We start from the raw sequence: 55629 nt of genomic DNA on the forward strand, positions 1-55629 counted from the left end.
AGGTCCACGATGAACTGGTGCTGGAAGTGCCCGAGGACGAATTGGCCCGGGTGCGTCAGGAGCTGCCTCCCCTCATGACCCAGGTGGCCAGCCTGGGGGTGCCCCTGGTGGTGGACGTGGGGGAAGGGGACAATTGGGATCAGGCCCACTGACGTTCCCTGGGGCTGCCGTCGGCGGGCTAATTTCGGCCCGGGAGGCAACCAACGGGCGTTTTTGCGGTCAGCAGCAAGGGTGGGCCGGGGGCCTGCCCGGGGTGGGTGGAGACTGGCGTGTGCCGGTGCGCTCCCATCCCCTTTGAACATAAAAACAAGCGAGATTTGTCATGGCTATTTACGCTGTCGGCGACATCCAGGGCTGCTACGACTCCCTGCGCCGCCTGCTGGATCGTTGCCACTTCGATCCGAAAAAGGACCGGTTGTGGCTGGTGGGTGACCTGGTGAACCGGGGGCCCCGTTCCCTGGAAACCCTCCGTTTCGTTAAATCCCTGGGGGACGCGGCCCTCACCGTGCTGGGCAACCACGACCTGTCCCTCATCATGCTGGCGGAAGGTTTTGGTAAGCGGGGCAAGGACGACACCTTGGACGAGGTGCTGGCCGCCCCGGATCGGGAAGAGCTGCTCTTCTGGCTGCGCCACCAGCCCCTAATGCACCTGGAGGATGGCTATGTCCTGGTCCATGCCGGGCTGCTGCCCCAGTGGTCCGCGGTCCAGGCCCGGGCCCTGGCCCGGGAAGTGGAAACCGCCCTGCAAGGAGAAAATTTCCGGGATTGTCTGGCCCACCTCTGGGGCAGCGAGCCCAACGCCTGGGACGACGGTCTGACCGGCTGGGAGCGGCTGCGGGTGGTGGTCAATGCCATGACCCGGATGCGGTTCTGCTCCCCCAAGGGGGTGATGGAGTTCAAGGCCAAGGGCAAGGTGAGCAACGCCCCCAAGGGCTACCTGCCCTGGTTTGCCGTGCCCGAGCGGCGCAGCCGGGACGTGACCATTGTCTGCGGCCACTGGTCGGCCCTGGGGCTCCATGTGGAACCCAATCTCATGGCCCTGGATTCGGGCTGCCTATGGGGCGGTTGCCTGACCGCCATGAAGTTGCCCAAGCGCAAGATTTATCAGGTGGATTGCGCTCCCGGGGAAGCGGTGCCCCAGCTCTTCGACTAGGCCGGGAGCCAGCGAGACGGGTTGCTCTGTCTCCGTCGCCATGGCCCGTTTAGGCAACCAGCCCCATAAAAAAGCCCCCTGTTTGGGGGCTTTTCGTGGTTACTGCTAGGGCTTCAGGCCAGGGCGGGCCGGGCTGGGAGTCCGGTTTCCTGGCCCGGATCGTTGGCGGCCCTTTCCCCCGGTAAATCCAGACCGGCGGCAATGGCGGCCCGGGCGGCGGCGGCCAGTTCCCGCCGGTGATGGCCCTGATCCGTGGCCAGGGCGGGGGCAGGATGGAGGCTGACCCGGATGTCCCCCCGGGCGGCCAGAATGGCCAGCAGGCTTTGCCACATAGTGGTGTCCCCCGCATAGGCCGGGGCGGTCTGGGGCAGGCCCGCCGCCGTGCGGTAGGTCAGGGCCAGGGGCGTAATGGGGCGGCCCGCGTCTATGGCCGGTTGCAGCAGGGCGGCGTGGAAGGGCAGGAGCTGGCGGCCGTCCGTAGTGGTGCCTTCCGGAAACAGGGCGACCCGTTGCCCGGCTTGGAACAGGGCGGCGATCTGCCCATTCACCACCTTGGCGTGGCTGCGGCTGCCCCGCTCCAGAAAAACCGTGTCCGTGTGGGCGCAGAGCCAGCCGATCAGGGGCCATTGGCGCACCTCCGCCTTAGCGATGAAGGCGCTGGGCTGAACCGCGTTGATGAGGTAAATGTCCAGCCAGGACACGTGATTGGCCACAATCAGGGAGGCGGCGGGGAGGGGGGCTTGCGGGGTTTCCAGGCGGATGCCCAGAATGGCCAGCAGGCGGCGGGACCAGCGCTTTTTCAGGGCCAGGCGCCAGGCCAGGGGCAGCCAGGGATAGACCAGGGCCACGGTGGCCGTGCCCTGGGCTAGATGGAGCCCCAAAAGCGCCAGACGCAGCCAGCCTCCCAGTCCGATGGTAGGGGTGGAAGCCGCCATGGATTTAGCCCTGACGCCCCAGGAAGTGCTTGGCGTAGCGCTGGTCGATGCGGGACATGGGCATGAGCACGGGCAGGTCGGCGGTGTTGAAATCCGGATCCCAGGCCGGTTCGCCGCAGATCCAGGCCCCGGCCCGGAGGTAGCCCTTGATCAGGGGCGGGGTTTCCGCCGGACCGTCCTGGTCCAGGGCCGCCAGGGGCAGGGGGCAGCGGGGGAAGACCCGGTATTCCAGGGGGCTCATGTGGGTTTGCAGGCGATGGTAGAGGGAGGCGGCGCCATGGCCCCCATCCGCCATGCTTACGGAAGCGCAGCCCACCAGGTATTCATAGCCATTTTCTAGCATGTAGCGGGCCAGTCCGGCCCACAGCAGGGTAATGGTGGCACCGCTGCGGTAATCCGGATGAACGCAGGAGCGGCCGATTTCCACCAGCTGGGGACGCAGATGCTGGAGCCGGGTCAGGTCGAACTCGTTTTCTGTGTAGTAGCTGCCGATGCGCCGGGCGTTGGCGGGGGACAGAATGCGATAGGTGCCGATCACCTCCCCGGTGTTTTCGTCCCGGCACACCAAGTGATCGCAGTAGGCGTCGTAGATGTCCTGATCCACGCCGGGAATCCGGGTGGGCAGCTTGGCCCCCATTTCCTGGCCGAAAACCCGGTAGCGCAGGCGTTGGGCATCCAGGATTTCCCGCTCGCTTTCGGCGATGCTGACGGAGAGGTTGCGGGCGACGGTCTTGGCCGTCTGTTGCTGAAGCGAGGCTTGTTGATCGCGCATATCTTTTATCCCTGTCGTTATCATGGGGACAAAAGATAGGCAGCAGCGGTTACGGCCAGGTTGCCGCCGAGTTAAGTTTCCGTGACGGGCCGGGGGCGAAAATGGAGCCCCGAACCAGGACGGCCGCCGGAGCGGGCCGTCCCGAAAAAGGCCTAGTGGGTGACCCGGCTGGTGCCGTTGCCGGAGAGAATGCGCACCTTTTCCCCGGGGGCGAAGGCTTCCCCCGTGGCTTCCTGAACGATGGCCGTGTATTGGCCGTTATCCAGGCGCACGGTGATTTCCAGGCCAGCCTTGCCCGTGGTCTTGTTTTCCAGGGCGGAGCCTGCCAGGCCGCCAGCCACGGCGCCCAGAATGGCGGCCACGGTGGAACCCTTGCCTTCACCCACGTTGCTGCCGGCCACGCCGCCGATGGCGGCCCCCGCCACGGTGCCTACCCCGCTCCGGGTGCCTTCAATGGTGACCTGACGCACGGATTCCACCACCCCCATGCGTACGGTCATTTCCTGCTGGGCCTGATCCCGGGAATAGACGTCACCGGATTGGGAGGTGGCGCAACCGGCCAGGGTCAGGGCGGCCATCAGGGCCAGTACGAGGGAGGGACGACGGGAAAGGGTGTTCATGGGTTTCTCCTTGGGACGGATTTTTTACCAGAGGCGGCTGCCGAATTCCTGACAATAGCGCTGGGCCAGGGAATCCCGGGTGAAATGGTGGTTCTGGGGCCCGGCGCAGGCGATTTTCAGGGCACCCAGCAGGGAGGCCAGCCGGCCGGTCTGATCCCAGTCCATGCCCTGTTCAATGCCGTACAGCAGACCGGCCCGGTAGGCGTCGCCGCAACCCGTGGGGTCCAGCAGGGCTTCCGCCTTGGCGCTGGGAATGACCAGCCTTTGCCCGCCGTGGTAAATGTGGGAGCCGTCTCCCCCCAGGGTGACGATCAAGGCGTCCACCCGGGTGGCTAGCTGGTCCAGGGACAGGCCGGTGCGTTCGCAGAGCAGCTTGGCCTCGTAATCGTTGAAGGTGGCGTAGGTGGCCTGATCCAGGAAGGTCAGCAACTCTTCTCCGGAGAACATGGGCATGCCCTGACCCGGATCGAAGATGAAGGGAATGCCGCATTCGGCGAATTGCTGGGCGTGGCCGATCATGCCGTCCCGGCCGTCCGGCGCCACAATGCCCAGGCGCACCCCATCTTCCGCCGTGACCTTGAGCAGGTGGGAATAGGTCATGGCCCCTGGGTGGAAGGCGGTGATCTGGTTGTCGTCCAGGTCCGTGGTGATGAAGGCCTGGGCGGTGAAGCTGTCGTCCAGGCGGCGCACATGGCGGCGATTCAGGCCCAGCTCGTCCAGCCGTTGCAGATAGGCATCCCCATCCTGGCCCACGGTGGCCATGATCAGGGGCTCACCCCCGAGCAGCTTGAGGCTGTAGGCGATGTTGCCGGCGCAGCCGCCGAATTCCCGGCGCAGTTCGGGCACCAGGAAGGAGACGTTAAGGATGTGGATCTGTTCCGGCAGAATGTGGTTCTTGAAACGGTCCGGAAAGACCATGATGTTGTCGTAGGCGACGGAGCCGCAGATCAGGGCGCTCATGGGAGAAAAGGGGAAGGGATGAAAGCTGGAGATTATACCTGCCCCGGCTTCTTGGGCGGTGTTGGCGGGGGATGGGGATAAAAAACGAGGGGCCGATTGGCCCCTCCAAATCGATCAAGGAATGGGAAGCTCCTCAACTCACCCGCTCGCTTGTTTCCTGCTTGCCAAGAAAAGGCTGCCGTCCGTCAGAAGTGGGATGCTCCGCCCGGACTTGAAGTGGGCGGCTCTGACGGGTGTCGAAGGGGAAGAAAGGCCTTCGACGGGAAAGGGTGACGGCGACCGGAGGGCGCCTAGCGCCAAGATGCTCCGGGAACGGCCAGGGAGAAGGTGCCCTAAGGGCCTGGTCCTGATGGCCGTCATTGCTGGAAGAGGGGAAGGGTTTAAAAGTAGAACCGGAAAGCTTCCGATCCCTGCCGGTTTGGGCTTCCCCTCAAAAATCATTGTTATCAATATAATTTATATAAATATATAATGCAAGCTTTACCTTTTCCGCCCCTGGGCGCCGGGGGACTTGCCCGCCAGCGGGCCGGCCCCGGGCGACGGAGCGGAAGCTGCGCCCATGGCGTTTGTGGAGTTTGGTTTGACAGAAGAAGACAAGCAGCAACTACCCCTTCAGGTATTGAAGAAATTTCGCCTCATCTTTGGCTCGGTGCGTCAGCATTTCCGCCAGGTGGAGCATTCCTGCGGGGTGTCCGGCTCCCAGCTGTGGCTGTTGCAGGAAGTGGTCCATACCCCGGGGGTGGGCATTTCCGAATTGGCGGAGCGCCTTTCCATTCACCAGTCCACCTGCAGTCAGCTGGTGGAAAAGCTGGTGGCCCGGGGCTTTGTGCGCAAGGAGCGCAGCCAGGCGGACCTGCGTCGGGTGGGGCTGGTGCCCGGCCCGGCGGCAGAAGCCACCCTGGCCCAGGTGCCCGGCCCGGTGGAAGGCATTTTGCCGGAAGCCCTGCTGGCCTTGCCGGACGCCACCTTGAACCGGCTCGACGCCTCCCTTTCCGAGGTCATCGGCCAGCTACGGATGCGGGACGACAAGTTTGCGGATAAACCTTTGGCGGATTTGTGACCATGACTATCAATCTCAGCCGGTCCTGCCGGTGTTTTGCCCTGGCGGCCTTAAGCGGGCTGCTGCTCCTCACCGGGGGCTGTGCCACCCTGGGTAGTGCTCCCGCCGGGGAGGATCAGGCCCAGGCGGATGACGACGGAACTGATGCCGGTGTATTGCCCACCAAGGCGTCCCCCAAGCGCGCCCGCATTACCAAGGGGGGGGTGGCAACAGCGGCGGTGGACCCTAGCCGGAGTATCTTTTTCGCCAGCGATTCCTCCCGGGTGCCCAATAGCGCAGCGCCCCTGCTGGACGAGGTGGCGGACCAGTTGAAGGGGGATCGGCACAAGAATGTGCTCCTGGTGGCCCATACGGATGACCAGGGCAGCCCGGAATTCTGTGTGGCCCTGGCTGAGCGCCGGGCCAGCGCCGTGGCCTCCGAATTGGTGAAGCGGGGAGTGCGCTCCGCCCAAATTCAAAAAATGCCCGTGGGCAGTGAGGGGGCCTCCCCCACCTGCCGCAACGAAACCTGCCTCCAGCAGGAGCGTCGGGTGGAAGTGCGCCTCATCGAATAGGGGCGTCCCGCCTGCCCGTTGGTCCCTCTTCGGCTATCTGATCCGCCCAGGGTGACGCTGTCGTCGCCCCTTTCCGCTTTTTAGGACGGCCCCGTGTCAGTCCGGGGCCATGACGATGGCGGAGGCAGCCTGCTGGCGCCGCTCGTGGCTTTTGACGGCGCGCACCAGGGCTCCCGCGAAGGCGTCGTGAATCCGCTCCCAGTCGTGATCCAGAATGCTTTCCCGGGCATTGGCCCGCAAGCGCAGAAGGGTCTCTGGGGCGGCGGCCTGGGTGGCCGCCTGGCAAAAGGCGGGTAAATCCCCCGGGGGGGCGAGCAGGCCGTTTTCCCCGGGGCGCACCAGTTCGGCGGCCGCCGCATAGTCGTAGGCCACCACCGCCAGGCCGCTGGCCAGGGCTTCCAGGGTCACATTGCCGAAAGTTTCCGTAACGCTGGGGAAAAGGAACAAATCCCCGGAGGCGTAGTGGGCGGCCAGGTCTTCTCCCCGCCGCATCCCGGCAAAAACGTGTTCTCCGTGGCGATTCTGCAAGGGCTGGCGGGCCGGTCCGTCCCCCACGAACACCAGCTTGGCCTCGGGCCGGACGGTCCGGATGGCGGCAAAGGCTTCCAGTACCTGGGGCAGGTTTTTTTCCGGGGCCATGCGCCCCACGGAGAGCACCACCAGATCCTCCGGTCCCGCGCCCCAGCTGGAGCGCAAGGCTTCCGAGCGCCGTTCCGGGGAGAACAAGCGGGTGTCCACTCCCCGGGCCACTACCTGAAGATTGGCGTAGCCGTCCACCTCCAATTCCCGGGCCAGCTGGTGGGTGGGGACGAAGGTGGCTTCCGTGTGATTGTGAAAGCGCCGCAGGTAGGCGGCGATGGGCCGTTGCAGCCAGCCGATGCCGTAATGGCGGCTGTAGGCGTGAAAATTGGTGTGGAAGTCGGAGGTGACGGGCAGCTTTAGCTTGTGGGCGGCGGCGATGGCTGAATTGCCCAGGGGGCCTTCCGTCACCACGTGGACCAGGTCGGGCCGTTGCAGGGCCCAGAGCCGGTTCAACGCCCGCTTGGCGGGCATGCCCAGCTTCAATCCGGCATAGCGGGGAATGGGGACGCCGGTGGCGAGGAATTCTTCCAGACCCCCGTCCTGCTGGGGCCGGTCCTCCGGGGTCTGGCGGGGGCGCACCAGTTGGACCTGATGGCCCCGGCGGATGAGGCCCTCCACCATGCGGCCTAAAGTCATGGCCACCCCATTCACTTCCGGCGGATAGGTTTCGGTGACTACAGCTACCCGCAGCTGGCGCTGGGCGGGCGCGTAGTCCTGGATACAGAGGGGGAGGAGGTCGCTATCGCTCATGCCAGCCATGCTGGCGGGGGCCGATTGCGGCCCGGTGACGGTTCTATGAAACTTGGGTGACGTCAGCCCAGGAGCACCAGGGCCCAGACCAGGATGACGTTGGTCAGGGCCGTGAAGACGGCGGCGCTGCCGATGTCCTTGGCCCGCTTGGCCAGCCGGTGGTTTTCCAGGGAAATGCGATCCACCGCCGCTTCAATGGCCGAATTGACCAGCTCCACGATCAGCACCAGGAACAGGCTGCTCACCATGAGGGCCTTGCCTACCGGGGCCGCCGGGCTGAAAAGGGCGGTGGGGATGAGTACTAGGGCGAGCCAGACTTCCTGGCGGAAGGCGTCTTCGTGGCGGTAGGCGGCCCGCAGGCCGTCCAGGGAATAATGGGTGGCGTTCCACAGGCGTTCCAGACCGGTTTTGCCCTTGAAGGGGCTTTCCTGGGGAGTTTTGTCGTCGGCTGGGGTCATGGGCGGGGGCAAGAAAAAGCCCTTCCCGAGGAAGGGCGGAGACGGTTGGAAGCTCGGCTTTGCGCCTGTTCTTGCCCCCAGCTTAAGGCGCCCGTGTTACGGCGCCGTGACGGTTAGGGGTAGAAGACGTAGAGCCGGTAGCCCGCGGCGCCCAGGTTGGTGCCGTCCAGCCAGAGGTGGACCGGCAGTTCCCCATTGGCGGCGAAGCGGCTGGGGCGGGGCCGCCCCTGGCTGTCTTTTTCCGGCAGGTAATCCGCCGCTTGCAGCACCCGGCGGGCGATGATGCTGTCCCGGGTATCCGTCAGGGCCAGTTCCAGGGCCGGCAGAGCCTGGTCGTAAGGGGCCCGGTTATGCACCGTGGCGGAAAGAATGAGCCGGTTGTGGGCTGCGTCCGACTGGAGGTCCGAGTCGTCGATGGCCACCAGCTCCGCCTTGCGGGGCAGGGGCACGGCCCAGCCTACCTGGGTGAAAAGGGGCCCCAGACCGGGCAGGGCGATGGTGATGTCGGTACGGAAGCGATACACCACCTGACCCGCCAGCAGCAGGCTCAGGGCCAGGGCTGCCAGAATGAAGGGCCAGCGGGGCCGGTGGGGGGCATCCAGGGAAGCCAGGGGCTGGCTGCCCGTACCCAGGGGGGTTTCCGCCCATTTGTTGTAGCCCGGGATGGAGGTGGTATCCCGGGGCAGGATGGGGTCGTCGCTGGCCGCCAGTGGCTCGGCCGGTTCCAGGGCGGCGGGGCCGATGACCGGGCCTTCTTCCGCCAGGGGCGCCGGGTCGTCCTCCAGCAGTTCTTCCGCCGACTCCATCGGGGAGTCCTCGGCAGCGGCTTCGGGAGCTGGGTTTTCGTTCTCTTCCGTAATCGGGGCCTGGTCCGGCGTCACCGGGGACTCAACGGTGACGGGGACGACGGGTTCCGCCGGAGCCAGATGGGGCTCCAGGCGCAGGGCTTGTTCCGGCTCGGAGGCCAAGGGCTCCGTCTCGAGCGGAAGGGCCGGGATGGGGGCCGGTTCCGGTGTCGGGGCAGGAGCGGGGGCCAAGGCGGGAGCCGGGGTGAATGGCGCCGCCGGGGTTGCCACCGCTTCCTCTTCCTTTACCCTGTTGGGAGCAGGAGCAGGAGCAGGAGCAGGAGCAGGAGCAGGTGCGGCAGGTGCGGTAGGTGCGGTAGGTGCGGTAGGTGCGGCGACCGGCGCGTCAGAGAGGGGGGCCGGAGCGGTGCTCCGGGGTTCCTCTTCCAGGAGATGTTCCAGGGCGTTGAAGACGCCCTGGCAATGTCCGCAACGGACCTGGCCGCCCCGGGCTTTAAGCTGCTCCGGGGTGACGCGGAAGGTGGTCTGGCATTGGGGACACCGGGTGAACATCATGCTTTACGCCCTTCCAGGCACACCCATCCTTCCCGCTCGTCGGCCACGGCCATGGCAAAGTAGGTGCGATAAATGGCCATCAGTTCTTCCGCCTGCTGGGCCAGGATGCCGGACAGAGCCAGCCAGCCGCCGGGGCGGACGTGGGAGGCCAGGGCGGGGGCCAGGGCTTTCAGGGGATTGGAGAGAATGTTGGCGACCACGATGTCGTATTGGCCCGTCACCGGTTGGTGGGAATCGCTGAATTCTATACCCACCTGGTTCCGTTCCGCATTGGCCCGGGCGGCTTCCACCGCCTGGGGGTCAATATCCACCCCCGTGACCTGCCCGGCGCCCAGGCGGGCAGCGGCAATGGCCAGAATGCCCGAGCCACAGCCGTAATCCAGCAGGCTGCATCCGGCGGTGACATGGCGTTCCAGCCACTCCAGGCAGAGCCGGGTGGTGGGGTGGGAGCCGGTACCGAAGGCCATGCCCGGGTCCAGAATCAGGTTAATGGCCTCCGGGTCCGGGGCCTGGTGCCAGGAGGGCACGATCCACAGTCGGGGGGAAATGGGGATGGGGTCAAATTGGGCCTGGGTGATCTGCACCCAGTTTTGTTCTTCCACCTCTTCCAGGGTGTAGGCGGGCAGGGGCAGATTTACGGCGGCGCAGGCCGCCCCCAGGGCGATTACCGGGTCCTTGTCCGTACCGAACAGGGCGGTAAGGCGGGAATGGTCCCAGGCGGCGCTGGAATCCATGCCCGGTTCGCCGAACTGGGGGGTTTCCGCCGGGGTACCCGCGTCCGCGTCCTCAATGCTGGTGGACAGGGCGCCCACGTCCATGAGGGCTTCCGCCAGGGCTTCGGCCCCGGCGGCATCCAAAAGACAATGCAAATTGAGCCAGGGCACGTTGAGCCTCAGTTTCCTTTCACCTCGCCTTTAGCGGCGAGTTTGTGTTCCAGGTAATGAATGCTGGTGCCGCCTTTGATGAAATTGGCGTCCAGCATCAGTTCCTGGTGCAGGGGAATATTGGTCTTGATGCCTTCCACCACGGTTTCGGAGAGGGCAATGCGCATCCGGCGGATGGCCTGCTCCCGGGTGTCCCCGTAGGTGATGATCTTGCCGATCATGGAATCGTAGTAGGGCGGAACCCGGTAGCCGGAATAAACGTGGGAATCCACCCGCACCCCTGGGCCGCCGGGTGGATGCCACCATTCGATGTTGCCCGGACTGGGGACGAAGGTGAAGGGATCTTCCGCGTTAATCCGGCATTCCACCGCGTGACCGCGAATTTCAATGTCCCGCTGCTTGTAGCGGAGCTTTTCCCCGGCGGCGATGCGGATTTGTTCCTGGACGATATCCACCCCGGTGATGAACTCGGTGACCGGGTGTTCCACCTGAACCCGGGTGTTCATTTCGATGAAATAGAACTCCCCGTTTTCGTAGAGGAATTCAAAGGTGCCGGCGCCCCGGTAGCCGATGCGGCGGCAGGCTTCGGCGCAGCGTTCGCCGATGCGGGCGATGAGCCGGGGCGGAATGCCCGGGGCCGGCGCTTCTTCGATGACCTTCTGGTTGCGGCGCTGCATGGAGCAGTCCCGTTCCCCCAGATAAATGGCGCTCTTGTATTCGTCGGCCAGTACCTGGATTTCCACGTGACGGGGATTTTCCAGGAATTTTTCCATGTACACCGTGGGATTGCCGAAAGCCGCCTGGGCTTCCGTCCGGGTGGTCTGGACGGCGTTGATGAGGGCGGCTTCCGTATGCACCACCCGCATGCCCCGGCCGCCACCACCGCCAGAGGCCTTGATAATCACCGGATAACCCACTTCCCGGCCGATTTTGATGATTTCCTTGGTGTCTTCCGGCAGGGCGCCGTCCGAACCCGGTACGCAGGGCACGCCGGAGGCCTTCATGGCGGCCTTGGCGGACACCTTGTCCCCCATCAGGCGGATGGTGTCGGCCCGGGGGCCGATGAAGACGAAGCCGGATTTTTCCGTGCGTTCGGCGAAATCCGCGTTTTCCGAGAGAAAGCCGTAGCCCGGGTGAATAGCCTGGGCGTCCGTGACTTCGGCGGCGGAAATGATGGCCGGAATATTGAGGTAGCTCTGGGCGGAGGCGGCCGGACCGATACAGACGGATTCGTCAGCCAGCTTCACGTACTTGGCTTCCCGATCCGCTTCGGAATGGACCACCACGGTCTTGATGCCCAGCTCCCGGCAGGCCCGCTGGACCCGCAGGGCAATCTCGCCCCGATTGGCGATAAGAACTTTGTCGAACATGGAGGGCGGCTCCTTAGCCGATGACGAACAGGGGTTCGCCGAATTCCACCGGCTCCCCGTTGTCCAGCAAAATGGCCTTGATGGTGCCGGAGGCGTCAGCCTCGATTTCGTTGAGCAGCTTCATGGCTTCGATGATGCACAGGGTATCCCCCTGTTTGACCGTCTGACCCACTTCCACAAAGGCTTCGGCGCCGGGGGAGGGAGCCCGGTAGAAGGTGCCTACCATGGGGGCTTTGACCACATGCCCTTCCGGAATACCGTCATCTTCATCCGCCGTCGGCGCAGCGGCGGGGGCCGCAGCGGCCGGTGCGGCCATCATGGGTTGGGCTTGGACATAGGTGGGCTGGGCGGAAACGACCGGGCCTTGCTTGGCGATCCGGACTTTTTCTTCCCCTTCCGTGACTTCCAGTTCGGAAATGCCGGATTCCTGTACCAGGTCGATGAGTTTTTTCAGCTTGCGCAAATCCATGATCTCTCCCGAGAAAAAACCGCCCAAGTCGGGCGGTGGGGGTGAACAACCAATAAGAAACCGGTTTTAGTTGGGGCTGAGGCGGTTCAGCAGGAATTCCAGGGCCAAGGCATAGCCCTCGTCACCCAGACCGCTGATGACGCCGATCGCCAGATCGGAAAAATAGGAGTGGTGGCGGAAGGGTTCCCGGGCGAAGACGTTGGAGAGATGGACTTCCACAAAGGGAATATCCACCCCTGCCAGGGCGTCCCGGATAGCCACGCTGGTGTGGGTGTAGGCCGCTGGATTGAAAATGATGGCGTTCACGCTCTGGTCCCGGGCGGCGTGGATGCACTCGATCAAGGCGCCTTCGTGGTTGCTCTGGAAACTTTCCAGCACGATGCCTGCCTCTTTGGCGCGGCAGGCCAGGCGACGATTGATATCCGCCAGGGTGGTGTGCCCATAGATTTCCGGTTCCCGGGTGCCTAACAGGTTGAGGTTAGGACCATGTAGCACCAGGATCCGCAGTTGTTCTGCCTGAACTCCGCTTTTGGCGGACTTCGAGGACTGGGAAGTCTGCTTCTTCATGTCTGCAAGTTTGCCGTAAATCGGCGCATTTTGTCCAGTTTCGCCGGAGTTCCTTGTGGGGCGGCCCTATTGGCCTTGAGCTAATGACGATAGCAAGTTTTCCGTTTCCGTTTCGTTGATGGCGCCCAGCAGGACTTTGCGCACCTGTCCGGAGCGATCCAGGATCACGGAGAAGGGCAGTCCCCCCTGGGGATTGCCCAGGCTAGCCATGAGCCGGGCGGTTTGGGGTGTGGCCAGCCACAGGGGGTAATGGCTCGGATGCTTATCCACATAAGTCTGCAAATTAGCGGCTTGATCAATGGTGATACCCACTATTTGTACCCCATGGGCCTGGAGTTTCTCTTCCAGTCGCTGGAGGGCCGGACCTTCTTTTTGGCAGGGGGGACACCAGGTGGCCCAGAAGTTGATCAGGAGAATCTTGCCCCGATATTCCTGAAAACTGTGGGGACGGCCTTCCAGGTCCGTTCCCCCCTGGGCCCAGGTGCTTTCCGGAAAAGCGCGGGGAGCGGCGGCTGGGGCGGCGTCGGAACGGGGGGCTTGGCCACTCAGGTAGCCGATCAGGGTGGCGCCCAGAGCCAAGGCCAGGACGGTGAGGGATTTGCCGAGAGTGCTCATGAAATTTCCGTTTCAATGGAGGCCGGGCCCTGGAGCAGGGCGGCCAGGGCTTCTGCCCGGGCCCGGTTACGAGTAGCGATCCGTTCTTCCTGGGGGGGGTAAAGGCTCAACTGCACCTCATCTCCCTTCCAGTCCAGGCGGATATTGGCCTCTTCCCGGGCGTGGCGCAGGGGCTGGTGGACGTAATCCTGGCGCCGGTTGAGGAGAAAAATTTCCACGTCCTTGGGGCTTTCCGGGTACAGCAGAAGTTCGATTTCCGCATATTTCCCGGCGGTGCCATCCAAGACGGGGCCGGTGAGATAGGGGCGAAATGCCCGGAAGATGTCCAGTAATTCCAGGGATTTTTGCCGAAGATCCCGCAAATGAGCGGGTTGCTCGTCCTTTTGGTAGAGGGCCTGGTAGGTGCGCAGGGCGCTCTCCACTTCCCGATCGGAGGGCAGGGCGTCCGTGTCGGAAATGCCTAACTGGCGAGCTGCCTTGCGCTTGGCGCTGGCGTAGTCCGGGAGCCCATCCTGGGCCATGAGCCGGGCGGCTGCCTCGGCGATGTGATGGCGCTGATGGCTGCTGCGGGCGGCAAGAACGGTGGCGCGGCGGGAAGTTTTCATGATTGCTCAGGCCCCGGCTGTTAAAATCTCGGCACCATTCTAACCGCCGGTAGATTGCATGCATATTCACATTCTGGGCATTTGCGGAACCTTTATGGGGGGCATTGCCCTCATTGCCCGGGCCGCAGGTCATCGGGTCACGGGTTGCGACGCCAATGTCTATCCGCCCATGAGCACCCAGCTGGAAGAGCAGGGTATCACCCTGGTTCAGGGCTATGGCAAGGAACAGGTGGATTTGGCGCCCGATGTGTTCATCGTGGGCAACGCCATTTCCCGGGGCAATCCCCTGCTGGAGGAAATCCTGGACCGGGGCCTGCCCTATGTGTCCGGTCCCCAGTGGCTGGCGGAAAACGTTTTGCAGGGTAAGTGGGTGCTGGCGGTGGCGGGAACCCATGGCAAAACCACTACCACGTCCATTCTCACCTGGATTCTGGAGTCGGCGGGGCTGAACCCGGGTTTTCTGATTGGCGGGGTGCCCCAGAATTTCGGTGTTTCCGCCCGGCTGACCGATTCCTCCTTTTTTGTCATCGAGGCAGACGAATACGACACGGCCTTCTGTGACAAGCGCTCCAAGTTTGTCCATTACCATCCCCGAACCGCCATTCTGAATAATCTGGAATTCGATCACGCAGACATCTTCCCCGATCTAGCGGCTATCGAGACCCAATTTCACCATCTGGTGCGGACCATCCCCGGTCAGGGGCGGATCATCGCCAACGGCATGGAGGCTAGTCTGGACCGGGTCCTGGAGCGGGGCTGCTGGTCCGAGGTGGAGCGTTTCGGGGCTGGCCAGGAATGGGGCGCCGACGGGGATGACGCCACTGGCCGCTTTGTTTTATTGCACCGGGGACAGCCCGTGGGGGAATGCGCCTGGGAACTGACCGGGGACCATAATCGGGCCAACGGGGTGGCCGCCCTGCTGGCCGCTCGCCATGTGGGGGTTTCCCTGGAGCACGGTCTGGCCGCTCTGGCGGGCTTCCGCAATGTGAAGCGGCGCATGGAAGTGCGGGGTTGCGCCGCTGGGGTCACGGTCTACGACGACTTTGCTCACCACCCCACGGCCATCGCCACCACCGTGGCGGGCCTGCGCCACAAGGTGGGTGCGGCCACCCGTATTCTGGCCGTGCTGGAACCCCGGTCCAACACCATGAAACTGGGGGTGTTGAAGGATCGCCTGGCCGCTAGTCTGACGGAGGCGGACCGGGTGTTTTGCTTCAGTGCCGGTCTGGGCTGGGACGCCCAGGCGGCCTTAGCGCCCCTGGGGGCGAAAGCCCTGACCCGGGATTGCCTGGAAACCCTGGTAGCGGATGTGGTGGCGGAAGCCCGGTCGGGGGACCAGATTCTGGTAATGAGCAACGGGGGCTTTGGCGGTATCCATGAAAAACTGCTGGCTGCCTTGAAGGCTAAGGCCTCCACTGCCCCTTAGTTTGTCGAGGAGTCAGCCAAGAAAAAGGCCGGGAAACCGGCCTTTTTCTTGGGTTTGGAGAAAATCCAGGATTTTAGGTGCTTTTTTTCGCTGGGCGGGGCCGTTTGGGGGCGGCTTTTCCCGTACTGGCCTTGGCGGCTGCCTGGGCCGTGGCATCCGGGGCGGCGGCCGGGGGCGTATCCCCAGCGGCAGCTTCCTGTTGTTGCAGATGTTCCTGCATCTGGTTCATTACATTCCAGGGCCACATGGCGGCCTGGGAAAAGGCATTGGCGGCCGCTCCGGCGGCGGCTTCCGCCGCTGCGCCCATATCCGGGTCGGGGGCTTCTCCCTCGGCGGGGGCCGGGGCCGCCTTGCCCATTTGCCCCATGGCCTTGACCGCGTTCAGGGTGGCCCGTTGCATTTCCATGCCCTGGATGGTCATTTGCAGCATGGAAAGATTCATGCGCAGCCAGCCTTCTACAGCTTTCAGGTCCGTAATGCGTTTTTCCAGTTCATCCGTATCTAGGGTGGGGGTGACCATGCCGGGCAGGGAAAAACCCATGTTGCCCCACAGGGATTGGAGGGGATCCTGGGCGTTGTGATCGTTGCTCATGGTGCCGTCCTTAGTCTGAAAGCATTAGTGTATGCCCGATTAAATGCACCCGGGGATATGCCGGAACGGGTGCTCGGTGATACAGTATGAGCTTAATTCCAAAGTCATCTCAAGGCTGTCATGCTGAAGTTACTCGTCATTGAGGATCATGCGCTGGTCCGGGAGGGGTTGGTGCAGGTCCTGCATCAACTGGAAGATAAAATGGAAGTGCTGGAGGCGGGCACCTGTGAGGCGGGTCTGGCCCTCATGGCCCAGACTCCCGAGCTGGACCTGGTGCTCCTGGACCTGGCCCTGCCCGGCATGGACGGCATGACCTGTCTGTCTGAGGTGCGGGAACATTATCCGGCGGTGCCGGTGGTGATCGTCTCCGCCTACGATGATGCCCATACGGTGAACCGGGCCCTGAAACACGGGGCCTCCGGCTTCATTCCCAAGGCCTATTCCACGGATCGCCTGCTGGCGGCCCTGCGCAGTGTTCTGGATGGCAACATCTACACCCCGGACCGGCTCATGCCCGTGAGCATGGGGGTGGATCTGGCGCCTCCCGCCGCCGTCAAGGAAGCGGAACCCTCCGAATTCGGTTTGACGGAACGTCAGGCCGAGGTGCTGGGCCTCATGACCAAGGGCAAGTCCAATCGGGACATTGCCAATTTGCTGGGTCTTTCCGAAGGCACGGTGAAAATCCACATTACTGCCATTTTCAAGGCCCTGGGGGTGAATAGCCGGACCCAGGCCCTGGTGGCCGTGACCCGCCTGGGTATCAGGCTGTAGGGACGGCGGGCAGCAGACTCTGTAACAGGGCCCGGAGTTTCGCCGGGCGTACCGGATGGGGCAGGGTCTGCCAACGGGGATTGGCGCAGCTTTCCCCCGCCGGGCAGATGAGAATGCCCGAGGCCTCGGGGGCGTCCGTCAGCAACTCAGCCAAAACGCTGCCATTGCCGATGGCCAGGAACACCCCTTGCCCGGCCGCACTCATGGCCTCCCGGGCCGCCTCCGCCGAGGGGGCATTCACATAGGGCAGATTCCACTCGCTGAGCCAGTGGCCCAGGGTTTGGGCGGTGGCGGACATGAAGCCCGTGCCGTAGCAGGGCAATACCACCCGGGGGCTGGGGGCGGGGGCTTCCGCCTCGGCGGCGGCCAGGGGCAATTGAAAATAGAAGCAGCTGCCCCGCTCCGGTGCCGACTTGAGATGGATGGGGGCGCCCATGGCCTTGGCTAGCCGATCCACAATGGCCAGCCCCAGGCCCAGGCCCTTGTGCTGCTCCCGGGCCTTGTTTCCCACCTGGAAAAATTCCTGAAAAATGGCTTCGTGGTACTGGGGGGCGATGCCGATGCCGCTGTCCCGCACTTCCACTTGAATTTGATTCCCCCGACGCCGGGCGGCCACCAATATGGTGCCCTGGGCCGTGTATTGCAGGGCGTTGGCCAGCAGATTGGCGAGCACCCGTTCCACCAGGGCCTGATCTCCCAGGAGCCAGTAGGGGCCGGGGCGGCAGTGCAGGCGCAGGCCCTTGTCCCGGGCCCCGGCCTGGAAGGCCGCTTCAATGCGGGCAAATAGTCGGGCCACGGGAAAGGGCTTGGGTTGGGGATGGATACCGGCTACGTCGAGGCGGGATATGTCCAACAGGGCGCTGAGCAGCTCGGACATGGCGGTAATGGAAGAGGCGATCTGGCCCGCCAGGCGCTGGCCGTCGGCGGGCAGGGGGGAGTGTTGCAGATCGGCGACGAACAGGTTCAGCGCGTGGAGCGGCTGGCGCAGGTCGTGGCTGGCGGCGGCGAGAAAGCGGGATTTGGCCAGACTGGCCCGTTCCGCTTCGGCCCGCTTTTGTTCCAGCTGGGCGGTGGCTTCCCGGATGCGGGTTTCCAGATTGCTGCGGGAGGTATCCAGCTCCTCCGCCATGGTGTTGAAGCCTTCTTCCAGACGCTGCATTTCTCCGCCCCCGTCCGCCGGCAGCCGCAGGCGCAGATTGCCCTTGCGGATGTCCGCCACGCCCCGTTCCAGGCGCAGGATGGGGCGGGTTACCTGACGCACCAGGATGGTGGCCAGAAGACTGGTGCCGGCCACGGTCAGGGTGACAATGGTGAGGATGAAAATCACCGTGTCTTTCTTGCGCTGCTTGACCGAATCCTTGGACACCTCCACCGCCACCCAGCCGAGGAGGGCCGGGCGTCCCGGATTGGCGGTGAGGTTATCCACTAGGAAGGGGTCCTGCATTTCAAACCGGTGTTGCAGAATGGGGGCGATGAGGCGCAGGTGCTCCTCATCATCCTCCGCTACAAAGCTGGTGGTCTGTCGGGGCAGGGGATGGAGGCTGCCGGGCAGGGCGCCGCTGGAAGCCAGGGGGTCTCCCTTGGCATCGAACATTTCCACCGCGCCCACGTGGGTTTCGTCCAGGGCGGCCAGGGCGATACCGTTCAGAGTCTGCCGGTCCCCGGTAAAAGTGCTGTATTCCGCAATGGCCGCCAGCTGGCGGGCCAGCCCCAGGCCGTATTCCCGCAGATCCCGATCCACGTCCCGGGCGGAGGTGTAGATGAAGTAGCCGGAGAGCAGGGCGGCCACGCCGATGGCGGGGGCCAGGGCGAGAAGAAGGATGCGGGCGCGGATGCCCCAATTCTTGAACATGTAAATCGGCTATGACGATGGCTTCGGGGAGTCCGGATTCTCGGCGCTTTGCCGGGCGACCGCAAGGGCCTGGCGCAGGCTTTCGGCCCGATAGCAATAAAGCCGGGTGGTGCGCCGGTCCTCCAGGGTTGCCGTCCAGTCGGCCTCGGCCCAGGGAATGGGGAAACTGTTGCTGACCAGCAGGCCGTCCGCCGGCATTTCCTCTGCCGCCTTAACCCCCAGTTCCGCCATGGGCTCGGGGGAAAGGAAGGTGTACACCCAGTTTTCTTCTGCCAGGGAGCGTTGCCAGAGGTCACCGAATTCCAGCCGCACATTGGCTTTGCCCCGCCCCCGCAGATGACCGATCAGCCAGGTGAGGGGGGCGTTTTCCAACCCCCGGAGTTGCCAGTCCGGGCGTTGCCGGGCAATGGGATAAATGAGGCTGCCGATTCCGGCGCCCAGATCTAGCAAGGCGGTTTTGTGCTGCTGCTCCCCCATGGCTAGGAGGGCCTGGGCGGTGATGGCATTGGAAAAATACAGGGGCACCCGGCCCGTTACCGCGCCCCGGTAAACCAGCATGAGAACCATGAATGCCACCAGATACACCAGGGGCGGCAGGTGGAGCTGGGCGGCTCCGTAGGCCAGGGGCACGAAGAGGCAATGGATCAGGCGCCACCACCAGGGTTGCCGGGTCAGCCAGGCCAGAAATCCGGCGCAGCCCCCGATGGCCAGGGACAGGGGGAGCCAGGGCCAGGGGCCAGCATGGAGACCGTAAATAGGCCAGGCCAGGGACAGGACCAGGATGAAGGCGGCAAGTTGCAGGGTCAGTTGGCGGGTGGCGGGTGGCAAGGGGCGTTAATCCATAGGGTTAGGGATTCTATTTTACGTGCAAGCCCGGTAAAACGGTCCCCTTCCCGGCCGGGGAGCCGGGTGGGGCGGGAAGGTCCGCCCCGTGAATTTCCCGGGAAAACGGTTAAGCTACGCCATAACGAAGTTCGGCGTCGGTGTGGGCGCCCGCTCCCCGGGGGGCGGAGCCGCTGACGAAAGATCGGACAATAAATACAGGAGGAGGGGGAGTTTTGCCCCTGTCCCCGGTCCGGCACCCATTGATCCGGGGCCGACCTTCGGGATCACTCAGGATGGGGGAGAAAGTATTGCCCGATGTTTGGCTGGCGGTGATTTGGCAGGTGCTCTGCGGCGGTGGGATGGTTCTGGCGATGGGGCGGGGAGCCCCCCTGCTCCGGCGCCTGGCCTGGATGCTGTTTATCAGCCTGCCGGTGGCAGATTGCGCCCGTCGGCTGGTGATCAGCCTGGGCGGGGAAGGGGCCGTGTCCGGCGCCTGGCATCCTGCCTGGACCGTGGCGGGTTTGGTGTCGGGCCTGCTCCTGGCCGGATGGCATCGGACCTGGCCCGCCTGGGCCTGGGCCTTATGGGGGGCAAGCCGTTCCCTGCTGGCCCTGCTGGCCCTGACCCTGGTACTGCTGGCGGCTTACGGAGGAGGACGCCCGCCCCCGGATGCCTTAGGGGATGACCCCTCCCGGATTTTTTCCCAAGTACTGGATCAGGAGTCTCGCCGGGCCTTGGCCGAGGGCCGCTTTGCCCCCACCGAGCCCTTGTCTCCCGGCACCCGGCTGGCTTTGCTGGGGACCGGGGCCGGGGGGGCGAACGGATACTGGTGGGAATATTCCTCCCAAGGCTGGCGCCTGCTGTTTCGCTCCGGAGAACGCTGGGAAGGCCGGGCACTGCCCGTGACCAGCGCCTACTGGCGCAGTCTGGCGCCGGACTTTGTCACCCAGGTTTGCCCCACGGTACCCGGCGGGGCTTGCCGGGTACTGGCCGACCGGGGGAATTGGGAAATGGGGGCGCCCGCCCGGGTGGCGTCCGTTGCCTCCCCGGACGCCACCGAGATGGCGGATTGGGGCTGGACCTTCCGTTTCGAGCCCCAGGGGCCGGAGCAACGTTACCCCCTGCCCGTGGCCCTGGGCTGTTGTCTGGCCGGGGTGGGGGCCTACGGGGGTGGCCGGATGTGGCTGGTGCGGCGCCGGCGCTTTCGCCGCAAGGCCCGGCAGGCCGCTAGGTGGTATCAGAACTGGCGCTTTCTCCTGGAACATTTCCCCGACCCGGTGCTGGCCTTTGACGGCAAGGGCATCATCCTGCACCGCAATCCGGCCGCTGCTCGCCTGCTGGCCCCGGGGGGGCGGCTGGTGGACCTCCTTCCGGATTTAATGGATCTGGATTGGGCCGCCTTTCCTCTGCTTTCGCCGGCCCAGGTGTTTGCCCGCATTGCGGCCCGCACCGGGCGCCTGGGGGGGGTGCATAGGAGCGGCAAGGTGTTTCCCCTGGAGGTCTATTTCTATGCCATGGATGGGGCGGCGGGCTACCCCTTCCTGGCGGTCATGCGGGATGCCTCTTCCCTGAGCCTGGCCAAGGAACAGCTCAACCAGCGGGAAAATCTGCTGCAACGGGTGCTATCCGCCCTGCCCGTGGGGGTCTGGGTGGCCGATGCGGCGGGCAAAATTCTTCTGGAGAATGAGGCGGCCCGGGACATCTGGGCTGGCCATATGCCCTTCGACGGCACCACCCCCTATCGGGCTCGGCATCTGGTGGGGGGGCGGCTGGGGGAGCCCCAGGACAATCCCCTGCTGCGGGCCCTGGCCGGGGTGACCGTGGCGCCCCCGGAAACCGTGGAAATCTGGCGGGGCGATGGTTCCGCCCGCACCGTACTGAGTTCCGCTGTGCCCCTGGTTTTTCCCGAGGGCAAACGGGGCGGCGCCATTGTGGTACAGCAGGATGTGACCGCCCTGCGCACGGCGGTGGATGAACTGAAATTTTCCGTGAATCTGCTCCAGCGCCTGTTCGGCAGCTCCCCCGTGGCCATGTGCGTGGTGGATTTGAGCGGCCGCTATCTCATGGTCAATGCCACCTTCTGCCACTTCCTGGGCATGGAGGAGGGGGAGTTGTTACAGCGCACCGCCTGGGAGGTGACCTATGAGGAGGACATTCCCCTGCGCCAGGAAGCCTGGGTCTCCCTCTTCGCCGGGGGAGAGAGCGCTTTCCAGTGTGAGATCCGTTACCGGCACCGGCTGGGGCACCCCCTCTGGGGCTGGCTGACCACCACCCTGGTGCGGGACGAGGGGGGGCATCCCCTCTATCTGATGTCCCAGATGTTGGACATTACGGAGCGCAAGGCCATGGAAAGCCGCCTCCAAGCCCGGGAAGCGGCCCTTTCCCTGGCCCAGCGCATTGGTCGCCTGGGCTTCTGGGAATGGCATCCGGCGACGGACGAACTGATCTGCTCCGACGAGGCTATCCAGATGCTGGGATTGCCCCCCGGCCCCAAGGGGGGCATTGCCGACCTGTTCCTGACCATGGCTGCCAAGGACGTGCGGGCCATCGAAGCGGCCCTGTCCCGGGCGGTGCAGGACGGCACCCCTTCGAGTCGGGACTGCACCCTGTCCCTGCCCGCCTACGGGGCTCGGGACCGGGTGCCTCGCATTGTCCATTGGCAGGTAGAGGTGCTCTCCGGGGCCGGGGGGGTGCCCCGGCTGGTGGGTACGGTGCAGGATATTTCCGACCGCAAGGCCATTGAGGCGGAACTGCGGGTTTCCAGCCAGAATCTGCGCCGTTTGTCCGCCTACCACGAGCAATCCCTGGAACAGGAGCGCAAACGCATTGCCCTGGAATTGCACGATGAACTGGGCCAGTACCTGAGCGGTCTGAAAATGTCCCTGTCCGTGCTACGCCTCTCCCATCCGGATGATGGGGCCATTCAGGGGAAGGCCCAGGAAATGGGCCAGCTGGTGGGGGAATGCTTCCGGGTGGTGCGCCAGGTGGTGAGCAATCTGCGCCCTTCGGCGTTGAATCACGGTCTGGTGGCCGGGATCGAATGGCTGGTCCAGGAATTCCGCCGCCACACGGACATGGAGTGCGGCTTCCGTCGGGAAGGCCCGGAGCCGGATCTGGGGGAATTCGAGGCCACCACCCTGTTCCGCATTGTGCAGGAATCTCTGAACAACGCGGCCCGCCATTCCCTGGCCCGTTCGGTGAATATCGGCCTGTTTTTCGGCGAAAAGGTGATCTTATTGAAAATCGACGACGATGGCCGGGGCTTCGATCCGGACCATCTGCCCCCCGGCAAAGCCTTTGGTCTGCTCGGCCTCAAGGAGCGAGCCACAAGCCTGGGGGGCGTATTTCGCTTAAAATCCGCACCGGGACAGGGAACTCACATTTCCTTGTCCCTCCCCATCGCCCGTTAGCGCTCCATGCCCAAATTCTCCGCAGCCATCCAAATCTCCGTCATCATCGCCGACGATCACGCCATTGTGCGCGGCGGTTTGCGACAGATCATGGCCATGACCTCCGATCTCAAAGTGGTGGGGGAAGCTCGCAGCGGCGATGAAGTGCTGGAATTGGCCAAGGGCCTGCAACCCGACGTGCTGCTGCTGGACATTTCCATGCCCGGTTGCCACGGGGTGGATCTGGTGCAGCGCCTGAAGGTGGCCTATCCCCGGTTGCCCATCCTCATTCTCTCCATGCACAACGAGGGCCAGATCGTGGCCCGCATGCTCAAGGTGGGGGTCTCCGGTTACATCACCAAGGATGCGGAGCCGGAAATACTCCTGGCCGCCGTGCGTAAAGTGGCGGGGGGCGGGCGCTTCATCGACCCTTCCCTGGTGGACACCATGATTTTCGACGGAGCCCACCACCACGATTCTCCCTACGATCTCCTCTCCGATCGGGAGTTGCAGGTACTTCAGCTCCTGGTGTCCGGGATGCCGGTCACCGAGGTGGCCGACTCCCTTCATCTCTCCGCCAAGACCATCAGCACCCACAAAACCCGGCTGATGCAAAAACTCCATCTGGGCTCCAATGCGGACATGGTCCGCTACGCCATCCGCCACGGCCTGATCGAGGGCTGAGCTCCTAAAGGCCTGTATGACTCCGGTTTAGTTAGCTATATGACGTTTGCTGTAGGAAAACCCCGAATCAGGGTGTAAGACTTTCCGAAGCGGATTTAAATGTCGGCTGATAGCTGGACTGGTTTCTGCAATGCACCATGAATACATCCTTCATGCCAAGCGGAAACCATGAACCAGCCGTTTCAAATTGAACGCAGCCATGGCCTTGCTTCCCTATCCGGAATTGCGGATCGGGCCGAAACGTCGGCTGATCAGGTCGGAGATCGACCATGACTCAGGGCATCGGGCATCGTCTGGGATGTTGGGGGCTGCCCCCCCTGCTGGCCCTGGGGGCCATGCTGCTTGCCTCCCTGCTTCCTTCTTCCTTGCTGGCCTGGGGTGTGGCCCTGGGCTTGGCATTGGCCGCGGCTTGGCTCCTGGATTGGAGTCGGCCTCGGAACGAACTTCCTCCCCTGCCGGAGGAGGTGGCTACAACCCCGGCGGACGCCCCCTCCGCCGGGGTGGTGGGCCTGGATGACCTTTGCCGTCAGGTGCTGCCGGTATGGGGCGACCATCTGGGCACGGTACGCCACCAGGCAGAAGACGCCATCGCGACTCTTTCTTCCCAATTCTCCACCCTGGCCCAGCGCCTGGATGCGGCGGTGCAGGCTTCCCGCCACGGGGTGGAAGGCCGGGACGGGGGCGGCCTGGGGGCGGTGCTGGATGACAGCCAGAACCGTCTCGCCGGGGTGGTCCAGTCCCTGCGCGCTTCCCTGGACAATAAACAGGTCCTGCTCAAGGACATCGGGGAATTGAACGCCCTCACCGAACAATTGCATGCCATGGCAGAAGACGTAGGCAAGATCGCGTCCCAGACCAATCTCTTAGCCCTGAATGCGGCCATTGAAGCGGCCCGGGCGGGGGAAGCGGGGCGGGGGTTTTCGGTGGTGGCAGACGAAGTGCGGAAGCTCTCCAACGAATCAGGGCAGACCGGTTCCCGGATACGGGAAACGGTGGGGGTGGTGAACAGCACCATCGCCTCGGCCCTGGCGGCGGCGGAGCAATACGCCAAAGAAGAACAACAGGTGATCAGCACGGCGGAAGGCGAAGTGGCGGGGGTGCTGGAAGGCTTCCGGCGTTCCATGGAAAGCCTGGGGGAAGCCTCGGCCCACCTCCAGGAAGAATCCGCCGGCATCGGCAGCGAAATCGCCGGGGTACTGGTATCCCTCCAGTTCCAAGACCGGATCGACCAAATCCTCTCCCACGTCTCCCGGGACATGGACAAACTCAAAGACCTACTGAGCCACCCGGACACGGACGAAGGCCAGGTGCCGGACGCCCGGAGCTGGCTGGGAGCCCTGGAAGACACCTACACCACGGCAGAACAACACGCCGTGCATCACGGCAATGCCCCGGGCGGCAGCCAACCAGAACCGGCGGGCATCACCTTTTTCTAGGAGAGCGCAACCCATGGCTAAAACGATCCTCATCGTGGACGACTCCACCTCCCTGCGGCAGGTGGTCAAGATCGCCCTCAGTGGCGCGGGCTACGACGTGATCGAAGCCTGCGACGGGGTAGATGCCCTAAGCAAGCTGGACGGACGGAAAGTACATCTGGTGGTGAGCGACGTGAATATGCCCCGGATGGACGGCATCACCTTCGTGCGGCAACTGAAACAAAAGCCCGGCTACCAATTCACACCGGTGATCATGCTCACCACCGAATCCGAAGCGGAAAAGATGAAACAGGGCCAAGCCGCCGGGGCCAAAGCCTGGGTGGTGAAACCCTTCCAGCCAGCCCAGATGCTGGCCGCGGTGGGCAAGCTGGTGATGGCCTAAAGCAAATTCCCAAGCGGCGGATCGCCGCTCCACACCCGGAAGTTCAAACATTCATGGATAGATGAAGGGGGGCTTCATGTCGCTACGTATCGAGCAACAAGGGCAAATCAGCCGGGCCATTCTGGACGGAGAACTGACCATCTACAGCGCCACGGACGTGAAAGACGCCCTGATGGGCGAACTGGAACGCTGCCAGGAAATGGAAATCGACCTGTCCGGCGTGGAAGAAGTGGATACGGCAGGGTTTCAAGTGCTGATCCTGGCCAAGCGGGAAGCGGCCAAAGCCTTAAAGACCCTGCGCATGGTGGCCCACAGCCCGGCCACCCTGGAAGTGCTGGAACTGCTGGACATGTCCGCCTATTTCGGAGATGCCCTGCCGGTGAAAGAAAACTGGGCAGCGTAAAGGAGCGGACATGGACAATCCCCTAGCCGGCCTGGAAGCAGCTCTCCAGACCTTTTACGAAGAAAGCCGGGATCTGCTCCAGGTCATGGAAGAGAACCTGGAAGCCCTGGCGGATGGCGACGCAGATCCGGAGCGGGTCAATGCCCTGTTCCGGGCGGCCCACACCATTAAAGGGTCGGCGGGCATGTTCGACCTGGCCCCGGTGGTGAGCTTCACCCACAACGTGGAAACCCTCATGTCCCAGGTACGGGACGGCAAAGTGAGCCTGGACGGCAACCTGGTCCAGCTGCTCCTGGAATGCCGGGACCACCTGGAAGACCTGATCGCCTGCACGGAACGTCAAGAAACCCCGGCCGCCCCCATGGCGGCCCGGGAGCAAACCCTGGTGACTCGCCTGCACCAGGCCGTGGGCGCCCCGGAGGCCACCCCTGGCCCGGCGGGCGTGGGTACGGGAGTGGGGGCAGGGAGCGACAGCGCCGCCCCCTCCGCCTCCGCCCCCGGGGTCATTCCGGAAGCCGTGGAAGACGGCGCCCCGGCGGGGGACGCCCCGGGCCGGGACGCCTGGCACCTTTCCCTGCGCTTTAAGCCCGGGGTGCTGCAAAACGGCATGGACCCCTTGGGCTTCCTCCGCTACCTCTCCCAGATCGGCCGCATCGCCCACATCACCACCCTGCCGGACGCCATGCCGGAGGCCGACCAGATGAATCCCCTGGACTGCTACCTGGGGTTTGAAATCGAGCTGGAATCCGAGGCGGACAAAGCCACCATCGAACACGTCTTCGACTTCGTCTGGAGCGACTGCCAGCTGCGCCTCCTGCCCCCCCGGAGCCGGGCCCAGGACTTTGTGGACCTGATCCACGAACTGCCGGAAGGACCGGAGCGGCTAGGAGAAATCCTGGTGGCGGCCGGCGCCCTGACCCCCAAGGAACTGGAACTGGGCTTGGCCCACCAGGCCAAGATCGGCAATGCGGCGGAAGTACCCCTGGGGGAAATCCTGGTGGAGCAGGGCATGGTCCAGCCCAAGGTGGTGGAAGCCGCCCTGGAACACCAGCACGTGGCCAAGGAAAAAGAAAAGCGCGCAGGAGAAAACCGCTTTGTGCGGGTCCATGCGGAAAAGCTGGACATGCTCATCAACCTGGTGGGGGAACTGGTCATCGCTGGGGCCACGGCCCACCTGGAAGCCAAGCGGCGCAAGGACCGGCAGCTGATGGAATCCTCCTACTCCGTCTCCCGGCTGGTGGAAGAAATCCGGGACGTGGCCTTAAAGCTACGCATGGTGGAAATCGGCGATAGCTTCAACCGCTTCCACCGGGTGGTGCGGGAAATGAGTAAGGACCTGGACAAGGTCATTGCCCTGGACATTACGGGAGCGGAAACCGAGCTGGACAAAACCGTGGTGGAAAAGATCGGGGACCCCCTGATGCACCTGGTGCGGAACTCCATCGACCACGGCCTGGAAACCCGGGCCGAGCGGCTGGCGGCGGGGAAGGCGGAACAGGGCCATATCCGGCTCAACGCCTTCCACGACTCGGGGAGCATCGTGGTGGAAGTGGGGGACGACGGCCGGGGCCTGAATCGGGAAAAGATCCTCAGCCGGGCCCGGGAACGGGGCCTGGTGCCGGAAGGCCAGGACCCGGAAGACGGGGAACTGTACGCCCTGATCTTCGAACCCGGCTTCTCCACCGCAGAAAAGGTCACCAACATCTCCGGGCGAGGCGTGGGGATGGACGTGGTGAAACGGGAAATCACCGGGCTCCGGGGCAATGTGGAAATCGATACGGAGGCGGGGAAGGGCACCACCATCCGGCTGCGCCTGCCTTTGACCCTGGCCATTATCGACGGCTTCCTGGTGCGGGTCGGGGGCGTGCCCTTTGTTCTGCCCCTGGAAGCGGTACGGGAATGCGTGGCCCTGCAAGACATCGGCAATGACCGGCGGCACTACACCAACCTGCGGGGGGAAGTGCTGCCCTACGTACGGCTGCGGGAACTGTTCGGGGTGGAAGGGGAAGTGCCCCGGCGGGAAAACATCGTGGTGGTCCATTACCTGGGCCGGCGCATCGGGGTGGTGGTGGATGAACTGCAAGGGGAATTGCAGACGGTAATCAAACCTCTGGGCCAACTCTTCCGGCACCTGCGGGGCATCTCCGGCTCCAGCATCCTGGGCAGTGGAGAAGTGGCCCTGATCGTGGATGTCTCCGCCCTGGCCCAGATCGCCGCTAACCACGAGAAAAGCGTGGATGGCTCCCAGCACAACCAATTTGCAACACCTGCTTCTGAATCCTCGAAGACTTCTTTGGAAAGGAATCTCCCATGTTCAGCAATTTGAAAATCGGCCTGCGTCTGGCCATCGGCTTTGGTCTCGCCATTCTTCTGACCATTGCCATTGTGATGGTGGCTTTGGTGCGTCTGGATGCTTTGAACGATCACATTCAGGAGCTGGCCAACCAGCGCTGGGCGGCGGCTCAGACCGCCAATCGGGTGGTGCAGAATCTGGCGAACTTCAATGTAGCTTTTCGCTCCCTGATCATTACTAACGACAAGGCGGAGGAAAAGCGCCAGATCGAAGCGATTGATCGCTTACGTCGGGACAACAGCGAACAGTTCGATAAGCTGGAAAAGCTCATGTCTACCGACAAAGAAAAGGAGCTGATGCACACCATTAACGATGTGCGTAAGCGCTTGGCCGGTCCCGTGGAAAACATGAAGGCCTACGCGGACACTTCTTCGCCCCAATACAACGCTACCAAGGCATCCGAATACCTGTTCGGGGAATTCAGCCAAATTACCAACGAAGAAAACTCCGCCTTACAAGCTTTGTTGGACTATGAAAGCGACTCCTTTACGGAAGCGGCCAAATCTGCGGCGGATGCCAATGCCCAGAGCCGTAACCAGCTAATCATCATCGCCATCATTTTGGTGATTGTTTCCTCCGGCCTGGCTTTCTGGATTACCCGTTCCATTACCAAACCGGTGATCGAAGCTCTGGGCGCGGCCAATGCCCTGGCGGAAGGGGATCTGAGCGTGCGCCTGGTTGCCAGCTCCCGGGATGAGGTGGGCCAGTTGATGGAAGCCATGGCCAACATGATTGCCAAGCTCAACCAGATCATCGGGGAAGTGCGGTCGGCGGCGGACAATCTATCCAGCGCCTCCGAGCAGGTGTCCGCCACCTCCCAGTCCCTGTCCCAATCCTCTTCCGAACAGGCGGCCAGCATTGAGGAAATGAGCGCTTCCGTGAATCAGAATACGGAAAACGCCAAGGTCACCAATGGCATGGCCTCCCAATCCGCCGGTCAGGCCAACGAGGGCGGGGATGCGGTGCGGGAAACGGTGACCGCCATGAAACGCATCGCGGACAAAATCGGCATCATCGACGATATTGCCTACCAGACCAATCTGCTGGCCCTGAACGCGGCCATTGAAGCGGCCCGGGCCGGGGAACACGGCAAGGGTTTTGCGGTGGTGGCGGCGGAAGTGCGCAAGCTGGCGGAACGGAGCCAGGAAGCGGCCCAGGAAATCGGCGAAGTGGCCAGCGGCAGTGTGCAACTGGCGGAAAAGGCGGGCAATCTGCTGGATCAAATGGTGCCGGCCATCCGCAAAACCTCCGATCTGGTCCAGGAAATTACCGCTTCTTCCCAGGAACAGGCTACCGGCGTGGGCCAGCTGAATCAGACCACCCAGCAGAATGCCGCCGCTTCCGAAGAACTGGCGGCCACCGCCGAAGAAATGAGCGGTCAGGCGGTGCAACTGCAAGAGCTCATGTCCTTCTTCAAGCTGAAGAACGATGGCAAGGCCGGCCAAGGGGAAGCCAAGTCCGTGAAGCGTAGCGGTTCCCCCAAGGTACTAGCCCGGCCCTCCGCCGAGGATAAGGACTTCGAACACTTCGAAGGAGGTGCGGCATGGGTGCGCTCGTAACCACCAAACAGCCGGGCCGGGAGGCGGCCCGGGATGGGGGGGCGGTGGAACAGCAGCAATTCCTCACTTTCCAGCTGTCCGGGGAACTGTTCGGCCTGAGCATCCTGACCATCAAGGAAATTATCGAGTTCGGCGCCCTGACCCCGGTGCCCATGATGCCCGCCTATATGCGGGGGGTGATTAACCTGCGGGGCGCCGTGGTACCGGTCATCGATCTGTCCGTGCGCTTTGGCCGTCCCCCTTCCCAGGTCACCCGGCGCAGTTGCGTGGTGATCGTGGAGGTGGAGACCGAGGTGGGCCAGCAGGTGCTGGGGGTGCTGGTGGATGCGGTGAATGAGGTGCTGGATATTCCGGCGGATCAAATCGAGCCGCCCCCCAGCTTCGGTGCCCGCATCCGCTCCGAATTCATCGCTGGCATGGGCAAGGTGGCCAAGGGCTTCGTCATTCTTCTGGACGCGGATCGGGTGTTGTCCGTGGAAGAACTGGCGGCCATTGGCGGTCTGGCGGATGCCTCTCCGGCCCAAACCATGTAGGGGAGGGCCTTTGGCAAGGAGATGGGTCATGTCGTTACCGTTTTTGCGCCATGGTTTTACCCGGGGTGTGGCGGACTCCCTGAGCCATTTGCTCCTGGCCCAGGTGGGGACGCCCGGCCTGGTGTGCGACGAGCGGGAATGTATCGTTACCTGCAACGGCGCGGCGGAAAGCCTGTTTGGCCGACCCCTACAGGAATTGCGCGGCCAGTGCCTGGAAGTCCTGATGGAGGCTCTGGAAGGCAGTCGGGTGACGGTGTTGCGGGGGGACGGGGGCCGGGAAACGGCCCAGGTCCAACGCACGCCTTTTGCTGGCGCCCATGGTCAAGGTGCCCTGTGGTTGCTGGCCCCGGAGAAGGTGGAGGGGGGGCAGCGGGAGCGCATCGGCCAGCTGGCGGAATTTGCTGGGGAAGCCATGCTGGTGGCCGGGCCGGATCGGCGCATTCAGCACATTAACACCGCCGGTTACCGGCTCCTGGGGATGCCAGAACAGCAGCCCCGGGAGCTCTTTCTCGACCGGCTCTTTCCTGACTGGCTGCAAGGCCTGGATCCCCTGCACCAGGGGCAGAATTTCCGCGCCTGGCAGGGGGACGCCATTCTGCTGCGTCCGGATGGGGAAAAGGTGCCCGTGCGCCAGGTGCTGATGGCCCATTTTGACCAGGGGGGCGGCTGGAGCACCCTGCTCACCCTGCGCCGGGATAAGTCCCGCTGGAAGGAAGAGCTGCGCCGCTGGCAGCACCACGACGTACTGACCGGCCTGGCCAACCGGCGCTACCTCAACGGCCTGCTGGAAGCCACGGTGGGCATGGCCCGCCAGCAAAAGCGCCGCATGGGAGTGATCTGCATGGATCTGGATCACTTCAAGGACATTAACGATACCTTCGGCCACCGGGTCGGGGACAAGGTGCTGAAGGCCCTGGCCCAGCGCATCGGTGACACGGTGGGGCCGGATAATCTGGTGGCCCGTAGCGGTGGCGATGAATTTACCGTGATCCTGCCCCAGCTGCGGGATACGGAAGAATTGAAATTCCTGGCCGACCGTCTGCTCCAGGTGGCTCATGGAGCCTTGCAGGAGGATGGGGCGGAGATCAAACCTTCCCTGAGCCTGGGCATGGCGGTGTTTCCCGAGGACGGCCAAGGGGCCGAATCCCTCTTTGCGGCGGCGGATATTGCGGTGCGCCGGGCCAAGGAGGATGGGCGGGACACGGCCCGCTTTTTCAGCGCCGAGATGAACCGCCGGGTGCGGGATCAGGTGCTGCTGGAATCCCACCTGCGCCGGGCCCTGGCGGAAGGGGAGATGTACCTCCACTACCAGCCCCAGGCCTGCCTCAAGACCGGCACCATTGTGGGGGTGGAGGCCCTGGCCCGCTGGCGTCATCCGGAATGGGGGGAAGTGACCCCGGACCGGTTTATTCCGGCGGCGGAACGGAGCGGCCTGATTCTGGAACTGGGAGAATGGGTGTTGCGCACCGCCTGCCGCCAGTATCGGGCCTGGTGCGACGGGGGCAATCCGCCCCTGCGCCTGGCGGTGAATCTGTCGCCTCGCCAGTTTCGCCAGCACAATCTGTCCACCCGGGTGGAGGCCATTCTGGCCGAGACCGGTGTTTCCCCCCGCTCCCTGGAATTGGAAATTACGGAGGGCTCCCTGATGCACGACCCGGGCCGGGCGGTGGCCGTGCTCCAGCATTTTTCCGACCTGGGAATCCGGGTGGCCATCGACGACTTCGGCACCGGCTATTCCTCCCTGGCCTATCTCAAATCCTTTCCCCTGGACCGGATCAAGATCGATCGTTCCTTCGTCCGGGGGGTGCCCGGGGATGCGGACGACATGGCCATTATCCGGGCCATTCTTTCCCTGGCCCGCAACCTGGGGCTACAGACCATTGCGGAAGGGGTGGAGACGGAGGCCCAGCGAGAGTTTCTCGCCCGTCAGGGCTGCGAGGAAATGCAGGGCTTTTTGCTGAGTCGGCCCATTGCCGGCCAGGCCCTGCGGGAATTGGTGGCCCAATACAATCTGGGCGGGAATGGCCAGTATTCCAGCCTGGCAGCCATGGTGCCCCAGGGCCGCGGTTAAAAAGAGGACGCGTGGAAAAAAGCCCGCCGGGGAAACCCGGCGGGCTTTTTTTATGGGGACGATGCAGCGGGGCGGACGGCCTTTAATCCCGGCCCATGCGCCGCAGGTAGAGGCCCACGGAAAGCTGGGCGCCGAGCCAGCCCAGGAAGGCCCCGGCTAGCACCAGCAGGACGCTGCCCACCGGGTCTAAGCCCTGGAGGCGGAAATTGGCGCCGTAGAGTCCGGCCAGTTCGGCCACCGAGGGACTCAGGGTATGCACCCCCAGGGCCACCAGCCCCAGGGCCAGCAGGCCCCCCAGGGCGCCCTGAATGGCGCCGAAATAATAGAAGGGACGGCGGATGTAGCCGGAGGTGGCGCCGATCAGCTGGGCTACCTCAATTTCCGCGCCCTGGGCCAGGATTTGCAGGCGAATGGTGTTGAAGGTAATGGCGGCCAGGGCCACGGCCAGCAGTCCGGCCAGCATGGCCATGGTCAGCCGTCCCAGGCGGAGGAAGCTGTCAAAACGATGGGCCCAGGCCGAATCCAGCTGCACATGCTCCACCCCCGGCCAGGAGGACACCTGCTGGGCCAGGGCTTCCATGCGGCTCGGGGTGGTATCCCGGGGCTCCAGCACAAAGGCGTCGGGCAGGGGGTTGCGGGGCAGGCTGGCGAGCAGGTCGGCCATGCCCTCGTTGTCCTGCAACTGGGCCATGGCCTGTTCCTTGGAGACAAAGCTCAGGTGGCCCGCCCGGGCCTGTTCCAGACGGCTCTGGACGGCCAGTTCATCCTCCCGGGTGGCGCTGGAGGCGAGAAAGATGCTGATCTGCTGTACCCCGGAAGCCCGGGCAGCGGCTTGGCTCAGATTGTCCAGGGCGATCCACCCGGCGGCGGGCAGGACCAGGGCGATGCCGATCACCAGCAGGGAGAGCAGGGTGTTCAGGGGGGCAGTGGCCAGACGGCGCAGGGCGGCGGCCTGGGCGTGGGCGTGTTGAACGAGCCAGGTATGCATCAGTTTTCTCCTTCCGCCGGGACCAGCTTGCCCTTGTCCAGCCATAGCAGGCGGGGATGGAGCTGGTCGGACCACTGGGTATCGTGGGTGGCGAGAATGACCGTCACCCCCACCTGGTGGAAGGCCTTGAAGAGGGCGATGACTTCGGCCGCGGAATCCGTGTCCAGATTGGCGATGGGCTCGTCGGCCAGGAGCACGGCGGGCCGGTTTACCACCGCCCGGGCAATGGCCAGACGCTGCTGTTCCCCGCCGGAAAGGGCGATGGGATTGGCCTTTTCCCGGGGCAGCAGGCCCACCTTATCCAGGGCCGCCCGGGCCCGTTTCAGGGCCTCCTTGGGGGGCGTGCCCACAATGGCCAAGGGCAGGAGCACATTGTCCAGAACGCTGCGGTCAAAAAGCAGTTTCTGATCCTGGAAGACCAGGCCGAAATTGCGCCGCACATAGGGAATGGCGCTGGGGCGCAGGGCGGCCAGATTCTGGCCATTGACCACCACGCTGCCGGAAGTGGGTTTTTCCAGGGCGGCGGCGATTTTGCACAGGGTGCTTTTACCGGCGCCGGAGGGGCCGACCAGGTACACCATCTCCCCGGCCTGAATGTCGAAACTCACCCCCTTTAGGGCTTCGTAGCCCGTGGGGTAGCGTTTGGTGACGGATGAAAAGGAAATCATGGGGGGACTTCTCAAAAATGCGGACCGGGGTGGGCCCAGGGGCCAACGGGCCGGGGGGCGGGGCGGAGCGCAGGAAGGGGCACGGGGGCCTCAATCGCCCAGCAGGGCATCCACAAAGTCCCGTACCGCGAAGGGGCGCAGATCGTCGATGCCTTCCCCCACGCCGATAAAGCGGATGGGCTTGGGGCACTGGCGGGCAATGGCGGCGATGACCCCGCCCTTGGCGGTGCCGTCCAGCTTGGTCAGCACCAGGCCGGTGACGTTGAGGGACTTATCGAAGGCTTTCACCTGGGCCAGGGCGTTCTGGCCGATATTGGCGTCCAGCACCAGGATCACCTCGTGGGGGCCGGTGGGGTCCGCTTTCTGAATGACCCGGCGCACCTTGGCGATTTCTTCCATGAGGTGCAGCTGGGTGGGCAGGCGCCCGGCGGTGTCCGCCAGCACCACGTCGATGCCCCGGGCCTTGGCGGCGGCGATGGCGTCGAATACTACGGCGGCCGGATCGCCGCTTTCCTGGGCGATCACCGTCACATTGTTCCGTTCGCCCCAGGTCTGGAGCTGTTCCCGGGCGGCGGCCCGGAAGGTGTCCCCGGCGGCCAGGAGTACGCTCTTGCCCTGGCTCTGGAAATACTTGGCCAGCTTGCCGATGGAGGTGGTTTTGCCCGCCCCGTTGACCCCGGCGATCATGATTACGAAAGGGCGGTGGCCGGAAATGTCCAGGGGCTGTTCCAGGGGCGCTAGCAGTTCGGCCAGACAGTCCCCCAGGGCCTGCTGGATGGCTTCCGGCGTATCCAGCTTGTCCTGCTTGGCCCGGGCTTTGAGAGCGTTGAGCAGGTGCTCCGTGGCTTCCATGCCCACATCGCTGGTGAGCAGGAGAGTTTCCAGTTCTTCCAACAATTCCTCATCCACCTTGCCCCGGGCGAAGACGGCTTTGAGCTTGCCCCCCAGCTGGGCCCGGGTGCGGGCCAGCCCCTTGAAAAGGCGCTCCCGCCAGGAAAGGGCGGCGGGGGCGGCGTCCGCTCCGGCCTCCGGCGTGGCGGTGGAAGTGTCGGTGGCAGATTTTTTCAGGAAACCAAACATGGGCGTTCCGGGACAAAGAAGATGAGCCATGAACCGCCGCCAGGGGGACTTGCGCGGAAGCGGAGCCTCGGGGCGGGCGGGGATGGACGGCGCCTGGGGCGCCGCGAGTAGAATGGCGATTTTATCGTAACCGACCTTCTTTTGCCGGATTCCGCCTATGCGACCCATGCAATGTTTCCGTCCCCTGGCCTTGGCCTGGGGCTTGATGGCCGTTGCCACGGCTTTCGCCAATCCCTTTGAAACCACCCTGCCCAACGGCCTCAAGGTGGTGGTGAAGGAGGATCATCGGGCGCCCACGGTGGTGCACATGGTCTGGTACAAGGTGGGCAGCATCGACGAGGTGGATGGCACCTCCGGGGTGGCCCATGCCCTGGAACACATGATGTTCAAGGGCACCCCCAAGGTGGGACCGGGAGAATTCAACCGCCGGGTGGCGGCGGCCGGGGGCCGGGACAACGCCTTCACCAACTACGACTACACCGCCTACTTCCAGCAGGTGCCCAAGGCCAAGCTGGGGGAAATGATGAGTCTGGAGGCGGACCGGATGCGTCACCTGAATCTGGACCCCAAGGAATTCGCCAAGGAAATCAAGGTGGTCATGGAAGAGCGGCGTATGCGCACCGACGACCAGCCCCAGGCCCTGCTGTTTGAAAGCCTCAATGCGGTGGCCTTCCAGGCCCACCCCTATCGGCGTCCGGTAATCGGCTGGATGCCCGATCTGGAGCGCATGACCGCCGCCGACCTGCGGGACTGGTACGACCGCTGGTATGAACCCAACAACGCCACCCTGGTGGTGGTGGGGGATGTGGATCACCAGCAGGTGTTCCGCCAGGCCCGCCAGTACTACGGTCCCCTCAAGGCCCGGGCCCTGCCGCCCCGCAAGGTGGTGGAAGAGCCGGATCAGAAGGGGGAACGGCAGGTGACGGTTAAGGCTCCCGCTGAGCTGCCCCAGGTGCTGCTGGCCTGGAAGGCGCCGGTAATCCGCAACGTGGCCAAGGATGAAGATCCCTACGCCCTGGATATGCTGGCGGCGGTGCTGGACGGTTACGAAGGGGCCAGACTGAACCGCCATCTGGTGCGGGAAAACCAACTGGCCACCGAGGTGGGGTCCGCCTATGAGGACACCTCCCGGGGTCCCTCCCTTTTCTATCTCCTGGGCACTCCTGCCGAGGGCCATACCCTGGCGGAGGTGGAAGCTGGCCTGAAGGGGGAAATCGCCCGCATCCAGAAGGAAGGGGTGGGGGCGGATGAACTGGCCCGGGCCAAGGCCCAGCTGGTGGCCGGACAAATTTACAAGCGGGATTCCATGTTCGCCCAGGCCCTGGAAATCGGCCAGCTGTCCGTGCTGGGACTCTCCTATCGGGATGTGGAACCCATGATCGCCAAGCTCCAGGCCGTCACCGCTGCTGATGTGCAACGGGTGGCCCAGCGCTATTTCGATGACGACCATCTGAGCGTAGGCCGTCTGGACCCCCTGCCCCTGTCTGGCAAACGTCCCCAACCGGCGGACCTGGGCCCTCTCCATTAATGTCCGTTCCCGTCTTTTCTGGAAGCGACTATGCGTAAATTGAATTGCTCTCTCCTGCGTTCCGCCGCCGCCCTGGTGCTGGCCGGCACCGCCGCCCTGGCCCAGGCCGGGGTGCGCATCGACCATTGGCAGGCCCCCTCCGGGGCCCAGGTGTACTTTGTGGAAACCCACGTGCTGCCCATCCTGGACGTGCAGGTGGATTTTGCCGCCGGGGGGGCCTATGCCCCGGCTGAGAAGGCCGGGGTGGCCGGGCTTACCCACGGCCTGTTGGATCTGGGGGCCGGGACCTATAGCGAAGATGCCATCGCTGACCGGCTGGCGGACCTGGGGGCCCAGCTGGGGGGCAGCGTGGATCAGGATCGGGCCAGCCTTACCCTGCGCACCCTGTCCGCCGCGGACAAGCAGGAAGGGGCGCTGGACGTGCTCCAGGCCGTGCTGCAACAACCCCATTTCGGTACGGCAGAGTTCCAACGGGAAAAGGCCCGGGCCATCCTGGGGCTGAAGGAAGCCCTGACCAAGCCGGACGTGCTGGCCAGCCGGGCCTTCTGGCAGACCCTTTATCCCCATCACCCCTATGGCATTCAGGTCACCCCGGAAAGCCTGGAGAAGGTGAGTCGGGAGGATGTGCAGGCCTTCTGGCGCGACCATTACAGTGCCTCCCGGGCCACCGTGACCCTGGTGGGGGACCTGACCCGGGCCCAGGCGGAAGCCATCGCCCAACGCCTCACCGGCCATCTGCCCGCGGGTACGCCCCTGGCGCCCCTGCCCGCCGTGACGGCCCCGGCCGCCGCCCAGGTGGCTGTGCCCCATCCGGCCGCCCAGGCCCATCTCTACCTGGGCCTGCCCGCCATTCCCAAGGGGGACCCGGACTACTTCCCCCTGCTGGTGGGCAATTACACCCTGGGGGGCGGTGGCTTCATGTCCCGGCTCATGCATGAGGTGCGGGATGAGCGGGGGCTGGCCTACAGCGTTTACAGCTATTTCATGCCCATGCGGGCCGCCGGCCCCTTCCAGATCGGCCTCCAGACCAAGCGGGATCAGGCGGGTCAGGCCCTGAAGGTGGTGGATAAGGTGCTCAAGGACTTCCTGGCCCAGGGCCCCACGGCGACGGAATTGCAGGCGGCCAAGGCTAATCTGGCGGGCAGCTTCCCCCTGCGCCTGGACAACAATCGGAAAATTCTGGAAAACGTGGCGGTGATCGGTTTCTACGGCCTGCCCCTGGATTACCTGGATACCTACGTGGCCCAGGTGAACCGGGTCAGCGCCGCCGACATCCGGGCCGCCTTCGCCCGCCACGTGACCCTGGATCATCTGATTACCGTCAAGGTGGCGGCAGATTGAGGTCCGTGGCACAGAAGGGGGGGGGCGGCGGCAAGCCCGGCCCCCGGCCATCCCCCAAGGGCAACAATACCCTGCGCATTATCGGCGGGGCCTGGCGGCGTCGTATTCTCCATTTCCCCGACAGCGAGGCCCTGCGGCCCACCCCGGACCGGGTACGGGAAACCCTGTTTAACTGGCTGGGCCAGGATATGGAGGGGCTGACCTGCCTGGATCTCTTTGCCGGGAGCGGTGCCCTGGGCCTGGAAGCCGCCTCCCGGGGCGCCCAGCAGGTGGTGCTGGTGGAACGGGCTCCCCGGGTACGGGCCGCTTTGGCGGATAACGTCCGGCTCCTAGGGGCGGAAAATGTGGAGATCGTCCAGGAAGATGCGCTAAAATTCGTCGCCCTGACCGACCGCCGTTTCGACGTGGTGTTTCTCGATCCCCCCTATCACCAGGGCTGGATCGAACGTCTGGCTCCGGCCCTGCCCAGGATACTGGCGCCGGAGGCGGCCATCTACGCGGAGGCGGAAACGCCCCTAGAACGGCTCGGTGATTGGGTAACGGTGCGCCGCGGACAGGCGGGGCAAGTGTTTTACCACCTCTTGCGGCGGAGCGAGGCCGATGCTGAATAACCGTTTGGCCATATATCCGGGCACCTTCGACCCCTTAACCAAGGGGCATGAGGACTTGGTGCGCCGGGCCGCCCGGCTCTTTGACCGGGTCATCGTGGCGGTGGCCAATAGCCAGGGCAAGGGCCCCTTCTTCACCATGGAGGAGCGGGTGACCATGGCCCGGGAGGTGCTGGGCCCCCTGGAAAACGTGGAAGTGGTGGGTTTTTCCAACCTGCTCATGGATTTCCTGCACCAGCAGGGCGCCAAGGTGATCCTCCGGGGCCTGCGGGCGGTGTCCGATTTCGAGTACGAATTCCAGATGGCCGGGATGAACCGGAATCTTTACCCGGAGGTGGAAACCGTGTTTCTTACCCCCGGGGAGCAGTACATGTTTGTTTCCGCTACCATGGTCCGGGAAATCGCCCGGCTGGGCGGGGACATCAGCAAGTTTGTTCAGCCTTCGGTAGAAGCCCGGCTGAAGGCAAAATTCTAAAAATTCAACCCAGGAAGAAGGAAGTGCTGCTATGGCTCTGATGATTACCGACGAGTGCATCAACTGTGACGTGTGCGAACCCGAGTGCCCCAACGAGGCCATTTCCCAGGGCGATGAGATCTATCAAATCGACCCGAACAAATGTACCGAGTGCGTGGGTCACTACGACACCCCCCAATGCCAGGAAGTCTGCCCCGTGGATTGCATCACCAAGAACCCGGAAAAGGCGGAAGACAAGGATCAGCTGTGGGCCAAGTACGAAAAGCTGACCGGTAACAAAAAGGCCTGAGTTCGGCCTCCCGGGCCGTTCCCTTGGGAAGCGCCCGCCGGAATGAAAAAAGCCCCGCTTGCGGGGCTTTTTCTTTGCCTGTTTTTCCTCTGACGCGGGATCTTTGACCCCGGGCTAGCCGGACCAGTTGCTGTTCTGTCAGGCTGCCGCCTGGACTGCGGGGGCTTCCTCCGGATGGAGCAGGCGGTGCAGTTCCCGGCCCAGGGTGTGGAGGGCCAGGAGCTGGTCCTGGAGGGTGGCTTCCACGTGATTCAGCTCCCCGATCCGGTCTTCCAGGGTGTCCGTGGCCTGGTGAATGCGCTTGATGCTTTCCAGGCGCCGTTTCAGTTGCATCTGGTGTTCCCGGATCTGGGTTTCCATGGGGGCCATGACCGCCTTGAGCCAGATTTCCACATCCCGGTTGGCGTGTTCAAAGGCCTTGCGCACCTGGACCGCCACTTCCTCGAAAAACTTCTGGATGAGCTTGTGCTTTTCGTGGGTGAGGAGCTGGAACATGGTGTTCAGATGGTCGTCACACCATTGCTCCAGGCGCTCCAGCTCTTTTTCGTAGCGGAGCAGGTTGAAGGGGGTGGGATTGCCCAGCTTGAGTCCGTGCTCCACGGCGAATTTCTTGTAGATGGCGTCCATCATGTCGAGAATTTCGCCGATTTCCTTGCCGGAATTGATCAGATTGTTGCGGGCGATGAGGAAGAACTGGGTCATGGCCTCGGACAGGCCCCGGGAGAAGGTGGCCTCGTTCATGGCTTCCCGGGTGTTTTGGGTGAGGCTGCGCAGGGCATCCAGGCCCAGGTGGCCGAAAAGGTTGTTGGTGAGGGAGGAAAAGACGCTGCGCACGGCGTAATAGCGTTGCAGGGCCCCCTCGAACTCTTCCTTCTCGGCCTTGATCTTGGCCATCATGTATTCCACCACCCCCTTGTTCTTGCCCTTCAGCTCCATGAGTTCGGTGAGCTGTTCCTTCAGGCCGTTGAGGCGGGAGTCCAGCAGGCTCTGGATGCGGGTCTGGAGATCCTGGAGTTCCTGTTCCGTGTTGTCCCGGACAATGTCCTGCTTGGCCGGAATGAGTTCCGCGGAAAGGGCGTATTCCAGGGCCGGCAGCCGGCTTCTTTCCAGTAGGGCTGGGTCCCCGTTGATCTTGGCTACCAGACCCTTTTGCGCCGAGACCGGATAGACCTGGGTGGCGGGCAGGCCCAGGATGTCCGCACAGGACTGGGCCTGACGGGCGATTTCCCCGTCAATTTCCTCCGTACTCTTGAGCTCGTCCCACAGACCGTCGATCTTGTTCATGACCACCATGCGGCCCGCTTTCCGACCGCCCCGGTTGCCGATGTGCTCGTTCCAGATTTCCAGGTCGGATTGGGTGACCCCCGTGTCCGCCGCCAGGATGAAGAGCACCGCATGGGCGTTGGGCAGCAGGGACAGGGTCAATTCCGGTTCGGCGCCGATGGCGTTGAGCCCCGGAGTGTCCAGAATCACCAGCCCCTGTTGCAGGAGGGGATGGGGAAAATTGATGACGGCGTGGCGCCAGCGGGGGATTTCCACCTGGCCGTCCGGGCCCACCTGATAGGCGGCCTGGCCCGGCTCTCCCACGGCGAAGCCCAGCTTTTCTGCCTCTTCCCGAGGCACCCGGATCACTTCGCTGACGTGGTGCAGGGTTTCCTGCATGGCTTCCGGGGAATCCACATGCAAATCCACCCGTTCCCAATCCTGGGGAAAGCGCTTGTATTCGCTGATGCTGGCGTTGTTGCCCCGGGTCTGGATGGGCAGCAGGTCGATGCAGGGAGGGCGACTGGGGTCGAACAGCAGTTCCGTCGGGCACATGGTGGTGCGGCCGGCGGAGGAGGGCAGCATCCGGTTGCCGTAATCGGCAAAGAAAATGGCGTTAATCAGCTCCGACTTGCCCCGGGAGAATTCCGCCACAAAGGCCACATTGAGCCGATCTTCCTGGAGCTTTTCGGTGAGCTGGGTGAGGCGCAGATCGGTCTGGGCGTCCCCCAGTTCATTTTCCGCAAGCCAGTTGCGGAAGCCTTCAATGGCGGCGGACAGGTCGGCGCGCCATTGGCTGTAAGCGGCAAAATTCTGGGCGAGGGAGGCGGTCATGGAGGCACCTGGGATTTCAAGAAAACCGGTAGCTTTCACTTTATCACATATATTCAAATCGAATCAGTGACCTAGCCGGGCAAGTTCATGCGCCTTGCCCGGTTTCTGGGGCGGGGCGCCTCAAGGCCGCTGGCAGCGGGGGCAGTAAAAGCTGCTCCGCCCGCCCTGGCGTACCACCTTGACCGGCTTGCCGCAGACCGGACAGGGTTCCCCGGCCCGGCCATAGACGGCGCAATGGAGCTGGAAGCTACCGGCGCCCCCATCGCTATGCACATAGTCCCGCACACTGGAGCCCCCCGCTGCGATGGATTCAGCCAGCACTTCCCGCACCGCGGCGGCCAGCCGGGCGCACCGTTCCCGGCTGAGGCGGCCAGCCGGGGCGAGGGGGGAAATGCGGGCCCGGAACAGGCTTTCCGCCGCATAAATATTGCCCACCCCCACCAGCCGGTGGGCGTCCATGAGCAACTGCTTGATGGGCTGCTGGCGCCCCCGGGTGGCTTGGAATAGCCAGTCTCCATCGAATTCCCCGGCCAGGGGCTCGATGCCCAGGGGGGCCAGGAGGGGATGATCCAGCACCTGGGGCCCCCGCACCCAGACCAGGGAACCGAAGCGTCGCGGGTCCTTGAGGCGCAGCACCTTGTGGGGAAATACCAGATCCACGTGGTCGTGCTTGCCCGGGGGAGTGCCCGGCGCCACCAGGCGCAGGCTGCCGGACATGCCCAGATGGAGGATGAGCCAGCCGCCCCCGGTCTGGCTGTCAAAATCGAAGAGCAGGTACTTGCCTCGCCGGGCGATGCCCTGCAGGGTGTGGCCCGCCATTTCCTCGGCCCAGATGGGGGAGAGGGGCTGGCGTAGCTTGGGGACGCGGAACAGGGCGGCCTGTAAGGGGTGGCCGGGCAAATAGGGAAGCAATCCCTGGCGGCTGACTTCAACTTCCGGAAGTTCTGGCATGGTGGGGAAAAGGAGGGGATCCTGGCTTGTGGGTTGGGGGAAAACTGCCTAACATGCGGGGCACTTATCTTAAGCGAAAGCCTCCAACCCGGTAGCCCGTCTTTCCTTTGGAGGCCCTCCACCCTATGCGAAACATCTACCTTGCGGCCTGGTTTGCCGCGCTGGCGTTACCGCTGGCCGGCTGGGCCGAAGAGGCCGCTTCCGCCAAACCCCATCCTGCGGCGGCGGGCAAACCCGAACACAGCGTCAAGGCGCCTAAAGCCGCGCCCAAGCCCTCCCGGTCCGCCCTCCACCTAGCTGATCCCGGCCCCCTGGCCCCCGGTCAGGTGGTCTATCAGGTGCTGCTGGCGGAAATCGCCCTGCAACGGGGGCGTAACGACCTGGCGGTGAGCGCCTACGCCAATCTTTCCTACCGTACCCGGGATCCCCAGATTCTCGCCCGTACCGTGGAAGTGGCCAGCTACGCCCGGCGTTTTGACGTGGCCTACGAGGCCGCCCGGGTCTGGGTGGAGGTGGCTCCCGATTCCACCAAGGCTCGGCAAACCCTGGCGGGCCTCATGGTGGTGATGAACCGGGTGGATGATCTGGCCCCGGAACTGGGCAAGCTGCTGGAGGCGGACCCTCCCCATCTGGCGGATAACCTGGCCCAGCTCAACACCCTCTTTGCCCGTTATCCGGACAAGGCTGCCGTGCTGCGCCTGGTGCAGCGGGTCACCTCCCCCTATCTGACCATGGCGGAAGCCCACTATGCCCTGGCCCAGGCATCCCTGACGGCGGGAGATCGGGCTCAGGCCCTGGCGGAGGTGCGCCGGGCCCGGGAACTGAAGCCGACCTGGGATGCCCCGGTACTGCTGGAAGCCCAGGTGTTGTCCGGGGACTCGGTGCCCCAGGCCATCAATCTCCTGGAAACCTATCTGGTGGCCCATCCCCAAGCCCAGGACGTGCGCCTGACCCTGGCCCGGGCCTATGTGCTGAATAAGCAGTTCGAGCAGGCCAGCACCCAGTTCCGCCGCCTGTTGCAGGACAACCCGGACAATCCGGACGTGATTTATCCGGTGGCCATCCTGGCCCTGCAACAGGGGGACAACGCCATGGCGGAAATCCAGCTGCGCCGCCTCCTGGCCCTGGATTTCAATCGCCCGGATCTGGTCCACTTCTACTTGGGCCAGCTGGCGGAAAGCGACGGCCGCAACGAGGAAGCCCTGTCCCAATACGCCGCCATTACGGCGGGGGACCAGTATTTCCCTGCCCTGGGCCGCCGCGCCCAGCTGCTGGCCAAGACCGGCCATCTGGGGGATGCCCGGACCCTGTTGCAAGGCGCCGCCGTGCGCAGCGAAACGGAGCGGGATCAGCTGGTGCTGGCGGAAGCCCAGCTGCTGCGGGAAAACCAGCAGCCGGAAGAAGCCTTCCGGGTGCTGGAAGCCCGTCTCAAAATCCAGCCGGATCAGACCGATCTGCTCTACGACGCGGCCCTGCTGGCGGAGAAACTGGGCAAGCTGTCCGTCACCGAAACCTATCTGCGCCATTTGGTGAAGCTCCAGCCGGACAACGCCCATGCCCTCAATGCCCTGGGCTACACCCTGGCTGACCATCAGCTGCAACTGGAGGAAGCACGGCGCCTCATCGCCAAGGCCCTGAGCCTGGCGCCGGACGACCCCTTCATCATGGATAGCATGGGCTGGGTCATGTTCCGTCAGGGGGATCTGGCCGGGGCCCTGGACCAATTGCGCAAGGCCTACGGGGTGCGTCCCGATCCGGAAATTGCCGCCCACCTGGGGGAAGTGCTTTGGTCCATGGGACGTCAGGATGAAGCGCGCCAAACCTTGCAGGATGCCCAGCGCAAAGATCCGGGCAACGAGGTCTTAAGCGCCGCCGTGCGTAAATTTGCCGCGCCCTGATATGGGGAGCATGGCGGCAGGGGGCCGGGGACGGCGCCATTTTCTCGGCCTGGGCCTGGGTGTGGCCCTGGGTCTGGCGGGCTGCGCCCAGACCGGTCCCACGGTGCAAGGCCCGGTGGGGGAGCGGAGCCGCATTGAGGACTTCTATGTGGAAGGCCGCTTCGCCCTGCGCCAGGAAACGAAAAGCTACGCGGGAAAATTGACCTGGGACCATCGCCAGGGCCGGGACGAGGTGTTGCTCATGTCCCCCCTGGGCCAGGGCGCGGCGGAAATTGTCCAAGATGAATCCGGCGCCCGGCTCACCACCGCCGACCACCGCTATTACCAGGCGGCGGACGGCGGCGCCCTGGTGCGGGAGGTGCTGGGTTACGAACTGCCCCTGCGCCACATGTCCGAATGGCTGCTGGCCCGCACCGTACCCGGCACTGGGGTGCGCCGGGACGCCATCGGCCGGGTACGGCGTTTTACCGAATCGGGCTGGGAAGTGGAATACGGCTATGGGGATGAGGCGGCGGATGCCCTGCCCCTGTCCATGACCGCCCGCTACGGGGAAGAAGTGGAGCTGCGCCTCCATTTCGACGCCTGGCGTCTGGAGGGGGGCGAACCGTGAGCGCTCCGGTGCCGGGCAATACCGCCCTCTGGACCTGGGACAGCGCCTATCCGGCTCCCGCCAAACTCAATCTCTTTCTCCACGTGGTAGGGCGCCGTGGGGACGGCTACCACCTGTTGCAGACCGTCTTCCGCCTCCTGGATCGGGGGGATGTGCTGGGCTTTTCCCCCCGGGAAGATGGCCGCATTGTTCTGGATACCCCCCTTCCCGGGGTGGCGCCGGAGCAGGACCTCACCGTTCGGGCGGCCCGCCTGCTCCAGGAAGCCGCCGGGCCCGGTCGCTGTCCCGGGGCCCATATCCGGGTGGAAAAGCATCTGCCCATGGGGGGCGGCCTGGGGGGCGGCAGCTCGGATGCGGCCACGGTTCTCCTGGCCCTCAACCACCTCTGGGGTCTGGGCTTTTCCCGAACTCGGCTGCAAGTCCTGGGGCTCACCCTGGGGGCGGATGTGCCCTTTTTCATTTACGGCCGCAGCGCCTTTGGGGAAGGGGTGGGGGAAGCCTTCACCCCGGTGGCCGTGGGAGACCCCTGGTATCTAGTGCTGGAGCCCCCGGTGGGGGTGCCCACCGCCGCCATCTTTACCGACCCGGATCTGGTGCGGAATACGCCCTCCATCCGCCCCGCCGATTGGCGGGAAGGCTGGGGCCACAACGATCTGGAAGCGGTGGCCTGCCGCCATTTCCCCGCGGTGGCCGAACATCTGGCCTGGTTGCGCTCCTGGGGCCCCGCCGCCATGAGCGGCTCCGGCGCCTGCATCTTCGTGCCCCTGAACCACCGGGAGCAGGGGGACAAGGCCTTGGCCCAGCTGCCGGCGGGCTGGCGGGGCTGGCTCAGTCGGGGGCTGGCCCAGCATCCGCTCCACGCCCTGGCTTCTGACTGAGAAGCCCGTGTTTCCTGGCTTAGCGCCGGGTTTATGCCAAAAGTCCAATAGGTTTTTCTAGCCGCTGTCGTCATAATGTAAAGCCACGAGCGTAGGTTCGTCGGTTTTTGATTTTTGGCAGAGGGTGGTGGCAATGTCGGTGCAGGTCTCCAGTGAATCCACATGTGGCGGGGAATGCCGGATGGTGTTTGATGGTCCGTTGACCCTGGACCAATCCCGCCAGCTGGAGGATCGGGTGTTCGACGCCCTGCGCCGCTACCGCCGTTTCCGGGTGGATTTGTCCGGGGTGTCGGAAATCGACGCCAGCGGCGCCCACCTGCTGCTCACCTTCCTCCATCTGGGGGGCGACGGGGTGCGCCTGGCCCGGATCAATGAACTGGTACGTCGGGCCTTGCCGGAAACGGTGTGGTCTCCCTTTGTGGCCCCGGCCGTTAAGGGGAGCCGGGGCGGACGTAAGGCCTGAGGGCGAGGCAAAAGCGTCCCCGGTGCGGGGAAATTTTTGCCAAAGGGTTTGCCTCCCGGAAAAAAGTTCGGTAATATGCGCGCCTCGCTGGTGTTGAGCTGCTTTCCCATCACCAGCTTCGATTTCTAGCCTGGGCACCCAGCAAGATTCACGGGATGCTCAGCCGGTTGTGGTTACTGGGGAGTCGCCAAGTTGGTTAAGGCACCGGATTTTGATTCCGGCATGCGAAGGTTCGAATCCTTCCTCCCCAGCCAAAGAACTTTGCGATAAAAAACGGGCAGGAATTTCCTGCCCGTCTTGCTTTTCTAGGGGCGCCCCCAAATGAGCTTCGATAGCTTGATGGTCTTTACCGGTAACGCCAATCCGAAGCTGGCGTCTCATGTTGTTGATCGTCTGGGCCTGCCCCTGGGGCGCGCCAAGGTGGGCCGCTTCTCCGACGGGGAAGTGAGCGTGGAAATTGAGGAACATGTGCGGGGCCACGACGTCTTCGTGCTCCAATCCACCTGCGCTCCCACCAACGACAATCTGATGGAAATTCTGGTGCTGGTGGATGCCCTGAAACGCGCCTCCGCCCGCCGCATCACCGCTGCCATCCCCTATTTCGGTTACGCCCGTCAGGACCGCCGCTCCCGTTCCGCCCGGGTGCCCATCGCCGCCAAGCTGGTGGCCGATCTGCTCACCGCCGCCGGGGTCAGCCGGGTCATGACCATGGACCTGCACGCGGAACAAATCCAAGGTTTCTTCGACATTCCGGTGGATAACATCTACGGTCTGCCGATCATGCTTGAGGATATCCGCAAGCACAGCTACGACAATCTGATGGTGGTTTCCCCCGACCACGGCGGTGTGGTCCGGGCCCGTTCCCTGGCCAAGCGCATGGAATGTGATCTGGCCATCATCGACAAGCGCCGTCCCAAGGCCAATGTGGCCGAAGTGGCCAACATCATCGGCGACGTGCGGGATCGCACCTGCCTGATCATGGACGACATCGTGGATACGGCCGGCACCCTGTGCAAGGCTGCCACGGCCCTGAAGGAAAAGGGCGCCAAGCGGGTGCTGGCCTACTGTACCCACCCGGTGCTGTCCGGCCCCGCCGTGGAACGGGTGAATAGCTCTGATCTGGATGAACTGGTGGTCACCGACACCATTCCCCTGCGGGATGAGGCCGCCAATTGCTCCCGTATCCGCCAGCTTTCCGTGGCGGACCTGCTGGCGGAAACCATTCGCCGCATCAGCAACGAAGACTCCGTGTCTTCCCTGTTCATCGAATAAGTTTTTTTCAACCCCTTGCCTGGTCGCGGGCAAGGTCAATTACCTGGAGTCTTTATGACCATCGACATCAAAGCTGAAAAGCGTACGGAACAGGGTACCGGAGCGAGCCGCCGCCTGCGCCGTGCCAAGAAGGTCCCTGCCATTGTTTACGGCGCCGGCCTGGCCCCGGAAACCGTGCAACTGGACCACAACGACATCTACCTGAACCTGCGCAAGGAAGCCTTCCACTCTTCCATCCTGAATCTGATCGTGGATGGTCAAAAGCAAATGGTTCTGCTGCGGGATTCCCAAGTCCACCCCTACAAGGCCATCGTCCTGCACGTGGATTTCCAACGGGTCGATCCCAAGCAAAAGCTGCACATCAAGGTGCCCCTGCACTTTGTTAATGCGGAAATCGCTCCGGGGGTGAAGGAATCCGGTGGCATCGTTTCCCACACCATGACCGATCTGGAAATCGCCTGTCTGCCCGCCGATCTGCCCGAATTCGTGGAAGTGGATCTGAAGGATCTGCACGCCGGTCACTCCCTGCACGTCAGCGATCTGAAGCTGCCCAAGGGCGTCAGCGCCGGTCTGCACGGCGAAGACCCGGTGGTGGCCACCATCCTGTCCGTGCGTGCCACGGCTGAAGACGAAGCGGCCGACGCTGCTGCTGCCGCTCCTGCGGCTGAAGGCGCCGCTCCCGCTGCTCCCGCGGCCTGAGTTTCGTCCGCCCATAGAACCGCCGCCTGGCACTCCGGTGCCCGCGGCGGTTTGTTTTTGTAGGAAGCCCGTTCAATGGCAACTGCCTGTCCTCCCCGTCTTATCGTCGGTTTGGGCAACCCCGGTCCCAATTATGCGGATACCCGGCATAACGCCGGATTCTGGCTGGTGGACCGACTGGCCGACCAACTCCATGTTTCCCTGGCCCCCCAAAAATCCTTCTTCGGCCTGGTGGCCAAGGCGGGAGAGCGCTGGCTTCTGGAGCCCGGGACCTATATGAACAAGTCGGGCCAGGCCGTGGGGGCTTTGGCCCGGTTTTATAAAATCGCCCCGGAAGAAATTCTGGTGGTCCACGATGAGCTGGACCTGCCCCCGGGGGGTATCCGCCTGAAACAGGGCGGTGGCAACGGGGGGCATAACGGCTTGAAGGACATCCAGGCCGCCCTGGGCAGCCCCAATTTTTGGCGCCTGCGCCTGGGGACGGGCCATCCCCGTTCCCTGGGCCTGAATCAGGAAGTGGTGGATTTTGTTTTGCACCGCCCCCGGGCTGAGGAGCAGGCAGAAATCGACCGGGCCCTGGACCGCTGTCTCCTAGCCTGGCCCCTCCTGGCCGCCGGGGATTTTGCCGCGGCCCAGCAGCAGTTGCACGGCAAGGCAGTCTAGGTCCGGCTCCGGCTACAATAGCGCTTACCCAGAAGGGCCCGCCGCCCTTCTCCCTTTGTCAGTCATCCCGTTCGGGGCCCTCCGGACGGCAGGGGATTCCTCCGGGAATCCCGTCAGCGAGGAATTTTCATGAGCCTGAAATGCGGCATCGTCGGCCTGCCCAACGTGGGCAAATCCACCCTGTTCAACGCCCTGACCAAAGCGGGCATTGCGGCGGAAAACTATCCCTTCTGCACCATTGAGCCCAATGTGGGCATCGTGGAAGTGCCCGATCCCCGGCTGGCGGGGCTATCTGCCATCGTTAAGCCCCAGAAAATTCAGCCCGCCATTGTGGAATTCGTGGATATCGCCGGGCTGGTAGCTGGCGCCTCCAAGGGGGAAGGCCTGGGCAACCAGTTCCTGGCCAACATCCGGGAAACGGACGCCATCGTCAATGTGGTGCGCTGCTTTGACGATGCCAACGTGGTCCACGTTTCCGGCCGGGTGGACCCCATCGCGGACATTGAAACCATTGTCACCGAACTGGCCCTGGCGGACCTGGCAGTGGTGGAACGGGTTCTCAACCGGGATAGCAAAAAGGCCAAGGCCGGGGACAAGGAAGCCCAGAAGCTGGTGCCCGTCCTGGAAAGGCTCCTGCCCCACCTGAACGAAGGCAAGCCTGCCCGTACCCTGGGCCTGAGCAAGGACGAAGTGGCCCTGCTCAAGCCCCTCTGCCTGCTGACCATTAAGCCCGCCATGTACGTGGGCAACGTGTTGGAAGACGGCTTCGAGAACAATCCCCACTTGGACCGGCTGCGGGCTTTTGCCGCTGCCGAAAACGCCCCCGTGGTGGCCGTTTGCGCCAAGATCGAAGCGGAGCTGGCGGATCTGGAAGATGAGGACAAGGCGGCTTTTCTGGCCGATCTGGGGCTGGAAGAGCCGGGGCTGAACCGGGTGATCCGGGCTGGCTACGACCTCCTGGGCCTGCAAACCTATTTCACCGCCGGGGTGAAGGAAGTCCGGGCTTGGACCATCCACAAGGGCGACACCGCGCCCCAGGCCGCCGGGGTGATCCACACCGACTTCGAAAAAGGCTTCATTCGCGCCCAAACCATTGCCTTTGCCGACTTCATCGCCTGTGGCGGGGAACAGGGAGCCAAGGAAGCGGGCAAAATGCGGGCCGAAGGCAAGGATTACGTGGTGCAGGACGGGGACGTGATGAACTTCCTGTTCAACGTTTAAGTAGAAAGCTCTGTTCTTACGTCGTTCGTGAATCTTTAACGTCTAATTAGCGAGGTATGGGCTCCGGCCTGGGATAAGCTCTTCCCCCGTTTTTTCGACTCCTCTCCTGACCGGGAAACCCCGTTGTAGCGTTGGCTACGGCGGGGTTTTTCTTTTTGGGGAGTGGAAGCGGCGGACTGGCGTGGTGCTGCGTTTTTCCCGCTAGCGTTTGCTTTGCCGTTCCTGAGTAAAGCGGTGGGATAACGCCAGGGCTTTTCCACCGGCTGTCGGGAAAGCGGTTTGTGAAAGGGCATGGACATTCCAGAACCGGAGGGGGGCCTATCCTTGGGGGGGCGCGGCTCGGGAAGGGAATGGCCCGGTCCTTAGTGGCTGTTTTGATTTTCTTCCGGGGCTCCCTCCGGTCCCTCGGAATCCCCGTCTTCGTGAAAGGCCCGGGTCTGCTGGCCGCCCCGTTGTTTGCTGGCGTACATGGCGAAATCGGCCCGGTTCAGGAGGGTTTCGCTGTTTTCTCCGTGGTCCGGGTAGAGGCTGATGCCGATACTGGCGCCCACCTGGTATTGGTGCTGGTCGTGGAGCACGGGCATGTCGGTGATCTGGAGTATTTTTTCCGCCACGATTTCCGCTTCCCCTAACTCCCGGATTTCCGGCAGGAGAATGACGAATTCGTCCCCTCCCAGGCGAGCCACCGTGTCCATGCCCCGCACCGCATTGCGCAGGCGCTGGGCCAGGGTTTCCAGGACCCGGTCTCCGGCAGCGTGGCCGTAGCGGTCATTCACCTGTTTGAACCGATCCAGGTCCAAGAGCAGCAGGGCTACCTTGTGTTCCTTGCGGCGAGCGGTGAAGATGGCCTGATCCAGCCGGTCCGCCAGCAGGCGCCGGTTGGGCAGGCCGGTGAGGGTGTCGTGGTAGGCCTGGTGCCGGTATTTGGCCTCGGTCTGGACCCGGGTGGTGATGTCGGAGACGGTGCCGTGGTAGCCCTGGAAATGCCCATCCCCGTCCAAAACCGGGTTGCCGCTGGAACATAGCCAGCGGAAGCTGCCATCCATGCCCTTCATCTGGTAGATAAAATTCCGGAACGGCTCGTGGCGCTCCAGGCGCTGGCGATGCTTGTCCCAGGCCGCTTCCGCAATGCCCCGCAGGCCCCGGATTTCCCAGTCCGCCTTGCCCAGGAAGCGGGGGGTGCCCAGGTGGTCCAGCAAGTCCTGAGCCCCTTCCAGGGTGGTGTAGCGGAACTGGCCATCCTGTTCCCAATAGAGGTCGGAGGAGAGGGCGATCAGATCCCGCAGGCGCTGCTGGGAGCGGGCCAGTTCCTCCTGATTGCGGCGCCGCTCCGTAACGTCCGAGACCACCCAGACCGTGCCCAGTTCCGGGGCTTCCGGAGCTACCAGGCGGCCCGATACTTCGGCCCAGAAGCGGCTACCGTCCTTGCGTTTGAGCTCCATTTCCCCATGGAAGGGGCGGCGTTCCGTGCCTATGGCGGTCCGGGCGGCTTCGTCCAGTTGGTGCCAGTCTTCCGTTTCCGGTAGCCATTCCCAGGGGGGCATTCCCTTCAGCTCCCCCGGCTCATAACCCAGCATCTGGGCAAAGCGGGGGTTACTTTTTACCGTGTGATGGGGGGCCGGGCGCAGAAGGAGAATGCCTTCCCCGGCGGACTCAAAAATCACCCGCTGCTGGCGCAGTAAATCCTGGGTCAGCCGATGGTGGGCGAAGGCTTGCAGGAGCCGGTGGTGCTGGCGGGTGAAGGCCCAGGCCAGGAGGGCGCCGAGGACGGCACTGCCCACCAGAATGAGCCAGGCCCCCGCCGAATACAGGAGGGCGATGCGCAGGGCCAGGGGCAGGAACAGGGCGGCCATGAAGGCCGTGTAGGCGGGGGCGCAGCCGAATAGGGGAAAGGCGTTGATCAGGGCAAGGCAGCTGGCGATGCCCAGGGCCAGGAGCATCTGGGTCGGTGGGGTCAGGCCCAGGGGCAGCCAAGCCAGGGCGGACCAGGCCAGTCCCTGAAAGCCCAGGCTCAGGGCGGAGATAGCCTGCCAGCTTCCATGGGCTTCTCCCGAGCAGCGTAGGCGAAAACGGAGGGACAACAGGGCATGGACGCTGACACTCAGCCCGGCGCTCACCAGGGGCCAGAGCCAGGCCCGGGACTGGCCTTCCAGGGCCAGGGCGAAGGCCGTGGCTACCCCCAGGAACAGCATCAGGATCAGGGAGATGGGCATGCCGCTGTAGAGCAGGCTGAGTCCGTCTTCCCGGGCTTGCTGGAGCCGGGGATGGGTGGGGGGGCGATGGCGGGCTGGGTGCATGGGCGGGGTGGGCAGGGTAAACTGGAAACTGTCTCCGATCCTCTTCCTCCCGGTCCGTTCCCTTGTCCAGTCTTGCCCTGATGCCCCCGTCTCCGCCGGTGACCTATCGGGGGCGTTTTGCCCCGACGCCCAGCGGACCTTTGCATTTCGGGTCCCTGGTGGCGGCACTGGGCAGTTATCTGGAGGCGCGCAGCCGGGGAGGGGAATGGCTGCTGCGGATGGAGGATGTGGATGGGCCCCGGACGGTGCCCGGGGCGGCGGCGGATATCCTCCGGACCCTGGAGGCCTTTGGCTTCCAGTGGGACGGCCCCGTACTCTACCAGAGTCAGCGCCTAGATGCCTATGGCGTGGCCCTGGAACGCCTGGTGGCGGCGGGGCTGGCCTATCCCTGCGGCTGTTCCCGCAAGGAGGTTCAGGCGGCCGGAGGCGGTCTTTCCGTGGATGGGGCGCCCCGCTACGATGGCCGTTGCCGCCGGGGCCTGGCCCCGGGACGTCGGCCCCGGGCCTGGCGTTTGGCGGTGCCGGACCGCTATTACGGCATTCAGGATGGTCTTCTAGGGGATTTGGGCCATGACCTGGGCCTGGCCGTGGGGGATTTTGTCCTGCGCCGGGCCGATGGCCAGTACGCCTACCAGCTGGCGGTGGTGGTGGATGACGCCTTTCAGGGCATCAACCGGGTGGTGCGGGGCGCGGATCTGGTGGATTCCACTCCCCGCCAGCTTTACCTCCAGGATTGCCTGGGTTATCCCCGGCCCGCCTATGTGCATTTGCCTGTGGTGACCAATGCCCGGGGGGAAAAGCTCTCCAAGCAAACCCGGGCCCGGGGCCTGGATCGGGAGCGGCCTCTGCCCACCCTGTGGCAGGCCTGGGCTTTTCTGGGGCAGGAAGCGCCCCGGGAGGAGGGGGGGAGTCTGGCGGATTTCTGGGCCTGGAGTCTGGCCCACTGGGACCTGGCCCGGGTGCCCGCCGTGCGTGGCCGTTACTGGCCAGATGGGATGGCTTGAAGCGGGAGAAGTTGGGCCGAGGCGGGAAAATAGGGGGAAAAACGCCTATTGGCGGAATTCCCGGCCCCCGTAGCCGGCCAGGCCGATGGCCAGCCGCACCAGGGCATAGCAGGACCAGCGCAGCAGACGGGAATAGAGGGGCAGGCGCTTCCAGCGTTGGGCCGGCAGTTCCCGGGCCCCTTCCGCCATGGCCTGATGCAGGCTGTCCTTTAATTCCTTGGCGAACTGCTGATCCCGAACCAGTACATTGGCCTCCCGGGCCAGGAGCAGGCTGAAGGGGTCGATGTTGCTGGAGCCCACCGTGGCCCACTGGCCGTCTACCACCGCCACCTTGGCGTGGAGAAAGCTGCGCTGGTAAAGGAAAATACGCACCCCGGCTCCCAGGAAGAAGCCGTAGAGGGCCTGGGAGGCGTAGTGGAGCAGCCGGTATTCCACCCGGCCCTGTAATAGCACGGTGACCTTGACCCCCCGGCCCACGGCGGCCGCCAGGGCATGGCGGAAGCGGGCCCCGGGGAGGAAGTAGGCGTTGGCCAGCAGCACTTCCTCCCGGGCGCTGTTGATGGCCTCCAGATAGGCGTTCTCAATTTCCCCCCGGTGGCGGATGTTGTCCCGGGTGACGAAGGCGGCCCACTGGTGACCAGCCGGGTAAGTCTGGGCGATGAGCCGGGAGGTGTTGTGGTAGCGGTGGCGGAAATTGGCCCACACCACCATTTCCCAAAGCCGCCCCACGGTCCGGTGGATGGGGGCCAGGAGCGGCCCTTCCACCTGAATGGCGTAGTCGTAGCGGGGCGGCACCTGGTGGGGGGTGTTCATGTCATCGATGATGTTGATGCCACCCACGAAGGCGATACGGGCATCCACCACGGCGATCTTCCGATGCATCCGTCGCAGCCGGTGGCGGCGCAGGCGCCAGGGGGCTAGTTCCGGGCGGAAGATGAGTACCTGGACCCCGGCGGCCAGCAACTGGGGCATCAGGGTTTGGGGAAAGCTCCGGGCGCCAAAGCCGTCCACCAGCAGACGCACGGTAATGCCCCGGCGGGCCGCTTCCCCCAGGGCGGCAGCGATGTGGCGGCCGGTGGCGTCATTTTCGAAAATGTAGGTTTCCAGGTGGATTTCTTTCTCCGCTTCCCGAATGGCCTGGAGCAGGGCGGGAAAATATTCCCCGCCGCTGTTGAGGAGGCGCAGCCGGTTGCCGGGGAGGAATTCCGCCATGGGGCTCAGGGGGCCAGGGTAAGACGGGCGGAGAGGGCGGCGTGGTCCGAGAGCTGGGACCAGGGCTCGCCGAAATGGACTTCCGCCCGATGCACGTGGAAGCCCCGCACATAGATCCGGTCTAAGCGCAGCAGGGGCAGGGTTGAGGGAAAACTGCGCACCGGCTGGCCGGCGGCGCCGCCGAACACTTCCGTGAGATGGAGCCGTTCCGCTAGCAGGTCGTCCGCCTTGTTGCGCCAGTCGTTAAAGTCCCCGGCGATGATCAGGGGAGATTCGGGGGGCACCAAGCCTTCCACCCGGTCTGCCAGGGACTCCATCTGCTTGCGTCGGCTGCGCCCGAACAGGGACAGATGGACGCAGATGCAATGCAGGGGCACTTCCCAGCCCGCCACCTGGATAATGGCGTGGAGCAGACCTCGGCGTTCGAACTGGTGCTGGGAAACGTCTTGGTTTTCCGAGGACAGAATGGGGTAGCGGGAGAGGATGGCGTTACCGTGGTGGCCGCCGTGATAGACCATGTTGCGGCCATAGGCCGTGGCTTGCCAGACATCTTCCGCCAGGAATTTGTGCTGGGGTTCCTCCGGCCAGTCCTCCAGTTTTTTTGCGTGGCCCCGGTGCAGGCCCTGGACCTCCTGGAGAAAGACCACGTCCGGAGCCAGCTCCCGCAGACAGTCCCGCAGCTCATGGACCATCACCCGGCGGTTGAACTGGGTGAAGCCCTTGTGGATGTTGTAGGTGGCGACGTGGAGTTGGGGGAGCTTGCGGGGGGTAGTCATGGCAAAGAGTATAAGCCAAGGCCCGGCGCCGGGCTCCGGGGGCGTCCGGTCAAGCCCTCAGGGCCGGGCGGGGGCCTTTTCCAGAAAGGCGGCGAAGGCTTCCGCCGCCAGGGGCTTGGCGTAGAGGTAGCCCTGGGCCTGCTGACAGCCGTAGTCCCGCAGCAATTGGGGCAGGCGCTGGTCTTCCACCCCTTCCGCAATGGTTTCCAGGCCCAGGCTCTGGGCCATCTGAATAATGGCCCGGACGATGGCCGTGTCGTCCCCGTCGTTGGCCATATTGCGCACGAAGGACTGGTCGATTTTCAGCTTATGGACGGCAAAGCGTTTCAGGTAGGCCAGGCTGGAGTAGCCGGTGCCGAAATCATCCACGGACAGGCGGATGCCCTGGCTGCGCAGATGGGCCAGGGTTTCCAGCACGGTTTCCGTATCGTCGATGAGGATGGATTCGGTCAGTTCCAGTTCCAACTGGGTAGGGGGCAGACCGCTCTGGGCCAGGGCTTCCAATACCGTGTGCTGGAGATTGCCCCGCTTGAACTGAATGGCGGAGAGATTCACCGCCATGGTCAGGCCCGGGTGGCCGGATTTGTTCCAGCGCACCGCCTGACGGCAGGCTTCCTGCA

The 55629-nt window shown here is 64.2% G+C and carries 54 protein-coding genes and 1 tRNA gene (2 of these 55 only partly in view); 30 read left to right on the top strand and 25 right to left on the bottom strand.

Going from position 1 to position 55629, the window contains the following annotated elements; all coding sequences use genetic code 11:
- Nucleotides 1-152, top strand: partial view of a DNA polymerase I gene (polA, locus tag Azoinq_RS08870; RefSeq protein ID WP_216129894.1) — the 3' end only. Its footprint begins 2584 nt before the window's first position; the window shows 152 of its 2736 coding nt (coding positions 2585-2736); its start codon lies beyond the left edge, outside the window; the stop codon is at nt 150-152.
- A gap of 170 nt (nt 153-322) precedes the next feature.
- Nucleotides 323-1153, top strand: coding sequence for a symmetrical bis(5'-nucleosyl)-tetraphosphatase (locus Azoinq_RS08875; RefSeq protein WP_216129892.1), 831 nt, complete (start codon nt 323-325; stop codon nt 1151-1153).
- Nucleotides 1154-1266: 113 nt separating this feature from the next.
- Here the strand turns inward: Azoinq_RS08875 and Azoinq_RS08880 are convergent, their stop codons facing one another.
- The 4 genes from Azoinq_RS08880 to Azoinq_RS08895 all read right to left on the bottom strand — a co-directional run bounded on the left by Azoinq_RS08880 (nt 1267) and on the right by Azoinq_RS08895 (nt 4440).
- Nucleotides 1267-2088 carry a lysophospholipid acyltransferase family protein gene (locus tag Azoinq_RS08880; protein ID WP_216129890.1) on the bottom strand — a complete coding sequence of 274 codons (822 nt, stop codon included), beginning with the start codon at nt 2086-2088 and terminating at the stop codon, nt 1267-1269.
- 4 nt (nt 2089-2092) lie between these two features.
- Complete coding sequence (locus Azoinq_RS08885; protein ID WP_216129889.1) at nt 2093-2860, bottom strand: GNAT family N-acetyltransferase; 768 nt, start codon at nt 2858-2860, stop codon at nt 2093-2095.
- A gap of 152 nt (nt 2861-3012) precedes the next feature.
- Nucleotides 3013-3480: an outer membrane lipoprotein gene (locus tag Azoinq_RS08890; RefSeq protein WP_216129887.1), complete on the bottom strand. Its 468-nt coding sequence runs from the start codon at nt 3478-3480 to the stop codon at nt 3013-3015.
- A gap of 24 nt (nt 3481-3504) precedes the next feature.
- Nucleotides 3505-4440, bottom strand: a complete 936-nt coding sequence (locus tag Azoinq_RS08895; protein ID WP_216129885.1) for a carbohydrate kinase family protein — start codon at nt 4438-4440, stop codon at nt 3505-3507.
- A gap of 580 nt (nt 4441-5020) precedes the next feature.
- Between Azoinq_RS08895 and Azoinq_RS08900 the strand changes: the two genes are divergently transcribed.
- Nucleotides 5021-5500, top strand: a complete 480-nt coding sequence (locus Azoinq_RS08900; RefSeq protein ID WP_216129883.1) for a MarR family winged helix-turn-helix transcriptional regulator — start codon at nt 5021-5023, stop codon at nt 5498-5500.
- A 2-nt stretch (nt 5501-5502) separates the two neighbouring features.
- Nucleotides 5503-6054: an OmpA family protein gene (locus Azoinq_RS08905; RefSeq protein WP_216129881.1), complete on the top strand. Its 552-nt coding sequence runs from the start codon at nt 5503-5505 to the stop codon at nt 6052-6054.
- Nucleotides 6055-6150: 96 nt separating this feature from the next.
- Here the strand turns inward: Azoinq_RS08905 and Azoinq_RS08910 are convergent, their stop codons facing one another.
- The 9 genes from Azoinq_RS08910 to Azoinq_RS08950 all read right to left on the bottom strand — a co-directional run bounded on the left by Azoinq_RS08910 (nt 6151) and on the right by Azoinq_RS08950 (nt 13715).
- On the bottom strand, nt 6151-7386 hold the full coding sequence (locus Azoinq_RS08910; protein WP_216129879.1) for a glycosyltransferase family 4 protein: 1236 nt from the start codon (nt 7384-7386) through the stop codon (nt 6151-6153).
- A 62-nt stretch (nt 7387-7448) separates the two neighbouring features.
- Complete coding sequence (locus Azoinq_RS08915) at nt 7449-7844, bottom strand: diacylglycerol kinase (RefSeq protein ID WP_216129877.1); 396 nt, start codon at nt 7842-7844, stop codon at nt 7449-7451.
- Between the two features lie 113 nt (nt 7845-7957).
- A complete protein-coding gene (locus Azoinq_RS08920; protein WP_216129875.1) occupies nt 7958-9205 on the bottom strand; it encodes a DUF3426 domain-containing protein in 1248 nt (415 codons plus the stop codon).
- Nucleotides 9202-10089, bottom strand: a complete 888-nt coding sequence (gene prmA / locus Azoinq_RS08925; RefSeq protein ID WP_216129873.1) for a 50S ribosomal protein L11 methyltransferase — start codon at nt 10087-10089, stop codon at nt 9202-9204. The genes Azoinq_RS08920 and prmA overlap by 4 nt, the downstream gene beginning before the upstream one ends.
- An 8-nt stretch (nt 10090-10097) precedes the next feature.
- Nucleotides 10098-11459 (bottom strand): acetyl-CoA carboxylase biotin carboxylase subunit, encoded by a 1362-nt coding sequence (accC, locus tag Azoinq_RS08930; RefSeq protein WP_216129871.1) that lies wholly within the window; start codon nt 11457-11459, stop codon nt 10098-10100.
- 13 nt (nt 11460-11472) lie between these two features.
- Nucleotides 11473-11928, bottom strand: coding sequence for an acetyl-CoA carboxylase biotin carboxyl carrier protein (gene accB / locus Azoinq_RS08935; RefSeq protein WP_216129869.1), 456 nt, complete (start codon nt 11926-11928; stop codon nt 11473-11475).
- Between the two features lie 66 nt (nt 11929-11994).
- Nucleotides 11995-12495: a type II 3-dehydroquinate dehydratase gene (gene aroQ / locus Azoinq_RS08940; protein ID WP_216129867.1), complete on the bottom strand. Its 501-nt coding sequence runs from the start codon at nt 12493-12495 to the stop codon at nt 11995-11997.
- Nucleotides 12496-12561: 66 nt separating this feature from the next.
- A complete protein-coding gene (locus Azoinq_RS08945) occupies nt 12562-13110 on the bottom strand; it encodes a TlpA family protein disulfide reductase (RefSeq protein WP_216129865.1) in 549 nt (182 codons plus the stop codon).
- Complete coding sequence (locus tag Azoinq_RS08950) at nt 13107-13715, bottom strand: hypothetical protein (protein WP_232368448.1); 609 nt, start codon at nt 13713-13715, stop codon at nt 13107-13109. The genes Azoinq_RS08945 and Azoinq_RS08950 overlap by 4 nt, the downstream gene beginning before the upstream one ends.
- A gap of 58 nt (nt 13716-13773) precedes the next feature.
- Between Azoinq_RS08950 and mpl the strand changes: the two genes are divergently transcribed.
- Nucleotides 13774-15141: a UDP-N-acetylmuramate:L-alanyl-gamma-D-glutamyl-meso-diaminopimelate ligase gene (gene mpl, locus Azoinq_RS08955; RefSeq protein WP_216129863.1), complete on the top strand. Its 1368-nt coding sequence runs from the start codon at nt 13774-13776 to the stop codon at nt 15139-15141.
- Nucleotides 15142-15214: 73 nt separating this feature from the next.
- Here the strand turns inward: mpl and Azoinq_RS08960 are convergent, their stop codons facing one another.
- Nucleotides 15215-15733 carry a PhaM family polyhydroxyalkanoate granule multifunctional regulatory protein gene (locus Azoinq_RS08960; protein ID WP_216129861.1) on the bottom strand — a complete coding sequence of 173 codons (519 nt, stop codon included), beginning with the start codon at nt 15731-15733 and terminating at the stop codon, nt 15215-15217.
- Between the two features lie 120 nt (nt 15734-15853).
- Between Azoinq_RS08960 and Azoinq_RS08965 the strand changes: the two genes are divergently transcribed.
- On the top strand, nt 15854-16504 hold the full coding sequence (locus Azoinq_RS08965) for a response regulator (protein WP_216178409.1): 651 nt from the start codon (nt 15854-15856) through the stop codon (nt 16502-16504).
- On the opposite strand, the gene Azoinq_RS08970 is transcribed toward Azoinq_RS08965, so the two are convergent.
- Together Azoinq_RS08970 and Azoinq_RS08975 are read right to left on the bottom strand one after the other, a co-directional pair.
- On the bottom strand, nt 16494-18356 hold the full coding sequence (locus Azoinq_RS08970; RefSeq protein WP_216129859.1) for an ATP-binding protein: 1863 nt from the start codon (nt 18354-18356) through the stop codon (nt 16494-16496). The genes Azoinq_RS08965 and Azoinq_RS08970 overlap by 11 nt on opposite strands.
- A 9-nt stretch (nt 18357-18365) precedes the next feature.
- Nucleotides 18366-19184 (bottom strand): class I SAM-dependent methyltransferase, encoded by an 819-nt coding sequence (locus Azoinq_RS08975; RefSeq protein ID WP_216129857.1) that lies wholly within the window; start codon nt 19182-19184, stop codon nt 18366-18368.
- Nucleotides 19185-19489: 305 nt separating this feature from the next.
- Between Azoinq_RS08975 and Azoinq_RS08980 the strand changes: the two genes are divergently transcribed.
- From Azoinq_RS08980 to Azoinq_RS09020, 9 genes are all read left to right on the top strand, one after another.
- The gene (locus tag Azoinq_RS08980) at nt 19490-22591 is read left to right on the top strand and encodes a PAS domain-containing sensor histidine kinase (protein WP_216129855.1); all 3102 of its coding nucleotides are present in this window, start codon (nt 19490-19492) and stop codon (nt 22589-22591) included.
- A 6-nt stretch (nt 22592-22597) separates the two neighbouring features.
- Nucleotides 22598-23254 carry a response regulator gene (locus tag Azoinq_RS08985; protein WP_216129854.1) on the top strand — a complete coding sequence of 219 codons (657 nt, stop codon included), beginning with the start codon at nt 22598-22600 and terminating at the stop codon, nt 23252-23254.
- A 269-nt stretch (nt 23255-23523) separates the two neighbouring features.
- Nucleotides 23524-24690 carry a methyl-accepting chemotaxis protein gene (locus Azoinq_RS08990; RefSeq protein WP_216129852.1) on the top strand — a complete coding sequence of 389 codons (1167 nt, stop codon included), beginning with the start codon at nt 23524-23526 and terminating at the stop codon, nt 24688-24690.
- Between the two features lie 13 nt (nt 24691-24703).
- On the top strand, nt 24704-25072 hold the full coding sequence (locus Azoinq_RS08995; protein WP_216128403.1) for a response regulator: 369 nt from the start codon (nt 24704-24706) through the stop codon (nt 25070-25072).
- 76 nt (nt 25073-25148) lie between these two features.
- On the top strand, nt 25149-25475 hold the full coding sequence (locus tag Azoinq_RS09000; RefSeq protein WP_216128402.1) for an STAS domain-containing protein: 327 nt from the start codon (nt 25149-25151) through the stop codon (nt 25473-25475).
- Between the two features lie 10 nt (nt 25476-25485).
- A complete protein-coding gene (locus Azoinq_RS09005; protein ID WP_216129850.1) occupies nt 25486-27801 on the top strand; it encodes a chemotaxis protein CheA in 2316 nt (771 codons plus the stop codon).
- The gene (locus Azoinq_RS09010) at nt 27786-29387 is read left to right on the top strand and encodes a methyl-accepting chemotaxis protein (RefSeq protein WP_216129848.1); all 1602 of its coding nucleotides are present in this window, start codon (nt 27786-27788) and stop codon (nt 29385-29387) included. The genes Azoinq_RS09005 and Azoinq_RS09010 overlap by 16 nt, the downstream gene beginning before the upstream one ends.
- Nucleotides 29372-29920: a chemotaxis protein CheW gene (locus Azoinq_RS09015; protein ID WP_216129845.1), complete on the top strand. Its 549-nt coding sequence runs from the start codon at nt 29372-29374 to the stop codon at nt 29918-29920. Before Azoinq_RS09010 ends, Azoinq_RS09015 begins: the two co-directional genes overlap by 16 nt.
- 28 nt (nt 29921-29948) lie before the next feature.
- A complete protein-coding gene (locus Azoinq_RS09020) occupies nt 29949-31991 on the top strand; it encodes a putative bifunctional diguanylate cyclase/phosphodiesterase (RefSeq protein WP_216129843.1) in 2043 nt (680 codons plus the stop codon).
- Nucleotides 31992-32073: 82 nt separating this feature from the next.
- On the opposite strand, the gene ftsX is transcribed toward Azoinq_RS09020, so the two are convergent.
- From ftsX to ftsY, 3 genes are all read right to left on the bottom strand, one after another.
- Nucleotides 32074-32979, bottom strand: a complete 906-nt coding sequence (ftsX, locus tag Azoinq_RS09025; RefSeq protein ID WP_216129841.1) for a permease-like cell division protein FtsX — start codon at nt 32977-32979, stop codon at nt 32074-32076.
- On the bottom strand, nt 32979-33647 hold the full coding sequence (locus tag Azoinq_RS09030) for a cell division ATP-binding protein FtsE (protein WP_216129840.1): 669 nt from the start codon (nt 33645-33647) through the stop codon (nt 32979-32981). The genes ftsX and Azoinq_RS09030 overlap by 1 nt, the downstream gene beginning before the upstream one ends.
- 90 nt (nt 33648-33737) lie before the next feature.
- Nucleotides 33738-34727, bottom strand: a complete 990-nt coding sequence (ftsY, locus tag Azoinq_RS09035; protein ID WP_216129838.1) for a signal recognition particle-docking protein FtsY — start codon at nt 34725-34727, stop codon at nt 33738-33740.
- A 166-nt stretch (nt 34728-34893) separates the two neighbouring features.
- On the opposite strand from ftsY, the gene Azoinq_RS09040 reads away from it, so the two are divergent.
- The 5 genes from Azoinq_RS09040 (at nt 34894) to Azoinq_RS09060 (ending at nt 38968) form a co-directional block, all read left to right on the top strand.
- Nucleotides 34894-36255 carry a M16 family metallopeptidase gene (locus Azoinq_RS09040; protein WP_232368609.1) on the top strand — a complete coding sequence of 454 codons (1362 nt, stop codon included), beginning with the start codon at nt 34894-34896 and terminating at the stop codon, nt 36253-36255.
- 30 nt (nt 36256-36285) lie between these two features.
- On the top strand, nt 36286-37596 hold the full coding sequence (locus Azoinq_RS09045) for a M16 family metallopeptidase (protein WP_216129834.1): 1311 nt from the start codon (nt 36286-36288) through the stop codon (nt 37594-37596).
- A 71-nt stretch (nt 37597-37667) separates the two neighbouring features.
- Nucleotides 37668-38207, top strand: a complete 540-nt coding sequence (rsmD, locus tag Azoinq_RS09050) for a 16S rRNA (guanine(966)-N(2))-methyltransferase RsmD (protein WP_408627115.1) — start codon at nt 37668-37670, stop codon at nt 38205-38207.
- A complete protein-coding gene (gene coaD, locus Azoinq_RS09055; RefSeq protein WP_408627063.1) occupies nt 38197-38679 on the top strand; it encodes a pantetheine-phosphate adenylyltransferase in 483 nt (160 codons plus the stop codon). Before rsmD ends, coaD begins: the two co-directional genes overlap by 11 nt.
- 31 nt (nt 38680-38710) lie before the next feature.
- A complete protein-coding gene (locus tag Azoinq_RS09060; protein ID WP_216129830.1) occupies nt 38711-38968 on the top strand; it encodes a YfhL family 4Fe-4S dicluster ferredoxin in 258 nt (85 codons plus the stop codon).
- Between the two features lie 138 nt (nt 38969-39106).
- Here Azoinq_RS09060 and Azoinq_RS09065 read toward each other — a convergent pair whose 3' ends face one another.
- Both Azoinq_RS09065 and mutM read right to left on the bottom strand, forming a co-directional pair.
- Complete coding sequence (locus Azoinq_RS09065) at nt 39107-41065, bottom strand: dynamin family protein (RefSeq protein WP_216129828.1); 1959 nt, start codon at nt 41063-41065, stop codon at nt 39107-39109.
- Nucleotides 41066-41185: 120 nt separating this feature from the next.
- Nucleotides 41186-42016, bottom strand: coding sequence for a bifunctional DNA-formamidopyrimidine glycosylase/DNA-(apurinic or apyrimidinic site) lyase (mutM, locus tag Azoinq_RS09070; RefSeq protein WP_216129826.1), 831 nt, complete (start codon nt 42014-42016; stop codon nt 41186-41188).
- 125 nt (nt 42017-42141) lie between these two features.
- Here mutM and Azoinq_RS09075 point away from each other — a divergent pair, with 125 nt between their 5' ends.
- From Azoinq_RS09075 to ychF, 9 genes are all read left to right on the top strand, one after another.
- Nucleotides 42142-43914 (top strand): tetratricopeptide repeat protein, encoded by a 1773-nt coding sequence (locus tag Azoinq_RS09075; protein WP_216129824.1) that lies wholly within the window; start codon nt 42142-42144, stop codon nt 43912-43914.
- Nucleotides 43915-43924: 10 nt separating this feature from the next.
- A complete protein-coding gene (gene lolB, locus Azoinq_RS09080) occupies nt 43925-44524 on the top strand; it encodes a lipoprotein insertase outer membrane protein LolB (protein WP_216129822.1) in 600 nt (199 codons plus the stop codon).
- Nucleotides 44521-45402: a 4-(cytidine 5'-diphospho)-2-C-methyl-D-erythritol kinase gene (gene ispE / locus Azoinq_RS09085; RefSeq protein ID WP_232368449.1), complete on the top strand. Its 882-nt coding sequence runs from the start codon at nt 44521-44523 to the stop codon at nt 45400-45402. Before lolB ends, ispE begins: the two co-directional genes overlap by 4 nt.
- Before the next feature lie 181 nt (nt 45403-45583).
- Nucleotides 45584-45865, top strand: coding sequence for an STAS domain-containing protein (locus Azoinq_RS09090; protein WP_216129820.1), 282 nt, complete (start codon nt 45584-45586; stop codon nt 45863-45865).
- Nucleotides 45866-46042: 177 nt separating this feature from the next.
- A tRNA-Gln gene (locus Azoinq_RS09095) sits at nt 46043-46119 on the top strand.
- A gap of 67 nt (nt 46120-46186) precedes the next feature.
- Nucleotides 46187-47137: a ribose-phosphate pyrophosphokinase gene (locus Azoinq_RS09100; protein WP_216129818.1), complete on the top strand. Its 951-nt coding sequence runs from the start codon at nt 46187-46189 to the stop codon at nt 47135-47137.
- Between the two features lie 54 nt (nt 47138-47191).
- Nucleotides 47192-47836 (top strand): 50S ribosomal protein L25/general stress protein Ctc, encoded by a 645-nt coding sequence (locus tag Azoinq_RS09105; protein ID WP_216129816.1) that lies wholly within the window; start codon nt 47192-47194, stop codon nt 47834-47836.
- Between the two features lie 75 nt (nt 47837-47911).
- Nucleotides 47912-48499, top strand: a complete 588-nt coding sequence (pth, locus tag Azoinq_RS09110) for an aminoacyl-tRNA hydrolase (protein ID WP_216129814.1) — start codon at nt 47912-47914, stop codon at nt 48497-48499.
- Between the two features lie 129 nt (nt 48500-48628).
- Entirely contained in the window at nt 48629-49720 is a 1092-nt protein-coding gene (gene ychF / locus Azoinq_RS09115) for a redox-regulated ATPase YchF (protein ID WP_216129812.1), read from the top strand.
- Between the two features lie 362 nt (nt 49721-50082).
- Here the strand turns inward: ychF and Azoinq_RS09120 are convergent, their stop codons facing one another.
- The gene (locus tag Azoinq_RS09120) at nt 50083-52017 is read right to left on the bottom strand and encodes a diguanylate cyclase domain-containing protein (RefSeq protein ID WP_216129810.1); all 1935 of its coding nucleotides are present in this window, start codon (nt 52015-52017) and stop codon (nt 50083-50085) included.
- Nucleotides 52018-52079: 62 nt separating this feature from the next.
- Between Azoinq_RS09120 and gluQRS the strand changes: the two genes are divergently transcribed.
- The gene (gene gluQRS, locus Azoinq_RS09125; RefSeq protein WP_332460823.1) at nt 52080-53021 is read left to right on the top strand and encodes a tRNA glutamyl-Q(34) synthetase GluQRS; all 942 of its coding nucleotides are present in this window, start codon (nt 52080-52082) and stop codon (nt 53019-53021) included.
- Between the two features lie 45 nt (nt 53022-53066).
- On the opposite strand, the gene clsB is transcribed toward gluQRS, so the two are convergent.
- The 3 genes in view from clsB to Azoinq_RS09140 are tightly spaced (at most 57 nt apart) and all read right to left on the bottom strand, a layout consistent with a single transcriptional unit that may run on beyond the window.
- Complete coding sequence (gene clsB / locus Azoinq_RS09130; protein WP_216129808.1) at nt 53067-54233, bottom strand: cardiolipin synthase ClsB; 1167 nt, start codon at nt 54231-54233, stop codon at nt 53067-53069.
- Nucleotides 54234-54238: 5 nt separating this feature from the next.
- A complete protein-coding gene (locus Azoinq_RS09135) occupies nt 54239-55009 on the bottom strand; it encodes an endonuclease/exonuclease/phosphatase family protein (protein ID WP_216129806.1) in 771 nt (256 codons plus the stop codon).
- Nucleotides 55010-55066: 57 nt separating this feature from the next.
- Nucleotides 55067-55629: the final stretch of a bifunctional diguanylate cyclase/phosphodiesterase gene (locus Azoinq_RS09140; protein ID WP_216129805.1), read on the bottom strand. Its footprint extends 1699 nt past the window's final position; the window shows 563 of its 2262 coding nt (coding positions 1700-2262); its start codon lies off the right edge, out of view; it ends in the stop codon at nt 55067-55069.

The organism is Azospira inquinata, from assembly GCF_018905915.1.
In the GTDB taxonomy this organism is placed as follows: Bacteria; Pseudomonadota; Gammaproteobacteria; order Burkholderiales; family Rhodocyclaceae; genus Azospira; species Azospira inquinata.

Bases quoted from the DNA above. Each gene is read 5' to 3' on its own strand.
- Azoinq_RS08875 (WP_216129892.1), top strand. From the start codon at position 323: ATGGCTATTTACGCTGTCGGCGACATCCAGGGCTGCTACGACTCCCTG.
- Azoinq_RS08880 (WP_216129890.1), bottom strand. From the start codon at position 2,088: ATGGCGGCTTCCACCCCTACCATCGGACTGGGAGGCTGGCTGCGTCTG.
- Azoinq_RS08885 (WP_216129889.1), bottom strand. From the start codon at position 2,860: ATGCGCGATCAACAAGCCTCGCTTCAGCAACAGACGGCCAAGACCGTC.
- Azoinq_RS08890 (WP_216129887.1), bottom strand. From the start codon at position 3,480: ATGAACACCCTTTCCCGTCGTCCCTCCCTCGTACTGGCCCTGATGGCC.
- Azoinq_RS08895 (WP_216129885.1), bottom strand. From the start codon at position 4,440: ATGAGCGCCCTGATCTGCGGCTCCGTCGCCTACGACAACATCATGGTC.
- Azoinq_RS08905 (WP_216129881.1), top strand. From the start codon at position 5,503: ATGACTATCAATCTCAGCCGGTCCTGCCGGTGTTTTGCCCTGGCGGCC.
- Azoinq_RS08910 (WP_216129879.1), bottom strand. From the start codon at position 7,386: ATGAGCGATAGCGACCTCCTCCCCCTCTGTATCCAGGACTACGCGCCC.
- Azoinq_RS08915 (WP_216129877.1), bottom strand. From the start codon at position 7,844: ATGACCCCAGCCGACGACAAAACTCCCCAGGAAAGCCCCTTCAAGGGC.
- Azoinq_RS08920 (WP_216129875.1), bottom strand. From the start codon at position 9,205: ATGATGTTCACCCGGTGTCCCCAATGCCAGACCACCTTCCGCGTCACC.
- accC (WP_216129871.1), bottom strand. From the start codon at position 11,459: ATGTTCGACAAAGTTCTTATCGCCAATCGGGGCGAGATTGCCCTGCGG.
- accB (WP_216129869.1), bottom strand. From the start codon at position 11,928: ATGGATTTGCGCAAGCTGAAAAAACTCATCGACCTGGTACAGGAATCC.
- aroQ (WP_216129867.1), bottom strand. From the start codon at position 12,495: ATGAAGAAGCAGACTTCCCAGTCCTCGAAGTCCGCCAAAAGCGGAGTT.
- Azoinq_RS08945 (WP_216129865.1), bottom strand. From the start codon at position 13,110: ATGAGCACTCTCGGCAAATCCCTCACCGTCCTGGCCTTGGCTCTGGGC.
- Azoinq_RS08950 (WP_232368448.1), bottom strand. From the start codon at position 13,715: ATGAAAACTTCCCGCCGCGCCACCGTTCTTGCCGCCCGCAGCAGCCAT.
- mpl (WP_216129863.1), top strand. From the start codon at position 13,774: ATGCATATTCACATTCTGGGCATTTGCGGAACCTTTATGGGGGGCATT.
- Azoinq_RS08960 (WP_216129861.1), bottom strand. From the start codon at position 15,733: ATGAGCAACGATCACAACGCCCAGGATCCCCTCCAATCCCTGTGGGGC.
- Azoinq_RS08965 (WP_216178409.1), top strand. From the start codon at position 15,854: ATGCTGAAGTTACTCGTCATTGAGGATCATGCGCTGGTCCGGGAGGGG.
- Azoinq_RS08970 (WP_216129859.1), bottom strand. From the start codon at position 18,356: ATGTTCAAGAATTGGGGCATCCGCGCCCGCATCCTTCTTCTCGCCCTG.
- Azoinq_RS08985 (WP_216129854.1), top strand. From the start codon at position 22,598: ATGCCCAAATTCTCCGCAGCCATCCAAATCTCCGTCATCATCGCCGAC.
- Azoinq_RS08990 (WP_216129852.1), top strand. From the start codon at position 23,524: ATGACTCAGGGCATCGGGCATCGTCTGGGATGTTGGGGGCTGCCCCCC.
- Azoinq_RS08995 (WP_216128403.1), top strand. From the start codon at position 24,704: ATGGCTAAAACGATCCTCATCGTGGACGACTCCACCTCCCTGCGGCAG.
- Azoinq_RS09000 (WP_216128402.1), top strand. From the start codon at position 25,149: ATGTCGCTACGTATCGAGCAACAAGGGCAAATCAGCCGGGCCATTCTG.
- Azoinq_RS09005 (WP_216129850.1), top strand. From the start codon at position 25,486: ATGGACAATCCCCTAGCCGGCCTGGAAGCAGCTCTCCAGACCTTTTAC.
- Azoinq_RS09010 (WP_216129848.1), top strand. From the start codon at position 27,786: ATGTTCAGCAATTTGAAAATCGGCCTGCGTCTGGCCATCGGCTTTGGT.
- Azoinq_RS09015 (WP_216129845.1), top strand. From the start codon at position 29,372: ATGGGTGCGCTCGTAACCACCAAACAGCCGGGCCGGGAGGCGGCCCGG.
- Azoinq_RS09020 (WP_216129843.1), top strand. From the start codon at position 29,949: ATGTCGTTACCGTTTTTGCGCCATGGTTTTACCCGGGGTGTGGCGGAC.
- ftsX (WP_216129841.1), bottom strand. From the start codon at position 32,979: ATGCATACCTGGCTCGTTCAACACGCCCACGCCCAGGCCGCCGCCCTG.
- Azoinq_RS09030 (WP_216129840.1), bottom strand. From the start codon at position 33,647: ATGATTTCCTTTTCATCCGTCACCAAACGCTACCCCACGGGCTACGAA.
- ftsY (WP_216129838.1), bottom strand. From the start codon at position 34,727: ATGTTTGGTTTCCTGAAAAAATCTGCCACCGACACTTCCACCGCCACG.
- Azoinq_RS09040 (WP_232368609.1), top strand. From the start codon at position 34,894: ATGCAATGTTTCCGTCCCCTGGCCTTGGCCTGGGGCTTGATGGCCGTT.
- Azoinq_RS09045 (WP_216129834.1), top strand. From the start codon at position 36,286: ATGCGTAAATTGAATTGCTCTCTCCTGCGTTCCGCCGCCGCCCTGGTG.
- coaD (WP_408627063.1), top strand. From the start codon at position 38,197: ATGCTGAATAACCGTTTGGCCATATATCCGGGCACCTTCGACCCCTTA.
- Azoinq_RS09060 (WP_216129830.1), top strand. From the start codon at position 38,711: ATGGCTCTGATGATTACCGACGAGTGCATCAACTGTGACGTGTGCGAA.
- Azoinq_RS09065 (WP_216129828.1), bottom strand. From the start codon at position 41,065: ATGACCGCCTCCCTCGCCCAGAATTTTGCCGCTTACAGCCAATGGCGC.
- mutM (WP_216129826.1), bottom strand. From the start codon at position 42,016: ATGCCAGAACTTCCGGAAGTTGAAGTCAGCCGCCAGGGATTGCTTCCC.
- Azoinq_RS09075 (WP_216129824.1), top strand. From the start codon at position 42,142: ATGCGAAACATCTACCTTGCGGCCTGGTTTGCCGCGCTGGCGTTACCG.
- lolB (WP_216129822.1), top strand. From the start codon at position 43,925: ATGGCGGCAGGGGGCCGGGGACGGCGCCATTTTCTCGGCCTGGGCCTG.
- Azoinq_RS09090 (WP_216129820.1), top strand. From the start codon at position 45,584: ATGGTGTTTGATGGTCCGTTGACCCTGGACCAATCCCGCCAGCTGGAG.
- Azoinq_RS09100 (WP_216129818.1), top strand. From the start codon at position 46,187: ATGAGCTTCGATAGCTTGATGGTCTTTACCGGTAACGCCAATCCGAAG.
- Azoinq_RS09105 (WP_216129816.1), top strand. From the start codon at position 47,192: ATGACCATCGACATCAAAGCTGAAAAGCGTACGGAACAGGGTACCGGA.
- pth (WP_216129814.1), top strand. From the start codon at position 47,912: ATGGCAACTGCCTGTCCTCCCCGTCTTATCGTCGGTTTGGGCAACCCC.
- ychF (WP_216129812.1), top strand. From the start codon at position 48,629: ATGAGCCTGAAATGCGGCATCGTCGGCCTGCCCAACGTGGGCAAATCC.
- Azoinq_RS09120 (WP_216129810.1), bottom strand. From the start codon at position 52,017: ATGCACCCAGCCCGCCATCGCCCCCCCACCCATCCCCGGCTCCAGCAA.
- clsB (WP_216129808.1), bottom strand. From the start codon at position 54,233: ATGGCGGAATTCCTCCCCGGCAACCGGCTGCGCCTCCTCAACAGCGGC.
- Azoinq_RS09135 (WP_216129806.1), bottom strand. From the start codon at position 55,009: ATGACTACCCCCCGCAAGCTCCCCCAACTCCACGTCGCCACCTACAAC.